Genomic DNA, 57,671 nt, shown 5'->3' on the forward strand with positions numbered 1-57,671 from the left:
AGATTGACCTTTGGTTAATTTATAAAGCAACCAAGTGTCAATCGTTCCAAAATATGCTTCTCCTTTATCGATTGCTTCTTTGATTTTAGGCTCATTTTCATAGAGCCAGATTACTTTGGTTCCCGAGAAATAAGGGTCAATGATCAATCCGGTTTTCTCGTTGATTTTTGGTTCCAAACCTTCTTTTTCCAATCTTTCACAGATGGCTACCGAACGCTTGCACTGCCATACAATGGCATTATAGAGTGGTTTGCCTGTTTTGTCCCAAAGCACAAAAGTCTCCCGCTGATTGGAAATACCACAGGCTTTAATTTTGCTCAAATCTCCTTTTTTGGATACGAAGCCACCCAGACATTTACCCACTGAGGTTAATATGTTTTGGTAAATCTCCTCAGGATCTTGCTCCACACGGTTTCCTTCTAAGTAGTGGGTTTTGAGAAGTTCTGTCTCCTTGTGCACAGCATTACCCTGCTCATCGAAGATGATGGTTTTGGTACTGCTGGTTCCTTGATCTATTGCTAATATGAAAGACATGTTTCTAATTTCTGTTGTTAAATCGTTTCATAATCTGACCTATATGGACGATTACTCACTCTTTTGATTCGACTTGTCGATAATGACAGCTAGTAGGATCACCATCCCTTTGATTACCTGCTGCCAAAAAGGAGAGACATTCATGAGAATCAAACCATTGTTCAGCACTCCTATAATGATCGCGCCGAGGACTGTTCCCCAGATTGTTCCTCTTCCTCCGGAAAGTGAAGTACCACCAATCACCACTGCTGCAATTGCATCCAATTCATAACTTATTCCGGCATTTGGCTGGGCGGAATCCAGTCGAGCTGTTACCAGCACCCCACCAACGGCTGCAAGCAATCCAGCAATAGAATACACCCAGATTTTGACTTTGTTAATCGGAATTCCAGAGAGTCGGGAAGCATTTTCATTTCCTCCTATGGCGTAGATGTATCTTCCAAATCGGGTTTTGCTAGTAAGGATAACTGCTGTGATTACCACTATGCCTGAGATCCATACCGGCATAGGTATTCCTAAGAACCATCCCGTCCCTAAGAAACCGAAACTATCTCCCAGTCCTGTGATGGGATGGCCTTTTGTCCAGAGCATAGTGAATCCACGGGCCATGGTAAGCATGGCTAGCGTAGCGACAAAAGGAGGAACTTTGAATTTGGTGACGGCATACCCATTAACAAATCCTAAGCCTCCGCCGATTAAAAATCCGGCTACTATTGCACCTAATACAGTGAATCCAATAAACAGATTTAATGAGGGTATGCTGAGTCCATTTTTCAATAAACCTGCCGTCACTGCTCCGCAAAATGCCAAGATAGAACCTACAGAAAGGTCAATCCCGGCAGTTAAAACAACCAGAGTCATTCCCACCGAGATGCACACGTTTACAGAGATTTGGCGCATGACATTCCAAAAATTGTCCGTAGTCATGAAATTGTCTGTCAGCAATGCCAAAGCCAAGCATAAGACGAATAATGCGATAAGGGACTGAAACTGGGCTATGTTAAAGTTTTTCTTCAAAGAGATCATTGATTCATGTTTTCGGGGATGCAGGCATTCATTATGTTAGTTTCGGTGGCTTCTTCACTCGAAAACTCGGCGGTGATTTCACCTTCAGACATGACTAATATTCTGTCTGAAATAGCCAGTATTTCGGGGATTTCAGAAGAAATAACTAGAATGGAAATACCAGAAGCGCTTAGTCGAGCGATAAGCTCATAGATTTCATTTTTGGCATTTATATCTATTCCACGCGTAGGTTCGTCCAGCATGAGCACGGTGGGGTTTCGCTCTATCCACTTACCTAATATTACTTTTTGCTGATTTCCGCCACTCAGATTTTTGATTGCTTGATCTTCGTTGTGAACTTTGATTTTCAGGGAAGCGACATGTTTGTCATAGAGTTTGGTATGTAGGGCATCGCTCAGAAATCCGAATTTGCTGACCTTCTCGATCACGGTAAGGCTTAGGTTTTTTGAAACTGACATTCCTGCTACAATCCCATCTTTTTTACGGTCTTCAGGTACCAGAGCCATTCCCGCATCTATTGCTTCAATGGGACTTTTGAAGCCTGTTTTATGGCCGTTGAGTAGGATAGATCCTGTCAATTTGCGGTGATTAAGCCCAAAGAGACTTTCGCAGAGCTCTGTTCTTCCTGCTCCCATCAATCCATAAACTCCCAGGACTTCTCCTTTGCATAAATCGAAACTAATATCTTTTAGTAAAGGACGTTGTGGATTTTCAGGATTGAGTAAACCAAGGTTTTTGACTTCTAAGACTTTCTCTTCTGTACAGTTTTTGGTGGATTTTTTGACCACTTTCACTTCACGCCCTGCCATCATATTGATGAGTTGAGCACGGGAAATTTCTGATACTCCCCCTTGACCGACCACTTTCCCATCCCGCAGCACTACAAAATCATCTGCTAAGGCAAAAAGCTCATCCAGTTTGTGCGAGATATAGACAATGGCTTTACCCTCCGCTTTTAGCTTATTGATGATTTCGAAGAGAACTTCCACTTCGCTTTCTCCGATAGCTGAAGTGGGCTCGTCCATAAAAACTACCTCAGATTCTGTAAGTAGGGCTTTGGCGATTTCTACGATTTGCTGTTGGCCAACTTTCAATGTACCTACCAAGGCTGTTGGTTCTACTTCCAGTTTGAGTCTGGTAAGTAAAGCTTTAGTCTTGTTGATCATTTTCTCGCGCTCCAAAAAGCCAAATGCATTGACCAACTCTCTTCCCAAGAAGATGTTTTGAGCTACTGTCAGGTAAGGAATCAGATTTAACTCTTGGTGAATAATTCCAATTCCCATTTCCTGAGCGTCCTTAGGTCTGGAGAATTTAATTTCTTGGCCTTTAAAGAGCATTTGTCCCTCAAAATCAGTGTAAATACCTGACATGATTTTCAAAAGGGTAGATTTTCCTGCGCCGTTTTCACCGATTAATGCGGTTACTTTTCCTCCTTCCAGACTGAGATTGACATTACTGAGGGCAGTAACTCCAGAGAACTTTTTGGTTATTTCTTTTACTTCCAGTAGTGCCGTCATGCTAGGAGGAGATTTGGAGAGTAAATGGAATAACCTCGAGTTGGTCTAGATTCAAATGAACTTTGTTGAGTTCAATAGCTCCTTCAAATTTCACTGAATCTCCCTCTTTTACTTTGGATCTGAAGCTTGGTATTACTTCTTGGCGAATCCTGTCATTCAGTGCCTCAGAGATGCTGTTGAAATCCGCAGTGTCTTCGTAATCGTTGATTTTGACCAATCCTGAAGCATCACGGAGGGCATTTCCAAAAATGAATTCCGTTTCAATTTCTATGATAGAACTGCCTACTTGAAGCAGCACATTGTTTTCATTTACAGCGCTGACTATGCCTTCTCCTTTCACGCGGAAATAGCCAATATTGCCTATTCCTAAGGCATGACTATTTTTCTCAAATGTGCTGTTTACGTCCTGATTGAAACTGTCAATTAGTTGCGATATATCAGTGCAATCTTGGTAAGCCTTTGAGAGATCCTGATTCCAGATGCCGTCAACATAGGCTTTCGCATTGAAAACCGTTTGCTGATTTTCTGCCAGTTTTTGGTCTAGAGGCTGGATATAGATTGAATTATAACCCACAAGAGCTAATGCAACTACTCCAATGCCATATTTTATAGCTTTATTATTCATCGCTTCCGTAGGCTTCGTACTCATGTACATTTTCTTGATTGACCATTTCTACAGTCACAGGGACTTTTTGTGCGAAATCCCGTTTGCCATTGAAGTACTCCAATGCATAATTGGCGGCTGTTCTAGCGATTAGCTTTGGGAATTGCATTCCGGTAGCAAGGATTTTTTTCTGCTCTATGGAGGTGATCACATCGCTTGCTCCGTCAAAGCCAAAAACCATGACTTGCTCTGCCTTTCCTGCAGCCACCAAAGCTTGGTAAGCTCCCATGGCCATGCCGTCATTGCCACAAAAGACTCCCTTGATATCTGGATGTACCTGTAAAATAGATTCCATTACTTCCATGGCTTTGTTTCTGTCAAAGTCAGCATTTTGCTGAGCGACCATCTGCAGCTCAGGATAGTTATCGACTACAGAGTGAAATCCTTTCGAGCGACTCCAGGTATTATTGTCTCCGACTAAGCCCAAGATTTCTACGTACTTTCCACTTTTATTCAGCTTCTCAACGAAGTATTTGCCTATAGCTACGCATCCCGCATAGCTGTCTGAGAGGATTTGACTGGTTGCTGCGTCCGTAGCGTTGATCTCACGATCCATGCAGAAAACAGGGATTTCAGCTTTTTTGGCAATTCTCACATTTGCGATCGAGCCATCCGCATCTGTGGGATTGAATAGTATAGCGTCGTAGCCTGAAGAGATCGCGTTTTCGAAATGATCTGTCTCCAGTGCGGTATTATTTTGGGAATCAAAAATAGTAGCCTCAAATCCTAGCTCTATGGCATGGTTGGCAGCAGTCTCTGCCAGCACTACAAACCATGGGTTATTGAGTGAGGATACGATTACGGCCACTTTTTTAGGCTGATCCTGCTTTTCAGACTTTTGCTTTTGGCAGCTGAATAATATAGCGGTGAAGAGGAGCAGGCATACAATTTTTATGGGTTTGAAATAGGTCATTTTGGGTGGGTTATTGTTATTTCAAAAGTGTTTCGGCCTGCGCCAAAATACCATCTCGGGATATGCCGTAGTGCTTGAAGATTTCTCCCTGAGAACCTGTTACGGTGTATTCATCTGGTATTCCGATGATATGGAATCGGTTTCTGGCTCCTTTTTGGAAAAGGTATGAAGCGCAGGCTTCGCCCAATCCTCCGTTTACCATGTGTTCTTCCACTGTGATAATTGGTTTGCCTTCAGCAGCCAATTCATCCAAAAGTGCTGTGTCTAATGGCTTGATTGTATGCATGCTTATTACTCTGGCAGAGACTCCATGCTTTTCTTCCAAAGCTTTTGCAGCCTGCCAAGCAGGGTAAACCGTCTCACCGTTTGCGATGATGGTGATATTATTTCCTTTTCTGAGAATCCTACCTTTTCCAAATTCAAAATCTTGGTTTTCTTCAGATAATAAAGGCATGGGTTTTTTACCAAACCGGAGATAAATTGGTTGATCTAGCTTCGCGGCCAAAAGCACAGCTTGTTCCGTTTCGAAATTGTCAGCCGGTGCGACGATGATCATATTATTGATCGCTCTCAGCACGGCGAAATCATGCAGACTGTGGTGAGTGGTTCCAAGTGCCCCGTAGCTTACTCCCGCACTGATTCCTACCAGTTTGACTGGGTTGTCGGAATAGGCTACGTCGTTTTTGATTTGTTCCAAAGCCCGTGCAGTAAGAAAGCAAGCAGGAGAAATGGCAAATGTTTTCTTTCCTGCAGATGCTAAGCCCGCGGATACTCCCACTAGATTTTGCTCTGCTATCCCAACTTCTACAATCTGCTCCGGGAATTTTTGACCGAAGGGAACGAGTTTTCCTGAACCTCGGGAGTCACTTGTCACCACAATGATCGATTTATCTATGGCGGCTAATGATTCCAATGTATCAGCGAAAACCTCCTGATTTGCGCTTCCCATTTTCAGGTCTGTCTCTATTATTTTATCTAATTCCATGATTCGTTAGATTAATGCTTCAGCCGCGTCTAATTCTGATAATGCTAAGTCGTACTGCTCTGGGCTTGGCACACCATGGTGCCATTTTAGTACGCGTTCCATGTAGCTGATTCCTTTACCTTTAATGGTATGGGCAATTATGAAATTGGGCTTACCAACTTCGAAAGGACCGGAATTTAACGCCTCCTCCAGTTCAGCTAGGTTATGTCCGTCTACTTCCCGTACTGACCAACCGAAAGCTTCCAATTTGTCCCGGAGGGAATCTGTATTCATCACCTCTTGATTGGACCCGGTAATCTGCTGCTTGTTGTTGTCCAGAATTGCGTATAAATTATCCAGCTTGTAATGGGAAGCGGATAGAAATGCTTCCCAGTTTGAGCCCTCAGGCAATTCCCCATCTCCTAAAAGCGTAAATATTCTATGCGTTTTTTTATCCAGTTTAGCTGCTATTGCTTCTCCCACACAAATAGGTAATCCATGACCCAATGCTCCGGTATTTTGCTCTACACCATTCACCTTTTTGGTTGGATGGCCGATGTAGTGGGATTGGTATTGACAAAGAGTTTCCAGATCAGATTCTGGAAAAAAACCGCGATCCGCCAAGGTCACAAAAAGGGCTTCTACACAATGACCTTTACTTTGTATGTAGCGATCACGATCTGGGTTTTTGAAATTGCTTGGATCTACATTTAGCACTCTGTTATAGAGTACATTGAGGATGTCCACACATGACAGGCTTCCTCCTGTATGACCAGCTTTTGCTTTATAAATGTACTTGAGAAGGTTTTTTCTCAGAAATACAGACTTCAGTTTCAAATCTTTATCTGTCATGTTCGGTTCTTATTAATTAGCAGTATGTGCTAAACTGGTTTTCATTAGTATGAAAAGTTTGGTCTCAATTGAAGGAAGTATTCTTAGATAGTAAACTAGCCTCCGTGATGGTATACTTCCCATCCCATATAGTTTTCAAATGCTTCCTTAAGTGCGTCGGATGTATGTGACGCATTCATTACTACGTGATGTTCAAATCCATTTTTGCAGATGTGCTTCATCAAACCTTGGAGGTTAGGGATTTTGGCCACTGCTCGGTTTCCGAATGTTTTCAATTCATCATCAGTTAATACCCCATCACCAACATAAGCTTTCATGATTCCTCTGGTATCGTCCGTGCTGATTCTACCAAAAGTCAATGGGGAGGCAGGCGTGCGTCCATCCAAAGCGCCGTATGTGTTTTCCACTCCTACAGTAGTTCCTAGGATAGGGGCATTGCTGATTTCAATGTCCGGGAGGAATGATTTTGCCCAGTTTCCACAGTGGAAAAGCACACATTTTTCATCATCATCTGCGTAGTTATTGTTCCAATCCACTAATGCACTCGGGGAGCCAGAAGCCAATTGCATGGCATACATACTGAGTGTTCCTGTGACATCTACCTCGCAGGCGCTAGGAATCATTCCCTCGCTAAACATGCTGGAGCTGGTGCAGACATTACATCCAAAATTTTGCTGCAAAGAAGTCCAACACTGAATAGCATTTGCATCCAGTTGATTTTCTGTCATGAAATCATTCAGTACAACATCCAGCTTGGCCATTTGAATTAGAGATTCGCTAGGAGTTTTACCTGTGGAAGCGTAGTTGTGGATTTTCTCCAAATGATCTTTTACGCGTTGATCAGATTTGTCCAGTTTATTGGCATAACCTAGTATCTCAGACAGGTCGCAGGTAACTACAGAGATGCCATTTTTCTGAAGGATTTTTTCGCTGTATCGTACAGTATTAAAGGCAGTTGGTCTTGCTCCAATTGCTCCGATACGCACATTTTTCATTCCTTTTACTACACGGCAGACACCCAGAAACTGCTTTAGATCCGCTAAAAACGAAGGATCGGTAGGATGGACGACATGCTTGGTAGTGATTGAATATTTGATGCCGTATTGATAAAGGTTGTTACAAACGGAAATCTTGCCACACCAAGAATCTCGGCGATTTGCTACATTAAGCTTATTAAGTTCATCTGGGTAGCCTTGGATAAGTACGGGTACTTTCAAGTCTGCTAGGTGTAAGGTATCGGCAATTCCTCTTTCATCTCCGAAATTTGGAAGAACCACCAAAACCCCAGCTATAGCATCTTTATGTTTCTTGAATAGGTCTGCGCATTTTCTTGCATCAGTATAGGTTTCTACTCCACCAAGTTTTGTGTCTGTCTCATCCAGGATAATTGTTTGAATTCCTTGTTCACCCAGCATTTTAAGAACTTCTATCCGTGCCTCTGTCACAAGTTTATCCGGAAAAAAGTCTCGGTTCCCAATGATTACCCCTAAAGTTATATTTTGCTTTTTCATTACGTGTGATATAGCTGACTAGTGCTTATTTAGATGTGTCTTCTGCGATGATTAATTGGATGTCGTGTTCCTTAAAAACTTCCTTATGTTTATTTTCTACCCCCTCATCTGTAATGATATAATCTATTAGAGAAAGCGCTCCCAGACTAGCAAAGGCACTTTTTCCGATTTTGGAAGAGTCTGCTACTAGATAAGTAGTGTCTGCCGCATCAATCATTGCTTTTTTGACAACTAGGTCACTAAGACTAGGATAGGTAAGCCCTGATTTCAGTGATATTCCGGCAGTTGCTAGAAAGAGTTTTTGGACATTCAGCCCTTTAAAGAAATCTGCTGCCTTTTGTCCTGTCAGTGAGAGGGTAGGTGCTTTGAATTCTCCACCTGTCATGATGATATCAATATTTGGATTAGCGCCTAGCATAAGTGCAATATTCAGAGCGTTGGTGATAACTGTGAGCCCTTTGATGTTTACAATTTTTTTAGCGATTTCCGTGGTAGTAGAACCAGAGTCTAGAATAATGGTGTCGCCCGGTTGGATGAATTCAAGGCATTTTTCTGCGATGATTTCTTTTTCCTTTAGATTGTCTTGATGTACCAAAGAGAAGTTACGGACCTTATTTTCCACATCTTTTAGATGTACGCCGCCATGTTCCCGATTTACCAATCCATTTTTCTCTAGTTTTTCCAGGTCCTGTCGAATGGTAACTTCAGTTACTTTAAAGATCCTAGCCAGATCAATGACCTTAGCGGATCCATCTTCTTTAAGCAGTTCTAGTATCTTTTCTTTTCTTTGTTTAGGGAGCATGGAATTTTTGTTTCTTGGTGAAAAACAAAAGTAACCTATTTCGAAAACTTAAGCTTTTCATTTTGTTTGCTTTCGCAAAATATTCTTAAACCTATATCTGATCTAAATTTCGAGTTGTAATTGTGAACAGAATGGAAGTTTGTGACTTAGGAAATTGTTAGTGCCATTCAAAAAGAGGGGAGCCCTCCTGCTATCAGCAGAGTTCTCCCTTCTAACCCTCTAGGCCAATCTATTTATTGTTCATCAGTATGTTTAGTGATTCACGCAGACTTTTACTTTATCATTTGACTCTCTGGTGAACCCAATAGCTATATTGCTAATCTCACAATATCGAAAGTATATGAAATAAATAATAAGTGTTTGAAGCTGTTTCTAGGGTAAATCTAGCTAATAATAAAAATAAACAAAGGATTTGCTGATAAAAATTTACGTTTATTTTCTTTTTATTCTTCGTTTACTTTCTTTTTGATACATTTGAGTGTCAATTAGCAGGTATATAGCATCAATCACTTGGTTATTTGTTAGTATGGTATCTTCAGTTTCAAAACTTCACGAATGTTACGTATGAATAGAAATATAATTAGTGGGATGGAATTGGTTGTAATGATTGCTTTTTTAACATTGCTCAGCTGTAATACTGCTGAAAACGAGCGTCATAAACCCAGAGTGTTGATCAGCTCAGATATAGGAGGGACAGATCCTGATGACTTCCAATCGATGATACACTTATTGATGTATGCTGATCAATTCGAAATTGAAGGTTTGGTTTCTTCTCCTTTTGGTGATGGGAGTAAAAAGGATTTTCTGGATATCATTGAGCATTATGAAAGCGATTACAATCAACTTCTGAAGCACGCTCCAGAACTGCCTTCCCCTAATTCACTTCGGAATATCACCAAGCAAGGCGAGAAAAATGCTGCACCATTCAAAGGGTTTGCTACTGCTACAGAAGGATCGGAATGGATTATTCAATGCGCTAAAAAAGAAAGTGATCAACCGCTATGGGTACTTGTGTGGGGTGGCATTGAAGATCTCGCACAGGCACTCCACGATGCACCGGAGATCAAAGACAATATTCGAGTCTATTGGATAGGAGGGCCCAATAAAAAATGGAGCATCAATTCCTATTCTTATATCGCTGAGCATCATCCGGATTTGTGGATGATTGAGGCAAATGCAACTTATAGAGGTTGGTTTATGGATGAAGATTCTCCAAAAGATGTGAAAGGTGATGCTTATTATGACAATTACATACAGGGCAGAGGTGCTATGGGGAAGGATTTTATCAAGTATTATGATGGTCGGATCAAAATGGGGGATACTCCATCACTTGCGTACCTAGTTAGCGGCGATCCAAATGACCCTATGGGTGAAAGCTGGGGAGGTAGTTTTGAGAAAATCGATCACAGCTCACGAAATATTTTTATAGATGGAAGTACTGTGGAAGATACGGTAGCTGCTTATGGAACTATTGAATGGAGGTTTACTGGCCCAGAATTGAGTGTTTCAGAAGATTCGGTGGTATTTGAACTGGAAGTGCAAAATCAAATCTGGCCAGGCTATTACTTAGGCGAAGGTATGTATGGGGTAAAGTATAGCTCCAAAAAACCAGAAAAAGGAACCTACAAAACCCGAAGTGCAATTGCTGGATTAGATGGCTTGGAAGGCGGTTATGTAAGTACGGATCCTTGGCCAGGAAAGGCTTCGCCAGATGATTATCAGCTAGGAAATAATTGGTATAGTGACAAACTAGATCCGGCTCTCTTTATAAAGGATCAACAGGGAGCTAAAACCATCTCAAAACATAGGAGAGAGTTTTTATTGGATTGGGCGGAAAGATGGAAATGGCTTGAAAAGTAAGTGTGCCTAACTCAAATTCAAAGAAATAACAATAAGCCCCTCTTTATGAAAAGAATCAAGTTAATCGTAGTGATAAGCATTCTTGCTATCACTTCGGCATTTTCTCAGCAGTTAGCATTCCCCACAGCAGAAGGATATGGGAAGTTCTCTAAAGGTGGTCGTGGAGGTGTAGTGTTTGAAGTCACCAACCTTAACGATAGTGGAGAGGGAAGCTTGCGAGCTGCTGTGGAAGCATCGGAACCTCGAACTGTTGTATTTCGGGTATCAGGAACTATAGAACTCGAAAGTGCTTTACGGATCAAGAATCCATATATCACCATTGCTGGTCAAACAGCTCCCGGAGATGGTATTTGTATCAAAAAAAATCCATTGGTAATCGAAGCAGATCATGTGATTGTAAGGTATCTGAGAGTTAGACTGGGAAATGAATCCGGCGATGATGCTGATGCGGTTTCAGGCAGATATAATAAGCACCTTATTTTGGATCATATTTCGGCCAGCTGGAGTGTTGATGAAACCATGTCAATTTATCATAATGATAGTATTACGGTGCAATGGAGTATTATTTCCGAAAGCATGCATGACTCAAATCATGTAAAAGGAGCACATGGTTTCGGCGGTATATGGGGATCGAACTTTGGTAGCTATCACCATAATTTACTAGCGCATCATGGAAGTCGAAATCCGAGAATGGCGTCAGGTTCTGGATATACTGATTATAGAAATAATGTGGTTTATAACTGGGGGTATAACAGCACCTATGGTGGAGAAAACAAACAAGGCACGGATCCTCGATTTACCTTTTCGATTATCAATATGGTAGCCAACTACTATAAGCCTGGGCCTGCGACACAGGCGGGTGAAAATTCTCACAGGCTGGCAAATCCATCCATGCGTAACGATGTCAGTGATTTTGGTAAATGGTTTATTGCTGATAATGTGATGATTGGTAGTGATCGCGTCACGGCTGACAATTGGGATGGTGGGGTGCAGCCTCAAGGAGGTAAATCAAATATTCAATATGTCAGACTTGAAAAACCTTGGGAATCAATGCCTATCAATCAGCAGTCCGCTGAAGAAGCATTTGACTTAGTACTTGCAAATGCTGGGGCTACTTTGCCTAAGCGGGATGCGGTGGATACCCGAATAGTCAATGAAACGAAAGGCGGTTTTACCACCTATGAAGGAGGTACATATAGAAAGAGAATCACTTTGGCAGATACTTCAAAAAAATCAGGAATTATAGATACTCAGGAGGATGTAGGTGGCTGGCCTGAATTAAAGAGTTTGCCTGCACTCACAGATTCAGATCACGATGGAATGCCGGATGAATGGGAAAAGAAAAATGGACTTGATCCATCTGATTCAAGTGATCGAAATATAATTCAAGACGGTTATACTATGCTAGAAAAGTATCTCAATTCCATTATGTAATTATCCGCAATGATGCCAGTTGCCTTAGATTCTTTGCTTATCTGGTCGGAAGACCGATGTGACCTCAATTATAATTTTGAACAAATTCCAGATTGCTTTTCCCCCTTTACTGGTAGAAAAGCGGATATACATTATGTAATATTATCAGAAGAAAATAAACTGGAAATCAATTTCATTTAATTCTCGCAGATGAGGATTTCCAAAGTCACCCAAGTCTCACAATTAAAAACAATCATGAAAATAAAATTCTTATCCCTTATACTAACCTTAGTGGTCATTAGCTCAGTGCTTTTGGCGCAACAGGTACCTACAGGTGATACTCCCAAGCCCCGTATAGTAATTTTAACTGATGTGTCTACCTGGGAGACAGATGATAGCGAATCGTTGGTAAGGTTATTAGTGCATGCCGACCTCTTCGAAATCGAAAGTATTATTTACACTACGGGTTGGAGTTTGGATAAAACGCGGGAGGACTTTTTCCAGCTGATTCATGATGCCATTGATGCCTACGAAAAGGACCTCCCAAACCTGATGAAGCGATCTGGGCAAAAGGGCTTTGCTGCAGATGAATCCCATCAAAATATTGGTTATTGGCCAAGTCCTTCGTACTTAAGAAGTATCACAGTTTTTGGCAGTAAAAACCGCGGGAAGGAGTTTCTCGGGAAAGACAATGATTCACCTGGAAGTGAGTTGATCATCGAACTTGCAGATGAAAAGGATGAGCGTCCCTTGTGGATTACTGTATGGGGAGGAGGAAATACTATCGCACAGTCTATATGGAAAGTAAAGCAAGAACGATCTGAATCTGAACTCAAAGAATTCCTCCATAAAATTCCTATTTATACTATTACTGATCAAGACCGGGACCAGAAAACTCCCTATGACATCAGCTCTCATCAGTGGATGCGTGGTGAGTTTGAAGAGGATTTACTGTTTATCTGGGACGAGTCCGCTTGGAGATACCAGAATGGTACAGGGAAGAAAAACTGGGAAGAATATGCTGCTCATATACAAAGCCATGGAAACCTAGGTAAGGTATATCCAAAATATAAGTATGGAGTCGAAGGTGATACTCCTGCCTTCCTACACTTGATGCCAAATGGGTTAAATGACCCAATGGTTCCTTCACAGGTTGGTTGGGGTGGATATTTTGAGTTTGGGTTGACTGAGGATAGCGTAACTTCTTCTTTCCGAAATTATAAGGCTCCTGAGTCCGAAGTGTCAAGAACCTATGAAAGTTATTTCTATCCTGCCACTTTTAACAATTTTGCAGCCCGAATGGACTGGGCAAATGAAGGGAGAGGCAACCGCAATCCAATAGTTGTAATCAACAAAAATCCAGGTATTGGCATCCTCAAAGTCAAAGCTAAAAAACGTCAAAATGTTATACTAGACGCCTCAAAGTCCTATGATCTAGAAGAAGATGAGCTTAGCTACAAATGGTGGATTATTCCAGAGGCTGGTACGTATAGGGGGGAAGTAGTCATTCCGAATAATGATTCTGACTCAATAAAATTCACCCTACCTCCAGATTCTTCAGGTAAAACTATTCATGTCATTTGCGAAGTAACCGACAATGGTTCGCCAAATCTGACAAGTTATCGAAGAATTATCATTGAAGTGAAATAGATAGAACAGGTGAATTTCAATAAACTAATAGTGTCTGTAGGATTCCTATTTGGGATTAATTCAGCCAGCCTGGCTCAATATCGCGTGATCGTCTCTTCTGATTTCCCACCAATTCCGGTGACCAATAGTGACCCGGATGATGTGCAGTCTATGATAAGATTTTTACTCTATACCAACGAGCTGGAGGTTGAAGCACTGATCGCATCTGCAGGGACTTTCGAAATGGTGGCAGACAAGCAAACTATTTTAGAAGTACTGGATAAGTACGATCTAGTCGATGAGAACCTGAGAAAGCATGATCCTAAATTCCCGACTGCAGACTACCTGAAATCTGTCACATTCGAAGGGAGAGGCAACCGTCAGAACATTCCGATCAAGTGGGGATGTGAAAAACAGCCTTGGAATGAGATAATAGGGCCGGGGAAAGACAGCGAAGCTTCAAGTGCGATTATTGAAACAGTAGACAAGCCTGACCCTAGACCCGTTTATATTGGAGTATGGGGTGGCGCAAGGGAAGTTGCCCAAGCTATCTGGAAAGTCCAAAACACTAGAAGTCCCGAGGAGTTGGAGGCCTTTTTAGGCAAAATGAGAATATTCCTAATTGCATGTCAGGATGCCAGCCATGGATGGTTGATGGATAATTTCCCCCAGCTGCATATTATAGAATCCAAGAAAACCTACCAGGGTATGTTCAAAGTGGGTTCCCAAGAATGGGCGGAAGAAAACGTAATCAATAACCATGGACCACTTGGAGCTATTTATCCACCAAAAGCAATGGCCGGAGCTGGTGTTATAGAGGGGGATAGTCCCGCATTTCTCTATTTGCTAAGCGCAGCTCGAGGAATAAATGACCCTGAAGACCCTACTCAAGAAAGTTGGGGCGGACAATATGTAAGAGTAGAAGGCACCAATCATTATATAGACGGACTTGGGCCTGATTCAATTTCTAAATGGAAAGTTGATTTTCAATTAGATTTTCAAATACGAGCTGATTGGATGATTTATTAAATGCACTGTATCACAATACCAATAGGGTAAAACTTGGCAGAAATAAAATGCAAGAACCAATTTCTAAGCCCAATTGGACATCAACTCGCAGCTTTCATTTCTCATTACATGAACTAGAGGGCTTGGGTCGGTAATGTAAACTTGGTAAATTCCTTTTTAAAACAACCAATTTGCTGACTATCACCCATATAAATATTTGAAAATGACTAAACGTAAATACATGAAACTAAGGATGGGGCTACTTTGTAGTGTTCTTCTTGTCTTTGCTGCGCAAGTAAATGCGCAGGAAAAAGCAATGGTCAACACTTCCAAAAGTCCTTTTGCTAAACAGGTTTCAGTGGATATGGATGCCGTTCATTGGACTGGTGGGTTTTGGGGACATTGGGCTGAAGTGAGTAAGGATACCATGGCAATGAACATGTTGCAGGTTTATAAAAATGATACGCTGAGCCATGCCTTTCTTAACTTTGAGATAGCGGCCGGGTATAAGGAAGGAAGACACAGAGGTGCTCCATTTCATGATGGGGATTTTTATAAAACCTTGGAAGCATTAGTTTCAGTGTATGCTACGACCAAAGATCCGAGGTACTATGATGAGCTCGAGCGTATCATAAAGGTAATAGCTTATGCTCAAAGAGCAGATGGATACATCCATACATCCACTATCATCAAGCAGCGAAATAACCCAGAAGATGCTGTTGAGTTTGAGGACCGTATGAATTTCGAGACTTATAATTTGGGTCATTTGATGACTGCCGCCAGTTTACATTACCGCACTACTGGGCAGACTAACTTTCTGGATATAGCAGTAAAAGCGACAGATTTTCTTGTGGAATACCACGAGGATGCAACTGCTGAGCAAGCTCAAAATGCAATTTGTCCCTCACATTATATGGGAGTGGTGGAGATGTACAGAACGACCGGCGACCAGCGATATCTGGACCTCGCGCAGAAAATGATAGATATCCGCGGAATGATCACAGATGGCACCGACCATAACCAAGACCGGATTCCTTTCCGTCAACAGCGAGAAGCAGTAGGTCATGCCGTTCGAGCTAATTACCTCTATGCTGGGGTGGCGGATTTGTATGCAGAGACAGGCGAGGATTCATTGATGATGGCTTTGGAAAGTATATGGCAGGATGTGGTGAGTAAAAAGCTATATATCACCGGTGCAACGGGAGCTTTATACGATGGAGTTTCACCAAATGGTACCACCTACAATCAGCCGATCATTCAGCAGGTGCATCAAGCCTACGGGCAGGCGTATGAACTTCCGAATATTGCAGCTTATAATGAAACCTGTGCTAATATTGGCAATGTCCTTTGGAACCACCGAATGCTGTTGGTAACTGGAGACAGTCGATTTGCAGATATCATGGAGCTGAGTTTATTCAATAGTGTGTTGTCCGGAACAGATCTGACTGGTACTCATTTCAATTATACCAATCCTTTGCGGGTCGATGATGACTTGCCGTTTGAATTTCGCTGGTCCAAGGAGCGGCAACCTTATATCTCCAAATCAAATTGTTGTCCACCCAATGTAGTGAGAACCGTTGCCGAATCTCAGAATTATGCCTATGCATTGTCCAAAAAGGGACTTATAGTGAATATGTATGGAAGCAGTAATTTAAAGACCCAATTGCTGGATGGTTCTGATTTGGAGGTCAAACAGGAGACAGATTATCCCTGGGATGGTACTATAAAGTTAGAAATTAATAAATCTTCAGGTAGTCCATTTGCTATTGATATGCGAATCCCGGCTTGGGCTGAAAATGCTGAGATAAAGATAAATGGTGAAAAAACTACAGAAAAGGCAATAGCAGGAAGCTACTCAAGCCTGACTCGAAACTGGAAAAAAGGGGATGTGATCGAGCTATACCTTCCTATGCCTGTGCGATTGATGGAAGCGAATCCTCTGGTAGAGGAGACAAGGAATCAAGTTGCAGTAATGCGAGGACCAATTGTCTACTGTATCGAGTCACCTGATATTAGTGACGCTAGAATTTTTGACGTGGAACTTCCAGCAGATATACAATTGAAGGCTGTGAAAGAAGCAATTTCAGGTGCACAAATTGCTTTCTTAGAAGGAACAGCCTTGGTGCAAACAGATGAAGATTGGAATGGAGATTTGTATCGCCCGATTGACTCCAATAGAGAGTTAAAAGAGTTGGAGATCAGGCTAGTGCCCTATTTTGCATGGGGCAATAGGGGTAAATCAGAAATGTCTGTTTGGATTCCCCTGAAGAAGTAAGCGCTTGACACAAGAGACCTTTTTCCGCATTTGGGAAGCAGAACTATTGTAGAGTTGATCCTTTGTCAAACTCCGTTATTTTTACTGTCACGGATGACGGTGTTCCTCGACTTACGAGATTTTAACGAGTGATAGCAGAGGTGAAGAAGGGAAATTTAGTGGGCGCAGGATCGAACCCTATCTAATTGCTGAGGTAGGATTCGTTTTTATTTCTGTATGCAATTAAATCTTCAATGGAGACCAGCTTTAAGTTGAATTTTTTCGCTACCAAAAAAAGATCTGGAAGCCTAGCCATAGTACCATCTTCATTTAATATTTCTACTAATACTCCAGCAGGTGACAATCCTGCTAATAGTGCGAAGTCAATTGCAGCCTCGGTATGTCCAGCCCTTTTAAGTACACCGCCACTTTTGGCTTTTAGAGGAAAAACATGACCAGGTTTTCCTAATTCACTCGGATGTATAGTATCATCGACAAGAGCTCGAATTGTCTTCGCACGATCTGAGGACGATATTCCGGTAGAACACCCATGCCCAATCAAATCTACCGAAATAGTAAAGGGAGTTTCGTATGCCGCAGTATTGTTTGAAACCATAAGGGACAATCCTAATTTTTCACACCTTTCTTCGCTGACTGGCGCACAAATTAGACCTCTACCATAAGTAGCCATGAAATTTATGATTTCTGGTGTTACCAGTTCCGCAGCACAGATAAAGTCGCCTTCATTTTCACGGTTTTCATCATCTACTACAATAATAACTTCGCCGTTTTTGATAGCCTCGATTGCATCTTCAATAGAGTCTAGTTGATAATTTTCCACTAATGATAAAGTTTGATGAAAATGGGACTGCAAATTTAACCTTTATTCCTTTCCAAATTGGAAGAACTCAAAGACTTAGAGGGAAATTGTTTTCCGGTATCTTTCCGTGGTGCCTGAGTACCTCTGTTTCCTACAAAGAATAGGAGTAGCCTTCAAAAACGAAAATTATGAAAAGTGACCCTATGAGATTTAGAGTAATAGTATGAAACCAGCATGATATGTGATTTCTTAAATCAATTCATCCTCGCAAACTTGTTGTACTTATTTCTGTATTCAATAGGAGTCAAACCAGTGATTTTTTTGAAGGTGGTCCTGAAGGCTTTGGTATCAGAATATCCCACTTCAAACATGACTTCTGTGATGTTTTTCATCGTAGTTTCAAAGCTACGCTTTGCAGCTTCCACTTTGACTCGCTGAATGTATTCAAGCACGGAATTATTGGTAACCCGCTTAAATCTGCGTTCGAAACTTCGACGGCCAACAGCAACTTCATCGGCAAGCGCATCTACTGTAATGCGTTCTTCAAGCTTCTCCTCTATATATTCCTGAGCTTTTTTAACGGCTTCATCCTGATGAGTCTTTTGACCTTTGAACATGGAAAAAGCAGTTTGGCTATTCCGGTCGATGTCTATTGCAAAATATTTCGCTGTTAAAATTGCTATTTCCCGATCAGCATATTTCTCAACTAAGTGCAGTAGTAAGTTCCAATACGAATTAGCTCCTCCGCTGGAATATATGCCATTTTCTTCTGTCACAATGGTGCCGTCCTGCACTTCCACCTCGGGGTAGAGCTCTCGAAAAAGATTGGTAAATCCCCAATGTGTAGAACATTTTTTACCATCAAGTAGTCCAGTAGCAGCTAGCAAAAATGCACCTACGCAAAGCGAGGCTATCTCCGTTCCTGATTCATATTGTGCTTTTATCCAAGGAATATAGGCCTCATTGGCTTCTACGGCTTTTTTCATGTCTCCAAAAAGTGCAGGAATGACAACTAAATCTGGGGCAGTTGCAGTTGCCAAAAGTTTGTCAGGAAATACGGAATAGTGTTTGTCATTTAATTTAACTTCTGGATTCAGACCAACTAATTCAACATGGAAAAGAGGATCTCCGCCTGATCTGGTAAGAAATTCATTGACTGCCGAGAAACAATATTGCGGATCTGCAATTGCTTGTAGAACAGATTGTTCCGGTACTATGATAGCAATGTTTTTCATGTGTTTAAATTAATGTTTCCTGTCGCAATCTACCTTTCAATTGTCAGAATTGAACAGGGTGAATTTTAGCGGCGATTGATAAATTTGTTAAGTAAATTTTGATAATCAAATCAGAAGACCATGACAACTACTCAAAAAACCAAAATTACTGTTCAAGTAACCGTAAATGCGCCTTTAGAAAAAGTTTGGAATTACTTCACCGAACCCAAGCATATCATCCATTGGAATAATGCTTCTGCTGATTGGCACACGACCAAATCAGAAAATGACCTTCAACCCGGTGGAAGTTTTACTTCCAGAATGGAAGCGAAAGATGGAAGTATGGGTTTTGATTTTGGAGGAGTATATCAAGAAGTGGAAAAACACTCCTACTATACGTACATTTTGAGCGATGAACGTCAGGTGAAAGTTACTTTTAAAGAAGTTCCTGATGGAGTAGAAGTGGTGGAGGTATTCGATGCTGAAATGGAGAATTCAGTTGAATTGCAAAAAAAAGGGTGGCAGGCTATTTTAGAAAATTTCAAAACATACACCGAGTCAGAGGCGAAAATGGTCAGATTGCACTTTGAGATTTTGATCAAAAAACCATCTGCTGAAGTGTATACAACCATGCTTCAAAAACCTACCTATGAGGAATGGACAGAAGCTTTTTCTCCAGGCTCTACCTACATAGGTACTTGGGAAGAGGGAAGCAAAATACTTTTTGTCTCTCAAGGAGAAGAAGGAAATCAAAATGGAATGGTGAGTAAAGTTGCTAAGAATGAGGAGAACAAGCATGTGGATATAGAACACTTAGGGGTATTAAAAGAGGGGGTTGAAGTGTTGGAAGGAAAAGCAGTGGATTCCTGGAAGGGAGCCCATGAAAAATACACATTTGAAGCAAACGGGGAGGCTACAAAACTTTTAGTTGACACAGATTCCACGCTAGAATATGAAGAGTTTTTTAATGAAGCTTGGCCTAAAGCACTTAATAAATTGAAAGAAATCTGCGAAGGGAATGGGTAATGCACTGAAAAAAGCCATCTATCCGTGCTTATGGTTTGATGGCAATGCGAAAGAGGCCGCTGAATTTTACTGCTCAGTATTTTCGGATTCTACAATTGGAGAGGAAAATCCGATGGTGGTAACTTTTAATTCTTCCGGTCAGAAATTTATGTGTCTTAATGGAGGCCCGCAATTCAAATTTACCCCTGCGATTTCTTTTTACACCATTATTCCTGATGAAACAGAAATCCAATCAATTTGGGATAAGCTTATTATTAACGGTAGGGCCTTGATGCCAATGGATTCTTATCCTTGGAGCAAAAAATATGGGTGGCTTCAGGATAAATTTGGGGTAACATGGCAATTAACTGTGGATAAGCCAGAATATTCTGACCAGAAATTTATTCCAGCTTTACTCTTTTCAGGAACGAATTTCGGGAAGGCTGAGGAAGCAATTAATTTCTATACTGCCATATTCGAGAGCTCTTCTGTAAAACTCATTTCTAGATATGGGGCAGATGATCCCAATGGCCAAGATGGGACTATTAATCACGCACAGTTTGAATTGAGCGGGCAATTATTCGCAGCCATGGATAGTGCTGTTGTGCATAATTTTGATTTCAATGAAGCATTATCGATAGTGGTAGAGTGTAAAGATCAAGCAGAAATAGACTATTTCTGGGAAAAGCTTATAGAAGATGGAGGCAAGGAGAGTCAATGCGGCTGGCTGAAAGATAAGTTTGGTGTTTCTTGGCAGATTGTTCCTGAAATCCTTTCAAAATTAATGTCTGATCCAGAACGATCTGGTCGTGTGGTTCAGGCCTTTATGAAGATGAAAAAATTTGATATAGAGAAACTGAAAAATGCATAAAAGGTTAATCCTGCTTCTCCAGAGGCAGGATTTAGTTTTTACCATTCATAAAAAGGGTGCTATTTATTCTTTGACCAGCCTACTTTTGTATACTGTATAGTCTTCTTGTTCTTCATCTCCAGTATATTTTTTCATCCACCAGATATCTTCACCAAGTACTGAAAAATCATACAGAATCATTTCTGGCAAACTTAGAGGGACAATGTCTCCCTTTTGAGTCAAAATCACTGTTCGTTTTTTTGATTCTTCATAGAGCTTAGCCTTTAGCTCTTTGGAAACTTCACCTGAAGCTGCCAGCGCCAAGTCACCCTTGTCTGATGGTGTTGGCTTATATGTAATTATTATATTTTCTCCATATTTTTCCAAATTGAGCACTGACGAGGGATAAGGGTTGATCTTATTGTCAGAAATTTTACCGAAACTAACAGCTCCTTTTTCGAATCCCTCCCCAGCTACAAATCCGGTTAGATCTAGCTTTGTTTGATCTTTTAAAATAGGCTCTTCGCCAGACCAATCATAGGTATAAAGAATAGGCTCATTTTGAAACATGAGGTAAAGGAGTTGAGATTTCTCATCGTATGTGAATACTGGTTTGAAATCATTAAAGAGAAATACGTTGCCATTAAGAAATTGAGATCCTTCAGGGAATGGTAGAAAGGTTTTGGTTTCCTCAGTTTCAAGATCTGTCAAAATTAGGTTATTTCTTGCTTGGAGATATTCAGGGCCGTAGTCGCCTGTCGCCTCTTCAATTATGTCAAGCGAATAAAGTAAATATTCTTTCTCTTCTTTTTCGATGACTTGATAAGATTTAAAAAGTGAAAATGCTCCTCCTAAACTCCATTGGTTTTGATAGATCCCGAAGTTTTGAACTATGTCACCATTTTTCTTAAATACTTTTAGGCCATTCATGACGTCTAAAACCACCAAATTACCTGCTTTATCCAGTGTTAAATTTCCACTTGCAATAGAGAAAGCTCCAGGAATATCACCCGTTTTGTCCCACTTGTCGACTGGGTTTCCATCTCTGTCAAATACGTAAACATCAGAAGTAGCTCTATCCCTAAAAACAACATGATTCTCATCGGCTGTCTGAAACATGAAAATTCGGGCAAGAATATCTTTTACCGTAACAGAATCTACTGTCTCCATGCGGTAGCTTGGAAGGCCACTTGAATTGGTTTCAGACTGATGATCTTTTGTTTGGCAAGAAAATATCAGGATAGCAAAAAATGGAATAATGTAGGAAATCTTCATACATGTAGTATTAAGACTACTAGTATAAGGAAAAAATAACCGATTACCTTAGGTCAATCACTTCTATTCCTGGATATTGTTTCGCATCAAAGACAAAATAGGAGGAAGGTAGATTAGCATCTACTTTGAGGTTTTTGAAAGTATACGAGAATACGCCTCCCTGGCCATCAAACATCTCCCAGCCTAGGAGATTTGAAGTGCTTTTATCGATCATCAGTTTGACCTGCTCGAAGGGTGCATTGTTTTTCTCTGCTAGCAATTCTACTATCTGAGCTGTTTTGCCTTGAAACTGCTTTTCGCTGAGCAGTTTGTAGCTATAGCCTGATTCGTAAATGCGATAAATGTTAGAAGGAGTAAGTTCTCCTTCCATCTGATCAGCATCGTTGATGGTTACTTCTTTATAATTATCAGATTGGATGTAAGTCCAAACTGTTTTGCCATCGTTGTAAATTTCCTGGTCTGGGAGTTTGAGGCGATATTGCTCGCCTTTGACGGCAATATCTCCTGACTGCCGATCTCCAGGTCCAGAGGCATCTTGGAAAGTGAAATCAAAATTTGCAGTAAACCCATTCATTGCCTGAAACTTTTGGCTCATTGCATCTAAAACAACTTTTGCTTTAGGATCTTTTTGAGCGGTCGCTTCGAAGGAGAATAGAATGGCTAGAAAAAGCGTATAAACTAGGGCGATTTTTTTCATGTAATGGTGCTGTTGGTACTAATTGAACAGCTATTACAAACTATTCAATAACCGTTCCAAACTAGCTTCATCCTGAATAAGCACCTCACGTGCTTTTGAGCCTTCAAAAGCTCCCACGATCCCCGCAGCTTCCAGTTGATCGATAATTCGTCCCGCGCGGTTGTACCCTAGTTTGAGCTTGCGCTGAATCAGAGAAGTACTGCCTTGCTGATGCATCACGAGTAGTCTTGCTGCATCATTGAAAAGTGGGTCAAGATCTGAAAAATCAACATCTCCAACAGAATTATCCGAATCTTCCCCTTCAAATTCAGGAAGTAAATAAGCGTCAGAATAGCCTTTTTGCTCACCGATCCAATCACAAATCGAATCAACTTCAGGTGTATCCAAGAATGCACACTGGATACGAGTCATCTCTGATCCATGAGATAAAAGCATATCTCCCATACCTATCAACTGATCTGCGCCACCTGCATCTAGGATAGTTCTACTATCGATTTTTGAAGTCACACGGAAGGAAAGACGTGCAGGGAAATTCGCTTTAATAATACCGGTGATCACGTTTACAGACGGTCTTTGTGTAGCGACTACTAAGTGAATACCAATTGCTCGGGCCAATTGTGCCAGTCGTGCAATCGGACCTTCGATTTCCTTGCCAGCTGTCATCATCAAATCCGCTAACTCATCAATTACCAAAACTATGTAAGGCATAAAACGATGGCCTTTGTCTGGATTTAGCTTACGAGCAACGAACTTAGCATTGTATTCCTTGAGGTTTCTTGTGCCGGCATCTTTCAGAAGATTGTATCGATTATCCATTTCGATGCAAAGAGAATTCAGCGTATAAATCACCTTTTTGGTATCGGTAATGATAGCTTCTTCCGCACCTGGTAGTTTGGCAAGGAAATGTCTCTCGATCTTGTTGAAAAGGGTAAGTTCTACCTTCTTAGGATCCACAAGGACGAACTTCAATTGTGAAGGATGCTTCTTGTAAATCAGTGAAGCCAAGATCATGTTCAGACCTACCGATTTACCTTGACCGGTAGCACCAGCCATTAAGAGGTGCGGCATTTTTGCCAAATCGACTACAAAAACTTCATTGGAAATAGTTTTGCCTAGCGCGATCGGAAGGTCCTTGTCTGAGCGCATGAATTTCTCCGTGCCCAAAACAGCCCGAGCTGGGACAAGCTCTCTGTTTTTGTTTGGAACTTCTATACCAATTGTGCCTTTTCCAGGAATTGGGGCAATAATTCTAATTCCCAAAGCCGCTAAACTCAGGGCAATATCATCTTCCAAATTCTTGATTTTGGAGATTTTTACTCCAGGCTCCGGGACGATTTCATAAAGCGTTACCGTAGGTCCTATAGTCGCTTTAATCTCCTGAATACCGATTTTGAAATTCTCAAGTGTTTCTACAATCTTGTTTTTGTTGTCTTCAAGTTCCTGTCGGCTTACGGTTACTTTTTGAACATCATATTCATTGAGTAAGTCTAGCGTAGGATATTTGTAATGGGGAAGATCAAGCGTAGGATCGTAAGCATCAAGATTCTCGACTTCTTCGGCTGTTTTCTCCTCTCCCGCCGGCTTCACTACAGAGAAGCTTTTCTCCTCAATTTTAGGCTCATCTTCACGCTCTACGATTGGATCGAGAATGTTTAATTGAGGCACATCAAATGCTATTTCCTCCTTCTTTGGCTTAGGTGGTGATTCAGGGGTTAGTGCTATAGGGGAACTTGCTTCTTCATCTTCCTCTTGTCCCTTGATGGTCCAAGAACTACCGTCATCATCGATTTCTTCTTCCTCTTCCAAATCTTCTTTAAACGGGTTTTTTACTGAAGCAGCAGATTCTATTTCTAATTCATCTTCATCCAATTCGGCATCTGAGCTTTTGCTGCTAAACCAGTCTAATTTGTCAATATCAAAGAAGAAAATCACAAAAATGAGCATGGATCCTCCCAGCAAAATAAAGGTTCCCCAGCTCAGAAAATCAGCGGAAAGCTTTGCTAATTCATAGCCAAAACCACCGGAAAGGAAGCTCCAATAAGAATAGCCTTGAATCAAAATGACTACATAACCAGTCAATAAACCTAGCCAGAATGTGAAAAAAAGCGCGAATGTGGTGTATCTAGTGAGGGAAACCAGTGAGATTTTGAAAGCCCATTTGAATCCGAGTAAAAACAAAAATGGAGGGAATAGAAAAGCCGCAATCCCAAACCAGCGATAAATCATCCAGTTGCCAGCTTGGGCACCGAGGTAGCCGAGCCAATTAGTAGATTCTCGGGCTGTATCTCGAATCGCCTCGTCGGGGTTATTCATGACTAGACTTTGATCTGCAGGGCCATTCAGGAGGTAACTGATAAATGCGATAAACAGGAAAATAGCCGTAGACATCAGCAAAATTCCCAGCGTCAAGCTGATCTTGGCTGTTTTTATCTTACCAAAGGAAAAGCTCGGTGCCTTGAAGCCTGCGCCTTTCTTTTTGGTGGGTTCTCCTTTTTTTCTAAAAGTATTGGTCCTAGGTGAATTGGTGGCCATGTATTCGATTCAAATCCGATTTAAGTTAAGATTAATGAATTTAGATTGACAAATTACTGTGAAAAATAAGCCAACAATCCTTTTTTAATCTTTTTGATCAATGCAGGTCCCTCATAAATCATGCCCGAGTACACTTGAATCAAGCTAGCTCCAGCCTCTAGTTTTTCAATTGCATCCTCGGCCGAAAAAATTCCTCCCACCCCAATGATCGGGAACGCCTTATTCGACTTATCAGAAAGATATCGGATGACTTCAGTACTTCTTTTGCCTAGCACTTTTCCGCTTACCCCTCCAGCTCCTATGGCTTGTACTTCAGCCTCGGAAGTGCTCAGTTGCGAACGATCGATGGTTGTGTTGGTCGCTATTACCCCATCAATTTTTGTTTCTTTCACGATTTCAATGATATCGTCCAATTGTCCGTCCGTAAGGTCTGGAGCAATTTTTAGAAGAATTGGTTTAGGCTTTGTCTTGAGGTCATTCGCATTTTTTACGGCCTGAAGCAGGGCTTTAAGCGGTTCTTTTTCCTGCAAATCTCGAAGATTTGGCGTGTTTGGAGAACTCACATTCACGACGAAATAATCCACGTGATCATGCAGTGCTTCCAGACAAATCAAATAATCGTCAATAGCATTTTCATTCGGTGTGACTTTGTTTTTACCGATATTCCCACCTACAAGAACATTAGATTTGCGTTTTTTCAATCGTTCCACCGCTTCGAAAACGCCTCCATTATTGAAACCCATTCGATTGATCAGTGATTCGTCTTGGGGAAGTCTAAAAAGCCTGGGTTGTGGATTTCCTTCTTGAGGTTTTGGAGTCAAGGTTCCTATTTCAATAAAACCAAAACCGAGCATGGCCATTTCATCGATGACTTTCGCATCCTTGTCAAAACCTGCCGCCAAGCCAACGGGATTCTTGAATTTCAGTCCAAATACTTCCCGCTCAAGCTTTTTATCCTCTAATCTAAAAGTGGATTCTACGATCGACCCAATAATAGGAAGATTGAAGCCGAACCGAGTCAGATCTACAGTAAAGTGATGAGCAGCTTCTGGTTTTTTTAAGAAAAAAAGTGGTTTGAGTAGGGATTTATACACGGGATATCAATTAGCGTTCGTGTGGCAAAGATATCGTTTTATAAAATTTGACGATTGGAAAAATGAAATCAATTTATTTTCGCTGATACGTTTGGGGGTATTGAGGAGTTTAGTTTTGACTTTGATCGTTTAAGTCACATAAGCGGTGTCAAAGGGTATCTTATTTTGCAAAGGGCTGAAAGCCCTAACTATCTAAACCCAGCTCGATGGGGCTGGACAATTAAAAATATTAATAGATAAGCCCTGAAAGGGTGAAATACATTTTTTTGATTGCCTTAATAACTCTGTTTTCCCTATATCAAAAAAGGCTACTGGATTTCTCCAATAGCCTTTTGAGTACTAAGAGCTTAAATAATTATCTCTCAGTTCTAGTGTTTGTGCCATCAACTCTTGGCTTATTTTCTCTGTTGGCAACGTCCCAAACTGTGTGGAAAATCAATCTAGCTCTCTTTTCCATTAGAGGGAATTCAATTTTATCCACCGTATCCGTTACTTGGTGATAATCGTCGTGAACTCCGTTGAAGAAGAATGCTACTGGGATGTTATGCTTTGCAAAGTTGTAATGGTCTGATCTGTAGTAGAATCTGTTTGGATCATCTTCGGCATCGTATCTATAATCCAAGATCAAGTCAGAGTAAGTGATGTTGTTGTATTCCAAGATTTTTTTCAAATCTGTAGATAGCATTTCAGAGCCAATCACATAGACGAAATCAGTGTTTTCAGCATCTTGATATTCGTAATCAATACGACCTACCATGTCAATGTTGAAATTTACTACTGTGTTTTCCAAAGGGAATATTGGGTGCTCAGAGTAATACTCAGACCCTAAAAGGCCTTTCTCTTCACCAGTTACGTTTAGAAAAAGGATTGATCTTCTTGGCTTGATGCCGTCTTTTGCTGCTGCAGCGAAAGCTTCAGCGATTTCAGTTACAGATACTGTTCCTGATCCATCATCATCAGCGCCGTTAAACACTTCACCGGTACTGCTGACACCTACGTGATCGTAGTGGGAAGAAATAACAACTAGCTCATCTTTCTTATCAGTTCCTTCTAGGTAGCCCATTACGTTAGAGCTTTCCACTTCTTCTACTTTCTTTTCGATTTGGTAAGTAGCTTTTTGAGATTTGATTGACTCAGGATTTGATTTTGCTGCTTCTTTTAGATCCTCAACAGGAGTATTGAAAAGCTCAGCCATTTTATCAGAGCTTACCATGAATACAGGCTTTTGCTCTACAGGTTTCGCAAATCCAACCCTTCCTTTTCCAGCTAAGCTTTGATAACGTCCTGCAATACGGTCAAAATTTGCCTGACCTTCCATGCTTACGATCACGATACCAGCTGCTCCGGCGTCCATTACTTTGGTCAAAAGATCGTTTGATCTGACGCCTACAGCCCAGATGCCGACTAGTTTGCCTTTTACATCAACTTTAGCCAAGTTTTCATCTGAAACTAATCCTAGGAATACAAGATCAGTTTTGGTGGCTTTTTTCATGTCGCCATCGCCGATGAAAACAAAGTCTTCATTATTGACAAGCTTGTTTTTGCCTACTTTCAAAGAAACATCACCGAAAGATGAGCTTACGAGTTCTACTGCCTGTAGGTAGCTACCTGCTACTGGGCCAGTCAAACCGATTTTTTTGTAGAAATCAGCTAAATAATTAGCAGCAACTTTTTGTTCTTCAGAGCCAGTATCTCTGCCTTTCATTTCGTCAGAAGCAAGATAAGTAAGGCGCTCTTTAAGATCTCCGGCGGTAATTGTGTTGGCGTATTTCACCTGTGCAGGTTGCTGCGCCAACGACGGAAGTGCAAGCCCTAGAGCTATTGCGCCCGTCAATAACAGACTTTTATTCATGTGTTTATAATTTGGATTTTTAAAGAATCTGGAACCTCGCATGTTTTATGGTAGTATTAGTTTTTAACCAGTAGATCATGCTCGAATTCATAAGTATTAGTTTGATTTTTTGATTTCTGACTAAAATTTCCCTGAATTCACTCAAATAGAACCTTGAGTGAAAAGAGTTCTAATTTCAATCAATTAGCATTTCATGCGCTAAACTAGAGAAATTTTCTACCCTTCAATAAACCGTTTATAAATTTTGATCGAACAAAAGGGAAATAATGCGGTTCATGAAAGCATTATCTTTCAATAAATTGTACCTTTGCGCCTTGAAAATTCAGCAGATTTCAAACCCAAATAGTTCATCGTCTTAACGTTCTTATATGAAGATCAATCTTTCTAATGCTGTCAAATTTGAGAGCAGACACAATGGCCCGACAGATTCAGAAATCTCAGCAATGCTGGAGAAAATCGGTGCCTCATCTTTAGAGGAATTAATCAACCAAACTGTACCAAAATCTATACAATTGGATCGCCCATTGGATCTTCCGGCGGCGAAGTTAGAGTCGGAATTTTTGAAGGATTTCAAAAAACTGGCTTCCAAAAATAAGGTATTCAAATCATTCATTGGGCTTGGATACTATGACACATTAGTTCCAGGTGTGATTTTAAGAAATGTGCTTGAGAATCCAGGATGGTACACTGCATACACCCCTTATCAGGCAGAAATCGCTCAAGGTAGATTGGAAGCCTTGATCAATTTCCAAACTGTTGTGATGGAATTGACAGGAATGGAGCTTGCAAATGCATCTCTTCTGGACGAAGGAACAGCTGCAGCTGAAGCGATGAATATGCTTTTTGCGGTGAAACCAAGAGAGAAAAAGAACGCAACCAAATTCTTTGTAGACGAAAAAGTATTCCCTCAGACCAAGGCTGTACTTGAAACTAGAGCCGAGCCGGTAGGAATTGAATTGGTTTTTGGGTCTATTGATTCGTTGGACCTGACGGACGAGAATCTTTATGGAGTATTATTCCAATATCCAGATGCTGACGGTGAAGCGCGTGATTACTCAGCCATCGTTGCTGCTGCAAAAGAAAACAATGTAACCACAGCATTTGCTGCTGATCTTTTGGCATTGACACTTCTGACAGCTCCAGGTGAAATGGGGGCAGATGTAGTGGTGGGATCTTCGCAGAGATTTGGTGTTCCTATGGGCTATGGTGGGCCACATGCAGGTTTCTTCGCCACCAAAGAGGCTTACAAGCGTCAGATTCCGGGAAGAATTATTGGTGTTTCTCAGGATCGTGAAGGAAACAAAGCGTACAGAATGGCTTTGCAGACTCGTGAGCAACATATCAAAAGAGAAAAAGCAACTTCTAATATTTGTACTGCACAGGTTCTTCTAGCTGTAATGGCTAGTTTTTATGCAGTTTATCACGGCCCAAAAGGTCTGAAAAACATAGCGCTAAGAACGCATGGACTGGCTAAATTAACGGCAAAGGCTCTTGAACAATTAGGTTACGAAGTGCCTTCCAAGAATTACTTCGATACTATCAAAGTAAAAATCGAGTCTAAGTCGCTTAATGCAATCCAGTCATTGGCACTTTCTGCGGAAATGAATTTCCGTTACGATTACGATACGGTATTCTTGACTTTTGATGAGGCTAAGACATTAGAGGATATCACGTCGGTTGTTGAAGTTTTTGCGAAAGCAAAGGGAGTAGACGCTCCAGATCTTGCTGCTTTGGCTTCTGAGATCGAATTGGATCTTCCGGAAGAATTGGTAAGAACATCTGAATATTTGACTCACCCGGTTTTCAACGAGTACCAAAGTGAGCACGAGATGCTTCGCTATATCAAAAGGCTTGAGAACAAGGATTTGTCATTGGTTCACTCTATGATTTCTTTGGGGTCATGTACGATGAAGCTTAATGCTACTGCGGAGATGATCCCGGTGACTTGGCCTGAGTTCGGACAGATGCACCCATTTGCACCAACCGATCAGACTGCAGGATACCAAGAGCTTTTTGCAAATTTGAGACATTGGTTGAATGAAATCACAGGTTTTGCAGATACTTCCCTACAGCCAAATTCTGGTGCACAAGGTGAGTTTGCTGGATTGATGGTCATTCGTGCTTATCACCAAAGCCGAGGAGATCACCACAGAAATGTAGCCTTGATCCCAACTTCTGCGCATGGCACCAACCCTGCTTCCGCTGTTATGGCTGGAATGAAAGTGGTTTTGGTAAAATGTGATGAAAAAGGAAATATTGATATCGAGGATTTAAGAGCGAAGGCGGAAGCAAATGCTAATGAGCTTTCTTCGCTTTTAGTAACTTATCCTTCTACACACGGTGTATTCGAAGTAGCCATTCAGGAAATCTGCCAGATTATTCACGACAATGGTGGACAGGTTTACATGGATGGAGCTAATATGAATGCACAGGTTGGATTGACTAGCCCGGGCAGAATTGGGGCTGACGTTTGTCACTTGAATCTTCACAAGACTTTCTGTATCCCTCACGGTGGTGGCGGACCTGGTATGGGCCCAATTTGCGTAGCAAGTCATTTGGCGCCATTCCTTCCTGGCAACCCAGTAGTGAAAGCAGGCGGAGAGCAGGCGGTTTCTTCTATCTCAGCAGCACCTTATGGTAGTGCGAGCATTTTACCAATCTCTTACGCTTACATTGCTATGATGGGTGGTGATGGATTGAAGAATGCTACGAAAATGGCAATCTTAAATGCTAACTACATCAAAGAAAGATTAAAAGATCATTTCCCTATTCTTTACACAGGTACGCAAGGAAGAGCTGCTCACGAAATGATCGTGGATTGCAGAGGTTTCAAGGAAGTGGGTGTGGAAGTAGAAGATATCGCGAAACGATTGATGGATTATGGCTACCATGCGCCTACAGTTTCCTTCCCGGTTGCTGGTACGTTGATGATCGAGCCAACTGAGTCGGAGACTAAAGCTGAACTGGATAAATTCTGCGACGCCTTGCTTTCTATCCGTGCGGAGATCCAAGAGATCGAAGATGGAAAAGCTGATAAAGTAGAGAACGTGTTGAAAAATGCGCCGCATACAGCTATGATGGTGCTTTCAGATGATTGGAACTTGCCATATTCTAGAGAGAAAGCAGTTTATCCACTTGAATACGTGAAAGGAAATAAATTCTGGCCAAGTGTACGCAGAATTGATTCTGCTTTCGGTGACAGAAACTTGATCTGTAGCTGTATTCCCGTGGAGGATTATGCAAGCGAAGAAGCTTAATTGGTTCCGCAATATATAAGTTAAGGGCTGCCATTCGGTAGCCCTTTTTCCGTTTTACCCGCTGAGTGCAAAAAGTTTTTGCAGAGGTCACAGAAGTCATAAACTCTAGATGCAGTTGGTTGAAGTTTTCAGACTTGGACCATTATTATCCTAAATGATTCTCATTCTCTTTTGAAAGTTGGATTTCCAAACCCCCTAATTTCGATGCTACAAAATTATAAATCACTGCTCCTAATGCTCCAACTATAAAGCCAATGACTCCATACATAATAGGAAAGACAATTACCATTATGAGCCCAAGGCCTCCCATGCCTTCTCCAAGCAATCCTGAAAAAGCAGTAAAGAATAAAGCATAAAAAATACCGATCACAAAGCCAAGGATGCCAAGTGTCAAGCCATAGATTTTAGCAGCGGAGGAAACTCCGATTTTTTCAATTTGTACCATTTATTTAAAAGTTTAGTGTAAAATATATTTTTTGAAAATATTAAAAAATTAGGCATAAAAAAAGCACACCCGAAAGTGTGCTTTAAAAATCATTTAGAAGGTTTACACGTTCACGTGGCGCTCAGCATGGTAAGATGACCTCACCAAAGGTCCTGACTCCACGTACTTCAATCCTCTCGCCAAACCCTCTTCTCTATATTCTGCAAAAAGATCCGGATGTATAAATTCAGCTACTTCAATGTGCATTTTGGTAGGCTGAAGGTATTGTCCTAAAGTGAGGATATCACAACCGTGCTCTGCTAGATCATCCATTGCTTTGAAAACCTCTTCTTTTTTCTCACCTAATCCTAGCATGATGCCGGTTTTGGTTCTTTTGCCGTACTCTTTGGTTAATTTGGTCTGCTCTAGAGACCGTGCATATTTTGCTTGCGGACGAACTCTTCTATAAAGACTTTCCACAGTTTCCATATTATGAGAAACTACTTCTTGGCCTCCTGAAATCATTCTATATAAAGCATCCCAGTTTGATTTTACATCTGGAATAAGAGTCTCAATTGTTGTTGCTGGTGACAGTTCCTTGGTCTGTATCACGGTTTGATACCAGATTTCGGCACCTTTATCTTTCAATTCATCTCTATTTACAGAGGTCAAAACGGCATGTTTTACGCCCATGAGCTTGATTGCTTCTGCTACTCTTCTCGGCTCATCCACATCATATTCAGGCGGTCGGCCAGTAGCTACAGCGCAAAAGGAGCATGAACGTGTACATACATTTCCCAAAATCATAAAGGTAGCCGTTCCGGCTCCCCAGCATTCACCCATGTTTGGGCAATTGCCGCTTTCGCAGATCGTATGAAGCTTGTGCTCATCTACTAGTTTGCGGACTTTGGCGTATTCTTTTCCTACAGGAAGTTTCACTCTAAGCCAATCTGGCTTTTTTCTTCGGGTAGCTTCTTCGGGAATTACAGGTAATTCGATCATTGATTTCTGATTTGGTGCAAAGGTAAGTCAGCAAAGGGCAAAACCCAAGTTGACTTACTGTCTGAACCCGTAGAAAAAGGTGAAGTACACAGACTGGAACAACTGACGATTTTCTGTAGTCGGGATCAGGGGGATTTCTTTGGTAAACCCTTCGAGCATGTATCCAAGTTCCAAACCTGTTGCATTTGAGCGAAAAACCCCAAATTCAAAGGATAGGGCAGCTTTAAGATTGGCACCGAAAGCAAACTCTGATTGTCCTATACCTTCGAAAAGACGACCAGTTCCTAAAATGTTGAATCGGCTTTGGTGGATTTCCGGATCGTATTGCTCGCGTACAGTTTCTACTCTGTTCAGCGCATATTCTATATAGTAAGGTGCAATTAATCCAAACGTTGGACCTACTGCGGCGAGCGCTGAAACTTGTACTCCTTGGTTAGGCGCTTTTTTGAAAAGGATTATTTCACGACCATATTGAGGTCTGATGGAATAGAGGTAATTAGACTTGCCAAAAATATAGCTGTTGCCTAGTACAGTGTTGTATCTTATTTCCTTAGGGTTTTTGACATTGGACAGCTCTAAAGCCCAAAAACTAAATTGGGTATCGTCTAAACGGGTACCTGCTTTGAAGACTATACCTCCTATTAATCCTCCGTTTGTGTTTTTATTAACACCAAACATATATTCCTTGTCATATTCGTAATTGCCAATGTCATCTCTTTGAGCAAAAGATTCGATGGAAAATGACAGTAAAAGAAGCGGTAAGATGAATTTCAGTTTGTTCATTCGAATTGGTCGAAAATATAGCCCTATTTTTGGGTGTTAGTATTTTAACTGATTTTAAAAATAAGAGTTTATGCCCACTATAAAAAGTTCATATTTAGGGAATTTGAGAACGGAGTCGGAGCACCTTCAGTCAGGCACCCAATTATATACCGATGCTCCACTAGATAATAATGGAAAAGGCGAGAAATTTTCTCCTACTGACCTTGTTGCAAGTGCGTTAGGTAGTTGTATGGTGACGATTATGGGGATTGTGGCTAATAGAGACTCTGTGTCTTTAGATGGACTGTCTTGGGAAGTGACCAAAATTATGCAATCATCTCCGCGGAAAATAAGTGAAATAATAGTTGAGTTTCACTGGGAAAATCCTGTAGAAGATGAAGCGATGCTCCAGAAGTTGAAAAATGCAGCCAAGACTTGTCCTGTTGCATTAAGCTTAGATTCTGAGATTAAGCAGACTTTAAGGTTCAATTTTTGAGTGAAATAGTAAAAGAAATAGGCTATTTAGAAAGCATTCAAAAAAAATGTTCCTTCTGTCTTAAGCTTTTTTCTGTAGAAATTGTGAGGAAGCATACGCATCGTTCAATCACGAGTTAGTAGAAATTTGAAAGTATATAAACCCACCCGAATATGAGCTACTTATTTGAATCCTTCAATGGCTGGAAAAGCTATTGCGATGAGAAAGAAATTTCATTGCCAGAATCAGTAATCGAATATGAAGTTGATCAGAAAAATGGCTCAAATGATCAAATCAAAGCCGGACTTTTGCAAGCATATGGAGTAATGAAGGATGCTGTGAAAACCGGTTTAGAAGAAGAAATGACTTCCCGCTCTGGAATGATTAATAATGGAGCAAAGAAGGTTTATAATCATCCACTTTCTGTACTTTCTCCTGAATTTCAAAAATTAATATCCCGGGCCTTAGCAGCCAAGGAGGTCAATTCTTGTATGGGAAGGGTAGTGGCCGCACCTACTGCTGGAGCAAGTGGAATTCTGCCAGGCACTCTAGTTACGCTTCAGGAAATCCACGGATTAAGTGATGAGCAGATTGTTGAGGGACTTTTGGTAGGAGCAGGGATAGCATTGATTATTGAAGAGAAAGCTAGTTTAGCTGGTGCAGTTGGCGGATGTCAAGCAGAAACAGGCTCGGCTGCGGCCATGGCTTCAGGAGCGATTGTTTATTGCCTAGGAGGGAGTACAGATCAGGTTTTCAATGCAGTTGCCATCACTATTCAATGCATGTTGGGGCTGATTTGTGATCCAGTCGCTGGACTAGTTGAAGTGCCCTGTGTAGTACGCAATGCCAGTGCTGCCGCCATTGCGTTCAGCTCTGCTCAGATAGCTTTGGCCAATGTAAGTGCAGTGATACCCGTGGATGAGTGTGTGGAGGCGATGGGGGAAGTTGGAGCTTCAATGGAAAGCCGCTATAAGGAAACGGCAATGGGAGGGTTGGCAGCTACACTTACTGGACAGGCTATTTCTGAACGGGTGCTGATAAAGGATATAGAAATATTACCCGACGGTGAATCAGAGGAATAAATTCTTGATAAAAGGAATAGCTAATAATTTTTCAATACTCATGCTGAGGACAACTGACCATAGACAAGCGCTCCAAAGCATATGCATGTAAATATGTCTTTTTTTGACTCCAAACGAAACCATAATCAGCGTGCCACCGATAGGTGTAAGTATAAGTGGGGTAAAGAACGCAATTCCTATTTCTCCGTAATTTTTCCACAGATGAACTATTCGCCTATTTTTTTTGGAAAAAATCAACCTTGATTTCCGTTGGAAACTTCCTTCAAAAAGAGCTTTTATCTTAGAACCTAGAAGAGTAAAAATGATTACACTAGTCATCATTCCAGCGATGGTAACGAAGGCTTTTTCTAATACAGTGTAGCCTGCCGCGGAACCTAAAACAGGCCCAGCAATAAATTTAAACCAACATAGAAAGTAAATTCCAAGTAAGGTTAGAATTTGGTCCATCATAAGAGGAAGAACAAATAGGCAAAGTAGCTAAGTAAGAGTAAAGAACCTTCTACTTTAGAAACCCGCATCTTGGTTCGCATCAACACGAATAAAAAGAGGGTAATTCCAAGCATCCATAAGAAATCTGAATCGATAAATTCCTGGGAGACACCAATTGGTTTTATGATTGCCGTAAGACCGATGATGGACAGAATATTCATGATGTTACTGCCAAGAATATTTCCTAAGGCTAAATCTGTTCTTTTAGATAAAGCGGCTATAATAGAAGTAATTAGCTCCGGTAAACTTGTTCCGATCGCAATGATAGTTACTCCAATGATTCGCTCTGATACTCCGAACTCTCTGGAGATTTTTACGGCATTATTGACGAGGAGTTCAGAGCCAAGATAAAGGCCCAGTACCCCGCCTGCAAATAAACCTATAGCTGCAAACCAAGAGTAGTTTTTCACTTGCTCTATTTCCTCTTCTACCTCTGTATTGTCCACTAATTCTGAAGCAGGACTTTTGAAGAGGTAGATGTTAAAACCTATGAATAATCCGAAGAGTAGGATGCCTTCCCAAAAGCTAATCAAGCCATTATAGCTCAAGCCGTAAAAAAGAATGGATACCAATAAAGTGACTAAATAGTCGAACCGGATATGGCTTTTCCGGATGAGGATAGGGTAAAAGATTCCGCTCACTCCTAGAACTAGGGCTATGTTTGCAATGTTTGACCCGATCACATTCCCGATAGAGATATCACTATTTCCTTTGAGGGCGGCATTCACACTTACTAGTAATTCTGGTGCCGATGTACCAAACGCAACAACTGTCATTCCGATTAAGCCTGCACTCATGCCTAGTTTTACAGCCATTGCGGAAGCGCCGTCTACCAATATTTTTCCCCCGTAGAGAAGAATAGCCAAACCAAGAAATAAAAGGAAGTATGGAAGCATGAAATGATTAAAGTTTTGGGCCAAAAGAAAGATCTCCTGCATCCCCTAGCCCTGGTACAATGTAGGATTGATGATTTAGTTTTTCGTCCATTGCGCCTACCCAAATTGAAAAAGGAAAAGAGATGTTTTCCTTAATATATTGGATGCCTTCTGGAGCGGCAATGACTGAAGCTATATGGATGTGTTTGGGTTTGCCATGGGTTAGGAGCGTGTTGATTGATTCCACAATAGATTTACCAGTAGCTAGCATAGGGTCAGCTAGGATTACAATCTTACCTTCCAAATTAGGGCTTGCATGATAGCCAAGGTGAACATTGATTTCTCCTGGTGAAGTCTCATCTCTAAATGCTCCGATAAACCCACTTTCAGCTTTGTCAAAATAATTTAAAAAGCCATTATAAAATGGTAATGAAGCCCTCATAACTGAGATGATTACCGGGTTTTCAGTTGCAGAAAGCACTGAAGTTGAAGTGAGCGGAGTTTCTATGTTCTCCTGGGAATACTCAAAAGACTTAGAAATTTCATAGGCAAGTATTTCACCCATTCGCTCTAAGTTTCTCCGAAACCTCATTCTATCATTTTGTGTGCGTACATCTCTCATTTCGCTTAAGAAATGATTTGCCAAAGAAGGGGTGTCAGTTAAAACAAACATGCTGCGAAGATAAAATAAAAACCCGGCTCTTTTGGGGCCGGGTTTTTAACTAAGGAAAATTATCTCTATTTCACTTCAAAGCTTGCTCTTCTAGCTAATTGTCTTGCGTCAGCGGAGGATTTTTCCAATCAAACATTTTTATCATGTCCTGTAAATGGTAATTAGCGTTATTAATTACCTTTTGTTTAAAACTATTCCTCTTCAGGCTTTTGTTCTTCCTTCTTTTTAGGAGGCTCCACCAAATCTTCTCCCTTCAAATAAGTTGGAAGATTAAGTCCTGCCATGTTAAATAGTTCATTTAATGGAGGGACAGTCTTCATCATTCCAGATACAAAATTGGCGGTGGAGCCATTGCCATTTTCACCTTGCCCAGAATCCCAAACAGTAATTTTATCAATCTTGATGTTTTTGACAGCTTCAACCTGAGTTTTTACCAATTCAGGTAATTTCTCAATCAATAGCAATTGGAAGGCCTTGGTAGGATCTCCACCTGCTGCACTTACCACTTCACGGTAACCTTCTGCTTGTTTGGTCAATATTTCATACAGACCTTTTGCTTCCGCATCCATTTTGGCAAAGATCGCATCAGCTTCGCCTTTTGCCTGTTCTCTGATTCGCTCTGCTTCTGCTTGGGCTTCTATGATCGCACGTTGTTTGGCGATTTCTGCCGGTACGACAATGTTAGCATTTTGAGTGGATCGTTCTCTATCCGCTCTAGCTGTTTCAGCTTTTTGCTCCGCCAAATAGGCTTCCTCTAACGCTCTTGCGCTTTGTACTTTTTCGGATGCTAAGGCAATTCTTAATGCTTCAGCTTCTTTTTCTCTACGTTGTGCGTCAGACTGAGCAATGGAGATTTTAGCTTCGTTTTCTCCTTTGATAGCAATGGCATTTGCTTCGGAGGTTTTAACCCTCGTGTCTCGCTGTGCTTCTGCTTTACCTATACTCTCATCTTTTGCAGCTTCCGCAATGCTGACCTCGCGGTTTTTGTTAGTAATAGCAATTTTTACATCACGGTCACGCTGGGTGTCTGCTATCTGCACATCCTTCTCACGGTCTGCGAGGGCCTTACCAGTTTCACCGATTTTCTCTTGCTCTGCCACAGAGATTTTAGCTTCATTGATCGCTTTTGCGGCAGCTTCTTTACCAAGTGCTTCAATGTATCCAGACTCATCTTTGATGTCCGTCACGTTGACGTTGATCAGTTTCAAGCCGATTTTCTTCAATTCGCTATCTACATTCTTAGAAATGCTCTCCAAAAATTTATCCCGATCAGAGTTAATTTCCTCGATGGTCATTGTAGCAATCACCAATCGCAATTGGCCAAAAAGGATGTCCTTTGAAAGCTCCTGAATCTGCTCATGAGCTAAGCCTAACAGACGCTCAGCAGCCGTATTCATCGTGTCAGTGTCTGTAGAAATAGCGATCGTAAATCTACATGGGACATCTACGCGGATATTTTGACGGCTTAGCGCATTAGTCAAATTAGCTTCGATGGAAATAGGCTTCAGATCTAGGTAAGCATAATCCTGAATGACCGGCCAAATAAATGCTCCACCTCCATGAATACAGCGTGCAGAGGTACCTCCGGTTTTTCCATATACCACTAGGATTTTGTCAGATGGGCAGCGCTTGTATCTTGAGACAAGCGCTAGAATAGTCACAAATGTGACAATCGTCGCGACGACGATAAGAATTAAAGGATCCATAAAAGAAATAAGTTAAAGCTTTTCTACGATGAGGATATTGCCACTTTCTACCCGTTTGATCTTCACTGTGGCGTTAGTTTCAATTTTGTCTTGCTCGGTCATGGCATCTATTTCCCGCACAGATCCATTCAGGCTTACCATGATTTTCCCTTTTCCCTGCATTCTCCCAGGAATAGCTAGATAGACTTCTGCGATTTTGTCCAGTGTTTTTTCTAACCTAAAAGTATTGTCTTCGCCGAGTTTTTGGATTTGCTTGATGATGAGAAAAAAGAAATAAACAAAAGCAAAACCTACCGCTAAACTTAGCATGATAAGCAGGGTTGTATTTGGAATAAGCTTGTAAAATGAGATGCCAGTCCAGCTAAAACCAAGCAAGAAATTAACTAGATTTCTAAAGGAAAACATCTGAAAAGGTGCATCTGCACTATCCAGGTCTCCATCGAAGTCTGCTTCCAGTCCATCCGATCCTCCAGATCCTACGAAAGTCAAAATAGTCTGAAGTACAAAAATCAACGATACTGGTATGGCGATATACCAGAACATTTTGAGCTGCGGATCTAATCCATCTAAAAATTCCATGTCATTTTGAGTTAAGCCTATCAAAGGCATGCTCAAAATATTAAAAATTCTCTAATTACTAATCTTTTATTCTAAAATAGCTAGGTGTTGAATTACTGATTTGGTCGGAAGCATAATTCTATTTGGTAAAAAAAATCCCAGAGGATTTAACTCTGGGATTTTTATTCTTCCTAAATATCACACTGTACAGTTTTTTCGAGTTTACTGAGATCAAAACCTTTCTTCTCGACTCGCTGCAAGATCTCATCATAAATTACTGGATCCATTTCTTGAGTTCTTGATAAAATCCAGAGGTAAGCTCTATTTGGATGACCAACTACAGCGTAAGAGTAATCTTTTGCTAAATCTATGATCCAATATTTCCCTTTAAAAGGCCAGAAGAACTGAACTTTTAGCTTGGCATTTCCTGATCCATCTTCCACAAAAGCTTTGGCTGTGGAGGTTTTGATTTTCCCTTTCTCTGGAAGATTACAGCTATTTTCCACACTGATTGTACCGTCAGCGTTTGGTGTATAAATAGCTTTGGTGCAGGTACATCCTTTTTGGAATGATTGAGGGAAAGAGGCAATTTCGTACCATTCACCTGCATATTTTTCAAGATCTACATAAGGAACTGTTTCTAGGTCTTGGGCATGGCTGTTTTGCGATAAAAACAGAAGGCCAGCTGCCGCCAAAACAGGCAATACCAGCGCTACTTTTTCTGATTTGTTGAAGGTTCTCATAGTGGTTGGTTTAGTTTAACTTAAATGGAGCAGTTTCTCTGTTTTTGTAGCCATGAATAGTGATGGCGATGAAAAGCACTGCTGCCCCAACGAGTGCTGTCCATTGTAAACTTGGGATATTGCCCCAATGCCTAACGGCAATTGCGATTAATGCCCAGACACCGACAGAAGCAAACTCCCGAAGGTTTCTCGTGGCGATCATAAATAGATTTAGAACAACGGCTACGATTATCATGGCAATTGCCCAAGTTGCCTCGGGTATACCACCAGTCCACCCAGTTTTTGCTAGATAAGCTGAAATATTGGCGATCGTAGCGACAGCAATCCATCCGCTATAAAGTGCGATAGGCCACCAAAGCCAGAAGATAATTGGACGCGGTGCATTCCAACGTTCCATGTTAGTATTCAAAATCGTAATGATCAGCGACAATAAAATTCCGAGCATGACAATCACGCTAATTCCTGTATGTTCCATCAGCCACATGTAGATCCAAAGCCCATTTCCAATGTTTGCCATAATGAGATAGGGCCCCAGTTGGGAGAGGAAGTCAGCGTTTTTTTCATCATTAAAAGCTCTCCGAATAAAGAAAATAGCCTGTGCAAGCAAGGCCAAAAAGATCAATCCCCAGATAGAAAATGCATAGCCTGCTGGAGTGAATAGGTTTTCATAATCAGCACTGAGTGAGCTGACTGTATTGCCATTTAATCCCTTAGTATTTACCCAATAATTCCAGAATATTACTGCGACCAGGACGATCATGTTCAGGATAGCATAAACTTTATGGGAGCTTTTCATCTTCTTATTTCTTAATCGGTTTAAGCTGCTGCAATAACGTTGGAATGAGTTCCGTGACAGTTGGATGAGTTTGTACAGAATTCAAAAGTGTTTTATAACTCAGTTTTCCATACATAGCGGTCAGAAATGTTCCAATGATTTCATCTCCACCTGTTCCAAAAACTGCTGCTCCCAGGATTTGTTCTGAGTCAGCATCCACAATTACCTCCATTTTTCCCTGAGTTTCTCCTTTTTCTTTTGCTCTGGAAATATCACTCATCGGCATTCTGGTAAAAAGTAAATTCTTTCCAGTTTCCTTTGCTTGCGCTAGTGTCATTCCTGCACGTCCAAGGGGAGGATCAATGTATAAGGCATAATTCGTAATTCGATCGTCGAGCGTTCTAGTCTTATCCCCAAAGAGCTGATTTTCCATTATCTCGTAATCGTTATAGGATGTATGGGTAAAAGCACCTTTTCCATTGCAATCTCCCAAAGCATAAATTCCTTCGATATTTGTCTCCAAAGTTGGACTTACTTCAAGGTATCCTCTTTGTGTAAGTTTTAATCCTGCTTTTTCTGGTTTCAATAGATCAGAGTTGGGCATCCTCCCAGTCGCAATCAATAAATGAGTGCCGCTGATTTTCTTGTCTTTTCCACCTTTCTGAAAGGATACGATTACTCCCGCCGATTTTTTATTTTTCCCTTTGAGACAATGGGCACCACAGATCACTTTGATGTTTTCATTTTCTAAAACTTCCCGAACTTGTTCGGAGGTATGCTGATCTTCTTTCGAAATCAGGTAATCACCCATTTCCAGAACGGTAACCTTCGAGCCCAAGCGATTGAAAATTTGCGCAAACTCTAATCCTATATAACTTCCACCAATTATTATCAGGCTTTCTGGCACCTTTTCAAGCTGCAGAATGGAACTATTGGTAAGATGATCAACGTCCTCAAATCCTTCCGGAATTCTTGCTCTTGCTCCTACATTCAGAAAGATTTTATATGATTTCAATACTCGAGAACCAACTTTTATTCTGGTTTTGTCCAAGAAAGTAGCAGTACCTCTAACCATCGATATTTGAGGAGAGTCTACCAGAGATTTTCTTATGCCTAGCCTAGACTGATTGACAAGCTTGTCTTTTCTTTTTTTGATTGACTTTAGGTTGACTTTGGTCGATTTGGGAACTTCGATTCCCAGATTAGGAGCGTTTGATATTGCCCAGGCAGCCCTTGCACTCGCCACATAAGCTTTAGTCGGAGTGCAACCTGTATTGACGCAAGTCCCGCCCAAAGTTCCTTTCTCTACGATCGCTACTTTCCATTTTTCCTTGGCTAGCGCCAAAGCAAGGGGATTTCCTGCTTGACCAGAACCAATTATAATGGCGTCAAAAGTTTCTACTCTGTCTTCAATCATATGCTAAAAAGTTTGATGGATAAACTTTGATTCTCTAAAAGTTACAAACAGAAAGCCAGACACAAAAAAAGGAGTCTGATATCCAGACTCCTTTGATATATGCTAATTTATATCCCTAGATTTTTGAGATAATCCAGCTGCGCACATTTCCATGAAACTCGTTGATAGCCTTGGTGTGAAAATAAGGGTAAATGACCTTGTCGCGAAACCAGGATCCGCTGCGGTAGAAGGTTTTGTGAGAAACTTCCGTTTTTCCGTCAGGCAGCGAATTAAATCGGATAAACTGAGAGCCTTCCGATTTGGAGTTCTCCAGGTAGCAGATTCTGATCAGCTTTTTCTCTTTGTCGATTTCCATCACTTCATGGCCTACCTGAAGTTTTACAGCGCCGTTGAACACATGCAAATTCAAAATGAGGACTTGCCCTTCACCCATTCCATCGGTGTGAACCTGTCCGGGAAAAACTTCTTCGCCGGTTTGTCTGGAATACAATTGATGGAAATGTATCATTTTGCCACTCCAAGCCTGCTCTGGTGAAATATTCACATAGCTATCCCAAACTGTCTCGAAATCCTGATCATACAGATATGTCTCTAGATGTTGGTGATAATTGGGATCAGCTTCCTGATAGCAAATGGAGTTTAAATTCGCAAAATCTAATTCTGAATTACGGCTCTTCTTTTCGGTGGTTTCTTGCATGAGGTATTACTATTCGTTTTTGCGAATTAGTTTCAAAGAAAACAAATGTCCCTCTATCGAACAATCCTTTGGTGATAAGAGGAAGAATTGATGGGTCGATAGTAATTTTTTGAAGCAGTCAGGAGACTACATTGCCATAGTTTAAAGCTCGCCTGGCGTCCGATATGTCTGAGGAATTCAACGAAATGAGTTGTGTCCTTTGGGCAATCCTCCTTGCTTACCGTGGTTAAAAAAGACTTTCAGAAAAAAAGGGGCTTGTTATAGCCCCTCTCAATTTAAAATGCTCTTTCTTTCAGGTGTTCATCCAAATCGATCTTATCAATTCCTTTAGACATCCACTTTGGAGCCTCAGCTCCTTTGAGGTGGTGATCAAAGAATTCCATCATGCGAACTGAGTAATCTTTTCTGTTTTCCAGTTTACCCAAACCGTGATTTTCTCCTTTGTATTGAACCAAAATCACTGGTTTTTTTAACCTACGTAAAGCTGAATAATACTCTATTCCTTGAGTGAAATCCACCGCTCCATCTTTATCATTGTGCAACATCAAAAGAGGAGTAGTTACGTTCTTCACATGATATACTGGGCTATTTCGCTCGTAGGACTCCCAGTTTTCCCAAGGTCCTCCGGTAAATCTACCCTGAGAAGCTTCGAAGATCGACATATTTCCACCACCGGAATTCCAGTAAATCAGATCGTACATGGAAATCATGTTGGTCAGCGGAGCTCCAGCAGCAGCGGCTTTGAACATATCAGTCTGGGTGATCAGGAATGCAGTCTGGTAGCCACCCCACGAATGCCCATGAATTCCGATGTTTTCTGGATCGATTACTCCAGTTTCGATCGCGGCTTTTACGCCAGGAATCACACACCAAACGGCTGACATGCCCGGATCATCCATGGTATAAACAATATCTGGAATAAATACGGCAAAGCCATTACTCGTATAAACGTTCGGGTTCCAACCAGTTCCGCTGAATCCAGGGTTTGACCAATTATGCCGAGTCTGTGATAGCTTTTCGTAATAGTAAACTACCGTTGGATATTTCTCCCCTTCCACATAATTGGATGGAAGGAAAAGCGCTCCCTGCAGTTTTTCACCTTTGTCGGACACATAATCAACCAAACGAGTGCCTGCTGACCAAGTGTATTTGCTTGCATCTGGAGCACTACCAGTCACTTTTGTTGGGGATGAAAGAGATGCATCTGCTGTGAAAATTTGAGGCGGAGAATTGAAGGTTTCACTGCTAAAGAAATATACATCAGCATTCTCAGCTTTTCTCAAAGAACCTATACTTGCATCTTCCCAAACCAATGCTTTAGCACCAGGCTCCAAACCTTTTTTGGAAGCATTGATTACGGCAATCCCACTTTTCTTAGTCCACTCACCGTAGATTCTCATGTAAAGTGGTTTGCTTAGATTAATGCCTTTTTCATCGCGATCTAGCGAAAAACGGTACTGATATCTGATTTGATCAGTTCTGCCATTTTGGGTAAGGTTTACTGCTTTTGCTTTGCCAGTTACTGGCACTTGCCAGATGTCCCAGCCGTCATTCAATAATACGTATTGACTATCGCTACTCCATCCCAAAGAGCCCTCCAACGGCTTTTTGACATTGTGATCGTCATCTTCATTCACGAAAGAAACTGGCAAGCCTGCTGTCAAATTCATCTCTTCTCCAGATGCAATATCATAGCTGTAATAGTTGCCATCATAGCCATAAATCAACTTTGTACCATCCGGTGAACTACGAGGATATGAAGAATAGCCCGGAAGGTAGAAGTTGGTGAAAAGCGTCTTCTTCTCACCAGTTTTTAGGTCTACAATATAGAAGTCACGGTAATTCTGTCCATCCAGATTGCTTTGTAGTTCATAGGCTTGGTTGTCTGATCCAATCGCATATTTTTCCTTTTCAAGAATGCTCAAGTCCCGCATAGTGCTGTCCTGAAGCTGAATGTGCTTTCCTGCAGCCACATCGTACATAGCATAGAGGCTGTAGTTCTTATCCTGATTTTCCAGTACTTGTTGACGGGATTGAAGTCGGCTATCGTTCCAGTGCCAGATAGTCATATCCGGGGTGTCAGCATCTTTTTCCTTTGGACTTACCTTCCCAGAGTCTAACTTCGAAAGTGCTTTCTTCAAATCAGCAATTGAGTTCATGGAGGTGTCAGCCATGATTCTTTTCATGGCTTCAGCCTCTGCCATCTTCACAGAATCCTTATCCAATTCTTTCTTTACCTCTTCTTTTTTGGCTAAAACCAAAGGGTGTATACCATAGAAAAGTCTGTTCAAATCCTCTGACCACATCGGACGGCGATTAGGACTGATCGTATATTCTTTTGAAAAACCAGTGGAATCTTTTGCTGGATCATAAACGGTCACCTGAGGGCTGCTAAGGTTCTTTACTCCGATTAATTTTCCTTGGTCTTGCTTATACTTTTTGTCTTTGACCATTTTCAAAGCCGCAAACGCATCGCCTTTTTCAGTCCAATTTATAGACTTATAAGCAGCTTTATCTGAATCCAACACGCTTGTGCTATTGTTGGTCATGTTCAGGAGGTAAATACCATTACCTGATTCATTCGCAGCATCAACTGTGTATGCTAGGTAGTTTCCGCTTTTGTTGAAAGAGAACTCAGCTACATTTCCTAGGTTTTGCGCTTTTTTGGTATTGAGGTGATAGATTAAAAGATCTGAGCCTTTGGCATCTCCTCCTCCATCTTTTGTTAGGTTAATCGCAAGGTGAGTAGAAGCTTCTCCATTGAATGAGAAATTGCTCACATTTTCAAAGGTTTTTTTATCTTCTTTATCGGTTGAGCCTAGTTTCATTAGCGTAACCTTATCATGAAGTGGTTTTCCTTTAGATTTTTTATTAGCCTCCTTTTCCTTAAAAGTCGGATATTCTTTAAACGCGATCCACTTGCTATCCTCGCTAAATTCAATGGAAGGGTAGGAGGTAAATCCGATTTTAAAAGTCTGTGTGGAGTCGGGATCACTTACATATTGAAGAATTACTTCTCCGTCAGCTTCCAGAGCTGTCATTCCGTAGGCCACCCATTTGCCATCTGGAGAGATTTTGAAGGTTCCACTATTCATGGATTTCCAGGTAGGAATATCCTTCCAGGAAATGGGCTTAGGGGTTTCGTCTTGAGCATTTGCCAGGTGAAATACCAAGCAAAATAGCCAGAAAAAGGTAAAGAGTTTTTTCATAGTGATTTTTTTTCAGATTTGAAAATAGGGAAAAATTGTGAGTTGGGTAGAACTAAATAAGGTCCGCACGAGAAGTGATCTATTTTAGAAATGGAAATTTAGAGTCGAACTGAAGCTCAAATGAGTGAACACTTAAAAAACAAAATGTCTCAAATCTTTCGATCTGAGACATTTATTAAATCACTGTTTCTTTATATCAGCAGACTGAAACCTGTTCATTACTTCTTATAAACCACTTTTCCTCCGACCACAGTCATAGCGACTTTGGTATTTAATATATCATCCTCCGGAACTTCCATGATGTTCTTATCGAAAACTGTAAAATCAGCAGCTTTTCCTACTTCAATAGAACCTTTGAAGTCTTCTTCAAACTCAGCAAAGGCACCATCTAAGGTATAGGATTTCAGAGCTTCAGAACGAGTCATTTTTTGGTCTCCTTCGTAACCTCCGTCAGGTAACCCTTGCAATGTTTTACGAGTAACAGAAGCATAAAAGGAAGGTATAGGATCCACAGGCTCTACTGGCGCATCCGTCCCGTTTGTGACTACAGCTCCTGATTGCATTAGTTTCTGCCAAACATAAGCACCGTCGATAATTCGTTTTTCTCCCAATCGATCTATTGCCCATGGACGATCTGAGCTTAAGTGAATAGCCTGCATGGCTGCAATCACACCCAATTCGCCAAACCTTGGAATATCGTCAGGATGAATATGTTGGGCATGCTCGATGCGGAACCGCAGTTTTTTGGTGTCTGGATAGTTTGCAAAAGCAGCTTCATAACGATCAAGAATTTCCTGATTAGCACGGTCGCCGATGGCATGTGAGCAAACTTGGAAACCTGCAGGAATTGCTTTCTCGGAAACTTCAGATACCACCGACATCGGTAAGGTCTCATGACCACGGTGATCAGGTCTATCAGAGTAGTCTTCCAATAACCAAGCACCGCGATTTCCCAACGCACCGTCACAGTTCAATTTGATAGAACGAACTGTAAGCATATGATCTATGCTATCGATCATTGGTCCTCTCTTATACCATTCATCGAGAAGTGCAGGTTGTGTTCCTGTGAGCATTACATATTGCCTGACGGTAAGCTTTCCTTCGTTTTTGAATTTTTGGATGAGGTCAATCACATTCTGACCACTGCCTGCGTCGTGGAAACTGGTTATTCCTTTTTCATTCAATTCTTTTAAAGCCAAAGTCAAAGCCTCTTCTGCTCTTTCCGGGGTCTCAGCAGGTATCAGTCTAGCTACTAGACCAGATGCTCTTTCGGATAATATTCCAGTAGGATTTCCCAACTCATCGAGGATGATTTCTCCGCCTTCTACTTCTCCTGGTCGCTCACCTTTCAGATTGCTAATTCCTGCCAACTCAAGCGCTTTACCATTTGCGAAAGCCGCATGGCCACTCGCGTGTCTCAAAAACACCGGATTGTCAGGGGAAACTGCATTCAGTTGATCGTTAGTTTGGAAGCCTTTCACTATTTTTTCAGGTTTCTCGATCCATTTGTCCTGATGCCAGCCACGACCAGTGATCCAGTCTCCTGGTTTGGCTTTGGCAACTGCTTCTGCTACTTTCTCCACCAGTTCATCATAGGTTTTGACATACATAAGATCCAGTTCCAGCTTATTATAGCCGATTCCCATCAAGTGCGCATGGGATTCGATGATGCCAGGAGTCATTGTTTCACCCTGTAAATCGATCACCTCAGTGTTTTCAGCTTTGTGTTTTTCGATTTTTTCAGTTGTACCTACGGCTAAAATCATCCCATCTTTCACAGCGACTGCTTCAGCTGTGGGTTGAGCTTCATTGACTGTGTAAATTATGCCATTTGTAAAAATTAGATCGGCTGGTTCAGCCTTTTCCGATGAGCAAGAAATGAGGAAAATCCCCAAGATTGCGAGTAAGTATATATTCTTCATGGATTTATATTATATCCAAATCTACCCTATTTCACCTAATCCGAAAAGCCTCTCAAGTAATTAGCGTATCCAGATTTTGCGGGATTCTCTGAATTTACCTTCAGATTCAAAGATCAGAATATACAGCCCAGGAGTTAAAAAGCTTGCTTGGATTTCCACTTCAGTGTTGGCTGGAATAGAAATGTCACTTAGGAGTTCTTGTCCAAGTGAATTGACTAAAGTACCAGTGGAACTCTTATTAGTTAGTACTTTGATGGGCCCATCACTTGGGTTTGGGTAAACTATGATTTGATATTCGTCTTCGTTAGGATTGGATTCTGCTGTGGAAGTTAGATAGATCAAACCCCCAGCCCTAGTCCCTAAAATCAAATCGGTGGTACCCTTGAAAGTATCTGAAACAGTGGTAATCCAAGTATTTCTTCCCAAGCGCGTAGGGAAATATTGATCTCCAATTTGGATTAATACTTCCGAAACCGTAGCCGATTGCATGAAGTCCTCAATTTTGCTCATTATCCCATTTTGATCTACAGTATAGAGGTCAGGATTTGTTTTTTGCACTACGGCAACACTTAAATTTCTATTGGCGGGATTGTCAGCAAACCCTAAGAAATCCGACTCCAAGAGGTTTGCAGTATAATTGGAAAAATCAACGGCATACAAATCCAAGCTCCCATTTTGTGAAGCGACAAGCATGTGATCTTTATTATCGAAATAGAAGAACTGCAGGTAGTCCCCCCGTTGCGGCGTATATCCATCCAGTGTAATCGGTTGATATTCCAAGTTTTCTATCTCAAAAAGTAGCTGGGTTGGAATGCTCCCTTGTCTCGATATTCCTGTGATCAGCTGGTGAACTCTGTTTTCTTTATCTCTGTAATATAGTTTTTGGGCATCAACGAGTTTTAGGTTTTCAAGCGACTCATTGAAAATATCCACATAGATAAACTTTTCACTTTCCAGAGAAAACATGGATTCTGTGGCAATAACTTCTCCGTTTTTCAGCCTATTTGAAATGATTACTAAGTTGCCGTTTGCACTGGATCCAATGTGGAAAGGCTTGGTATTTTCTCCCAAGTCAATCATCTGATTTTGCAAGAACTCAAAGTCAGTATTTCCCTGTGCATCAATTTTCACAATGGAATTAGCAAAATCAATCCCGAAATTGGAAGATGCTTCACTTGTATTCAGACTGACGATAAAATCTTCTTCGATTAGCTGGCCAATGTGGAAAAGTGGGAAGTCAGGAAAGTCCCCATAGTTAGGAAGATTGTTTGTGAAACTGGTGAAAATAGGTTCGGAAGAAGTTCCTGAATTTGGAAGAAAATAAAGAATGCTACACTCATCACGTCCCAAGATTAGATCATCGATTCCGTCTCCATCAAAATCCTGATATAAAATAGAATGCCCCCCGGCATGTAAGATGCGGTCATTCTCATCATTTGCTTGTCTGGAATTCAGATCTTTTCCTTCACAGGTTTTTCCGAAGGAAATATCTCCGCAACCACAGAATTCAAAGCCGCCCCAGTGGTTAACACCAAATGCAAACCCATCCATATCGGCTGTACCTTTTCGTTCTACGCTGGTGTTTTTGTAAAACTCCATGTAGTCGCCTCCGGCAAAGTTGAAAATCACCAAATCCAAATCTCCATCTCCATCCAAATCCTGAATCAAAGGAGTGTCAAGATTATTCGTTTGTATGTTGCCCGAGCCATCAAGTTTCAGGAAGTTTTGAGCAACATTCCAAGATATCTGGCCGCCGTTGGAAGTGTTTTTATAGGCTTTTATTCCGAGAGCAGTGGAGGTAAATAGATCCTTTTTACCATCCCCATCAAAATCTGCCAACACTAGAAATCCACTGATATCAGTAGGGAAAGCATAAGTTAATTCAGGTAAGTGAATGAATTTTTCACCTTCTTTTCTGAAAACTAACAACTGTCGGGAATTGATGTCCCAGGTAACCCATTCTTCGATCCCATCTCCAGTTAGATCAATGGTTTCTAGTTGAGCGGAATTGATTCCTCCTGCGAAGGGAGAGGTTAATAAAACATCACTGACTTCAACATCAGCCTGCTTATCTATTCGGAAAATTTCTTGTGCATTCAGCTGAAGGCTGCTGATCAGAAAAATGAAAATCCAGAGTTTACGCATGGAATAGTGATGGCTAAGACAAATTAATACGGTTGTCTCCCTCCAAAGATGTGAATGATTCCTTTATTTTGGGAATTAATTCCTTCGAAAACGATGAATCTTTCAATTTTATATACTCTCTTCAAAAATAGTACTGGCGTAAGCACTGACACTCGGAAAATCGAAAAAGGCAATATCTTTTTTGCGCTCAAAGGTCCAAATTTCGATGCCAATGCTTTCGCGCCAAAGGCATTGGAAATGGGAGCTTCGGTAGTCGTGATTGATGACATTACTCATTTTGTTGAAGACGATGAGCGGTATTTTTTAGCAGCAGATTGTTTGAAGATGCTTCAGGATTTGGCAAATTATCATCGTAGGCAACTCGCTATTCCTATTATAGGATTGACGGGGTCAAATGGAAAAACAACCACTAAGGAATTGATGAAGGCGGTTTTAGGCAAGAAGTCCAAAACTGCCGCGACAGTTGGGAATCTGAATAATCATATAGGTGTACCGCTAACTTTACTCGCGATTGATGAAAAAGATGAGATCGCAATTGTGGAAATGGGAGCGAATAAGCAAGGAGATATTGAAGAGCTTTGCTTGATTGCCGAGCCGACTCATGGTGTGATCACTAACATTGGTAAAGCGCATCTGGAAGGAATGGGTGGCCCGGAAGGAGTGCTGAAAACGAAGACGGAATTGTTCCAGTTTTTGAGAGTAAATGACGGGAAGGTTTTTATCAATTCTCAGGATCCAATCTTGTCAAATTTTTCAAGGAGATTTGAAAGTCCAATTCTTTATCCTGCAAAGGGGGATTTCTGTGAAGTGACTTTTCAAGAAGCAAATCCATTTGTGAAGTTTTCAGTTGAAGGCTCGGAAGAGGTTTATCTTAGTTCGCTAATCGGTGCTTATAATTTTGGAAATATTGCTACAGCGTTGACCATTGGAAAGTTTTTCGGAGTGGAGATGGAAAAAGCTGTAGAAGGAATAGTCGAATACAAGCCATCGAATATGCGTTCCCAATTGATTGAAAAGCGCAGTAATTTGATCATACTTGATGCCTACAATGCAAATCCATCAAGTATGGAAGTTGCGATTCGGACTTTTGGAGCTATGACTGGCAAAAGGCATAAAATGCTGATCCTTGGCGATATGTTTGAATTGGGAGATCATGCTGAAGCGGAGCATGCCAAGCTGGGAGAGTTTATCAGTGAATATGAAATTGAAAAGGTCTGCTTTACAGGTCAGCTGATAGTTTCAGCGCTGGCTAAATATCCAAAAGCATTGTATTTCCCAGATCCTTTTTCATTTAGAAATTGGCTTCAGGATAGCAAATTGGAGGATTATCTGATTCTGATTAAAGGAAGTCGCGGGATGAAGCTGGAAGGATTGGTTGATTTTATTTAAAAAGGGCTAGGAATTCTTGCGGAGTAAATACTGGAAGGGTGGATAACTTATAATCTTTTTTATTACGGGTAATGATAGCTTCTATTCTCGAGTTTTGATTGGCTGTTTCAAATTGAATAGCATCTTCAAAATCCGTGAATCCATTTCGGAAAGCGTTTCTAATTTCGGCATCTCCAACCGGAAGAATTTTGCAATACTCTAAAATCTGTTGTATGGACTTTATAGTTAGCTCTTTCCCAATTTCTTTTCTAGCCACGTAAAAGGAATTAGAAATCATGAGGCTTGAAAAAAAAATTGAAACTTCTCCGTTCGCTGCCAAGAGAAATATTGCGTTTGATTTTTCCACAAATGGATCTCGCGTTAATAAAGTATCCAAGAAAATATCCGAATCAACAAAAATATTATGAGCCATATTTTTTCATTAATTCCTCTGTTAGAATCTTTTTGTCTACTGACAATTCGGAATACTCTAATTCAGGATTGATTTTTGGCTTACGTGCAAAAAAAGTCTCCAAATTCTTAGGAAATGGCTCAGTCCCATCCAAAATCCTCTTTACAAGTTCAGGGTCTTTAGGGCTTATATTCTCTAAGACTTTTTCCTTAGATTCAGTCACATCCGATAAAAGTGTTTCAACCAAAGCAGATAAACTTAGCCCTTGCTCTTCAGCATGCTTTTTTGCTTTTTCAGCAAGTTTTTCGTTGATGTCTAATGTTACCTTCGTTGTCATGACTTCTGGATTATTCCATATAATTTAAGAAGATTTCTTCCAGTATTGAAATCAATTTTGCCTCAGTAAAGTTTACTTAAGTTTCCGATATCAGACGATTTTCAGATTTCAATAGTTACAAAAACCAACAATATGCGCCCATACTTACCTTTTTTAGCAGCCCTCGCCGAACATAACTCCAAAGAATGGATGGATGCCAATAAAAATTGGTACCAGGAAACCAGAGCTGAATTTTTGGAAGATGTAGCAGTTTTACTGAAAGGAATAGGAGAATGGGAACCTGAATTGTTGGTATTTAAGCCCAAAGATTGTGTCTTCAGGCAAAATCGTGATATACGCTTTTCTGCCAACAAGATGCCATACAAAACTAATTTTGGCGCCTATTTTTCTCCTAAAGGAAAGAAGTCAGAAGGTCCAGGATATTACCTTCAGATCCAACCCGACAATTCTTTTATGGCTGGAGGAATATGGATGCCTCAGGCAGAGACGTTGAAAAAAATCAGAAAAGAAATAGATTACTCAGGAGCAGAACTTACACAGATTGAAAGCAATAAAGACTTTAAATCACTTTTTGGCCAGATAGAGGGCGAAAAACTCAAAACAAGCCCACGCGATTACGAGGCTGATCATGAGTTTATAGAATACTTGAGGTTAAAGAGCTTTACTGTTTCTTCCAAAATCTCAGACCGGGATATTGAGTCTGGAAACTTCATAAATATCGCTTTGGATGGCTTTCAGAAAATGAGACCACTTCAAAATTTCCTTTCCAAAGCAATTGAGGATGTGGAAGACGGATCGGGAATATTGTAGATTTTAAGTGCAAGTATCAAGTCGCTAGATTCAAGTCTATAGAACTGAGATCCTAGATTTCAGGCCTAATTTCAAAATTGAAATCCCGAATTTTTTCTAATACAGCCGCTACACCATCTTCTTTGTTGTGATGAGTAATTTCCTTTGCGACAGCTTTAACCTCCATTCGGGCATTGTCCACAGCGACTCCCCAGCCTACAGATTGTAGCAGGTCTATATCATTATAATTATCTCCAAAAGCTACCACGGATTCCATTCCGAAATCAAAGGCATGCTCAAGAATTTTTCGAAGTCCGGTGGCTTTTGAAATGGCTTTTGGAGCGATTTCCAAATACGTTTCGCTGGATCTATACAAATGCAAATCAAGGGAATGTTCTGAGTGCAATTCGCCAAAAAGCCAAGCCATCTCATTGGATTCTCCCATGCACATTACTTTATGAGCACCAGAATTATTCTTTGTCCAAAGATCAACCACCTCGTGACCTGGAAGCCAATCGCATTGAACTTTCGTGTTTTTTACCTCGCGCTGTGACCAGTAATCGTCTTTTTCCTCATACCACTTTTCTCCCTGATACAAACTCACATGAATGTCAGTTTTTTGAGTGAGATGAAGGATTTTGGCAACCAAATCTACAGGGACGCTGACATCTTCGAGCACTTCTCCATCAGCACTCAAGACATAGCCACCATTGTAGCAAATCAAAGGTTGTGGAAATCTATTCATATCATGAAGCAAATGCCGCATTGCATCGGGCATGCGGGAACTTGCTAAAATCACAGGAAATTCCATGGGTAAGTCGTTCACCACGGCTTTGAGGCGAGGGGATAAATCACGCACCGAATTGAGAAGGGTTCCGTCAATATCAGAGCAAAAAGCTTTTATTTCCATCAATCGAAGTCAGACCAGTTTACATCATCAGCAAAATTGGCAAATACACCAAAACCAATAACAGCTATAAAAATGATTACAAGAGCGAAAATAATGAGTTTGACTATCAACTCTGCCTTTGCCCAGTTTGCCTTTTCAGGGTCGGTATTTTTGTCTGTTGCCCATACAATAAGCATGATCAAACCAATCAAAGGGAGGCGTTTCACCAAAACCGCGATTATCCATTCTCCAAGAGAAGTTGGTGGTTTTTTGTATTCATTAGGTAATTCCATCAATAAATAGGTTTAGTTAAAAATCTTTTGTGTCAAACAGGTACTCCTGCATGGCCACATTCTCAGGATTAGTAGGGTCTGTTTGAATAAACTGCACTGTAATTTGTTGATAATCTTCAGCTTTTTCAAAATCCCGCAGATAAAGTTCAGCGCATTTTCTGGCTAAAACCTCGGGCTGATTCCCCAGAACAAGAGGGTCACCATTTTCCAGTTTCAGGAAAATCGTAGAAGTAGTGGAATCATTTGCAGTTGATTTGCTGAGGTTGACATTCATTCCTTGGAACTTTCCGAGCATCCGTATTTCTTCAGAAGGCATAAACCCTTCACCCATCATTGCTTCCATTCCTTTGAAAGCAAACTTGGCGATATTCTCAGGATTGCAGGAACAGGAGCTGAGGGTGGCTAGAAAAAGTGAAAGTATAATAATCCGATTTCGCATATTGAATTCCAGCTGGAAGGTGGTTTATGCGAATTTAAACAATCTTAGGTAGATCTTTTCGAGATGACTAAAATAACACGCTTGTCCTCAGGCTTATGTGGACTGTTAAGGTCTAGGTGTGGGACAGCGTCGATCAATTTTACAGTATATTCTTCGGTGGAAAATTGAACAGGATAGCCACTGAAGGATTCTTCTGTACTGAGTTTAAGCTGATAGTCCTTGCCCTCAATTGTTAGCATTCCTTCGATCATAATCATTCCTTGCCAAATGCATTGTGCTCCAGCCGGGCAACGAGAATCCTGAATGTCAAAAAGTGTAATGGAAATATTTTTAGGACAGTTTTGGATTGTTTCATCGATTGCTATCTCAAATTCTTTTCCAAGGTCAAACCCTTTGCAATCATTGTCATCACACGAGAATAAAAGCGATACTAACATGAATATAATCAATAGGTTGCGCATAGCGAATCGATTTATAGATTGCTCAGAAGTATTATCTATACGGAGTTGAGGAAGGAAGTGCTACAAAGTGCTCTGCGCGAGCTAGAGATTAGCGGCATCCTAAAAAAACAAAAAAGCTTCACATTTCTCTAAAGCTTTTCAAAAGTGAATCCCGAATACTATTGGGAGAAACGTTGACCTTCCCGAATGCTTTCGGGACGCTTTAGCCATGTGTTTGGGGGATATAAAAAAAGCTCCACATTTCTGCGAAGCTTTTGAAGTGGAGGATAACGGAGTCGAACCGATGACCTTCCCGAATGCTTTCGGGACGCTTTAGCCAGCTGATCTAATCGATATTAGTTTCAGATACTAACCATTCAATATATTTCCTGCTTTTTTTCTTTTTGATTTCTAATTCTCTTTTGAGTGCAGATCTCCGGTCCGATAGGCTTTCTGTATATTTTATGACCCAATCTGGAGCTCCGGCTTTAGTAGAAGGAGTAGAGCCGGAATTATGATGCTTTAAACGTGCCTCAATTTTGTCCGTAGAACCAATGTAATACCTGTCTGTTTTGCTAGAATAAAGGATGTAAATGAAATACATGCCTTGAAAATACAAAAAGCTCCACATTTCTGCGAAGCTTTTGAAGTGGAGGATAACGGAGTCGAACCGATGACCTCTACACTGCCAGTGTAGCGCTCTAGCCAGCTGAGCTAATCCCCCATTTGGGTTTGCAAATATAGACCTAGGTTTTTGCTGTGCAAAGGAAATTTTACTCGGTTGCGTAATTAATTCGGGTCATGATACTTCGGCCAAGTGTGACTTCATCAGTAAATTCTAATTCCCCGCCTACAGGAATTCCCCGAGCAATAGAACTCACCTGAATTCCTTTTTCTTTCAGCTTTTTTGCGAGATAGAAGGATGTAGTGTCGCCCTCCATAGTTGCACTTAGTGCCAAAATCACTTCTTTGATTGGTTCAGTTTGCGCAGCTGCTTCTACTCTAGCTAGCAAAGATTCTATTTTCAATTCCTCCGGTCCTATACCTTGTATCGGCGAAATTACCCCGCCAAGCACGTGATACTTTCCTTGATACTGATTTGTATTCTCTATTGCGAGTACATCACGAATGTCTTCGACCACGCAAAGTAGGGAGCCGTCGCGCCGATGACTTAGGCAGATGCTACATTCTTCGGCATCGGAGATATTATGGCAGGTTTTGCAATATTGGATCTCAGAGCGCATACGGGTGATCGCCAAAGCTAAAGCTTCGGTGTTTGCCTCGTGCTGCTTGAGCAGATGAAGAGCTAGTCGAAGGGCTGTTTTCTTACCAATACCCGGAAGTCGGGAAATTTCGGTGACAGCATCCTCTATCAGTTTGGAAGGGAAATTCAATTCTGAGTGGATTTAAACGATTGCGGCTTGGATTCCGGCATCTAATATAGCTTCACACATAGGTTTTAGCTCTGTGATACTTCCTTTTTTTACCGCACATTTTCCTCTATAGTGTATGGTGATGGTGCATTGCTCTGCCTGCTCTATGCTATGCTTGCAGACTTTCATCAGAATCTTGATTACATGATCGAATGTGTTGAATTCGTCATTGTAGACAATCAAGTCGTTAGATTCAATATCTATCAAATCCTCCACCAGAACTTCTGATTCCTCAATGTATGGAAATGGGTCGTTTGAATGATTCATTTTGCAAAATTAAGAATATTGAACAACTTAGCGAACCCACTTCAATACGATTTATGAATTCCCAACTAGTCCTACTGGTAATCTGTTGCTATTTTTTGCTGCTGTTTCTAATTTCTTACTTCACTTCCCGTAAAGTTTCGGCAGATACCTTCTTCACCGGAGACCGTCAATCGCCTTGGTTTCTGGTTGCTTTTGGGATGATTGGAGCCTCACTTTCAGGGGTTACTTTCATATCTGTCCCAGGGGAAGTTGGCAATTCTAACTTCTTTTACTTCCAAGTTGTTTTGGGTTACACGCTGGGTTATTTCGTGATAGCCAAAGTGCTATTGCCGCTTTATTACCGACTGAATCTCGTTTCAATTTACTCTTACCTAGAAGATAGGTTCGGATTTTGGTCCTATAAAACAGGAGCATTTTTCTTTATTCTCTCCAGAACTTTGGGCTCCTCGATTCGGGTTTTTTTAGTCGCAAGTGTCCTTCAACTCATTCTCTTCGATTCCTTGGGTA

The 57,671-nt window shown here is 41.1% G+C and carries 52 protein-coding genes, 1 tRNA gene and 1 pseudogene (2 of these 54 cut by a window edge); 13 read left to right on the plus strand and 41 right to left on the minus strand.

Annotation, left to right across the window (positions count from 1 at the left end):
- From QOL76_RS08245 to QOL76_RS08285, 9 genes are all read right to left on the minus strand, one after another.
- Positions 1–534 carry the 5' end (the start) of an FGGY family carbohydrate kinase gene (locus QOL76_RS08245; protein ID WP_283412474.1) on the minus strand. It extends 960 nt beyond the left edge of the window, so only the first 534 of its 1,494 coding nucleotides appear in the window; it begins with the start codon at positions 532–534; its stop codon lies off the left edge, out of view.
- 51 nt (positions 535–585) lie between these two features.
- The gene (locus tag QOL76_RS08250) at positions 586–1,560 is read right to left on the minus strand and encodes an ABC transporter permease (protein WP_283412475.1); all 975 of its coding nucleotides are present in this window, start codon (positions 1,558–1,560) and stop codon (positions 586–588) included.
- Positions 1,557–3,077 (minus strand): sugar ABC transporter ATP-binding protein, encoded by a 1,521-nt coding sequence (locus QOL76_RS08255; RefSeq protein ID WP_283412476.1) that lies wholly within the window; start codon positions 3,075–3,077, stop codon positions 1,557–1,559. Before QOL76_RS08255 ends, QOL76_RS08250 begins: the two co-directional genes overlap by 4 nt.
- Before the next feature lies 1 nt (position 3,078).
- Entirely contained in the window at positions 3,079–3,726 is a 648-nt protein-coding gene (locus tag QOL76_RS08260) for a DUF2291 domain-containing protein (protein WP_283412477.1), read from the minus strand.
- Positions 3,695–4,654 (minus strand): D-ribose ABC transporter substrate-binding protein, encoded by a 960-nt coding sequence (locus tag QOL76_RS08265; protein ID WP_283412478.1) that lies wholly within the window; start codon positions 4,652–4,654, stop codon positions 3,695–3,697. Before QOL76_RS08265 ends, QOL76_RS08260 begins: the two co-directional genes overlap by 32 nt.
- Positions 4,655–4,670: 16 nt before the next feature.
- Positions 4,671–5,639 (minus strand): transketolase family protein, encoded by a 969-nt coding sequence (locus QOL76_RS08270; protein WP_283412479.1) that lies wholly within the window; start codon positions 5,637–5,639, stop codon positions 4,671–4,673.
- Between the two features lie 6 nt (positions 5,640–5,645).
- Positions 5,646–6,470, minus strand: a complete 825-nt coding sequence (locus QOL76_RS08275) for a transketolase (RefSeq protein WP_283412480.1) — start codon at positions 6,468–6,470, stop codon at positions 5,646–5,648.
- Between the two features lie 95 nt (positions 6,471–6,565).
- A complete protein-coding gene (locus QOL76_RS08280) occupies positions 6,566–7,981 on the minus strand; it encodes an L-fucose/L-arabinose isomerase family protein (protein WP_283412481.1) in 1,416 nt (471 codons plus the stop codon).
- A gap of 25 nt (positions 7,982–8,006) precedes the next feature.
- Entirely contained in the window at positions 8,007–8,783 is a 777-nt protein-coding gene (locus QOL76_RS08285) for a DeoR/GlpR family DNA-binding transcription regulator (protein ID WP_111611323.1), read from the minus strand.
- 564 nt (positions 8,784–9,347) lie between these two features.
- On the opposite strand from QOL76_RS08285, the gene QOL76_RS08290 reads away from it, so the two are divergent.
- From QOL76_RS08290 to QOL76_RS08310, 5 genes are all read left to right on the plus strand, one after another.
- Positions 9,348–10,643: a nucleoside hydrolase-like domain-containing protein gene (locus QOL76_RS08290; RefSeq protein ID WP_283412482.1), complete on the plus strand. Its 1,296-nt coding sequence runs from the start codon at positions 9,348–9,350 to the stop codon at positions 10,641–10,643.
- A gap of 45 nt (positions 10,644–10,688) precedes the next feature.
- Positions 10,689–12,077, plus strand: coding sequence for a pectate lyase family protein (locus QOL76_RS08295; protein ID WP_283412483.1), 1,389 nt, complete (start codon positions 10,689–10,691; stop codon positions 12,075–12,077).
- 234 nt (positions 12,078–12,311) lie between these two features.
- Positions 12,312–13,706 (plus strand): DUF1593 domain-containing protein, encoded by a 1,395-nt coding sequence (locus QOL76_RS08300; RefSeq protein WP_283412484.1) that lies wholly within the window; start codon positions 12,312–12,314, stop codon positions 13,704–13,706.
- 9 nt (positions 13,707–13,715) lie between these two features.
- Positions 13,716–14,714, plus strand: a complete 999-nt coding sequence (locus QOL76_RS08305; RefSeq protein WP_283412485.1) for a DUF1593 domain-containing protein — start codon at positions 13,716–13,718, stop codon at positions 14,712–14,714.
- Positions 14,715–14,916: 202 nt separating this feature from the next.
- Complete coding sequence (locus QOL76_RS08310) at positions 14,917–16,968, plus strand: aceric acid hydrolase (protein ID WP_283412486.1); 2,052 nt, start codon at positions 14,917–14,919, stop codon at positions 16,966–16,968.
- Positions 16,969–17,158: 190 nt separating this feature from the next.
- Here the strand turns inward: QOL76_RS08310 and ribB are convergent.
- Positions 17,159–17,788, minus strand: a pseudogene (ribB, locus tag QOL76_RS08315) (3,4-dihydroxy-2-butanone-4-phosphate synthase); the annotation flags it as partial.
- Between the two features lie 233 nt (positions 17,789–18,021).
- On the minus strand, positions 18,022–19,002 hold the full coding sequence (locus QOL76_RS08320) for a GlxA family transcriptional regulator (protein ID WP_283412487.1): 981 nt from the start codon (positions 19,000–19,002) through the stop codon (positions 18,022–18,024).
- A gap of 120 nt (positions 19,003–19,122) precedes the next feature.
- Between QOL76_RS08320 and QOL76_RS21235 the strand changes: the two genes are divergently transcribed.
- Positions 19,123–20,007: an SRPBCC domain-containing protein gene (locus QOL76_RS21235; RefSeq protein ID WP_346771401.1), complete on the plus strand. Its 885-nt coding sequence runs from the start codon at positions 19,123–19,125 to the stop codon at positions 20,005–20,007.
- Positions 20,000–20,857 carry a VOC family protein gene (locus QOL76_RS08330; protein ID WP_283412488.1) on the plus strand — a complete coding sequence of 286 codons (858 nt, stop codon included), beginning with the start codon at positions 20,000–20,002 and terminating at the stop codon, positions 20,855–20,857. The genes QOL76_RS21235 and QOL76_RS08330 overlap by 8 nt, the downstream gene beginning before the upstream one ends.
- Positions 20,858–20,920: 63 nt before the next feature.
- On the opposite strand, the gene QOL76_RS08335 is transcribed toward QOL76_RS08330, so the two are convergent.
- The 5 genes from QOL76_RS08335 to QOL76_RS08355 form a co-directional block, all read right to left on the minus strand.
- Complete coding sequence (locus QOL76_RS08335; protein WP_283412489.1) at positions 20,921–22,111, minus strand: NHL repeat-containing protein; 1,191 nt, start codon at positions 22,109–22,111, stop codon at positions 20,921–20,923.
- Between the two features lie 43 nt (positions 22,112–22,154).
- Positions 22,155–22,808 carry an outer membrane lipoprotein periplasmic chaperone LolA1 gene (lolA1, locus tag QOL76_RS08340; RefSeq protein WP_283412490.1) on the minus strand — a complete coding sequence of 218 codons (654 nt, stop codon included), beginning with the start codon at positions 22,806–22,808 and terminating at the stop codon, positions 22,155–22,157.
- Positions 22,809–22,841: 33 nt separating this feature from the next.
- A complete protein-coding gene (locus tag QOL76_RS08345; RefSeq protein WP_283412491.1) occupies positions 22,842–25,340 on the minus strand; it encodes an FtsK/SpoIIIE family DNA translocase in 2,499 nt (832 codons plus the stop codon).
- Positions 25,341–25,393: 53 nt separating this feature from the next.
- A complete protein-coding gene (locus tag QOL76_RS08350; RefSeq protein WP_283412492.1) occupies positions 25,394–26,434 on the minus strand; it encodes a quinone-dependent dihydroorotate dehydrogenase in 1,041 nt (346 codons plus the stop codon).
- A 355-nt stretch (positions 26,435–26,789) separates the two neighbouring features.
- Positions 26,790–28,286 (minus strand): M28 family peptidase, encoded by a 1,497-nt coding sequence (locus QOL76_RS08355; RefSeq protein WP_283412493.1) that lies wholly within the window; start codon positions 28,284–28,286, stop codon positions 26,790–26,792.
- A 368-nt stretch (positions 28,287–28,654) separates the two neighbouring features.
- Here QOL76_RS08355 and gcvP point away from each other — a divergent pair, with 368 nt between their 5' ends.
- On the plus strand, positions 28,655–31,543 hold the full coding sequence (gene gcvP, locus QOL76_RS08360) for an aminomethyl-transferring glycine dehydrogenase (RefSeq protein WP_283412494.1): 2,889 nt from the start codon (positions 28,655–28,657) through the stop codon (positions 31,541–31,543).
- Positions 31,544–31,688: 145 nt separating this feature from the next.
- Here the strand turns inward: gcvP and QOL76_RS08365 are convergent, their stop codons facing one another.
- The 3 genes from QOL76_RS08365 to QOL76_RS08375 form a co-directional block, all read right to left on the minus strand.
- Complete coding sequence (locus tag QOL76_RS08365) at positions 31,689–31,988, minus strand: hypothetical protein (protein WP_283412495.1); 300 nt, start codon at positions 31,986–31,988, stop codon at positions 31,689–31,691.
- 102 nt (positions 31,989–32,090) lie between these two features.
- Positions 32,091–32,969 (minus strand): lipoyl synthase, encoded by an 879-nt coding sequence (gene lipA / locus QOL76_RS08370; protein ID WP_283412496.1) that lies wholly within the window; start codon positions 32,967–32,969, stop codon positions 32,091–32,093.
- 54 nt (positions 32,970–33,023) lie between these two features.
- On the minus strand, positions 33,024–33,752 hold the full coding sequence (locus QOL76_RS08375) for a hypothetical protein (RefSeq protein WP_283412497.1): 729 nt from the start codon (positions 33,750–33,752) through the stop codon (positions 33,024–33,026).
- Between the two features lie 70 nt (positions 33,753–33,822).
- On the opposite strand from QOL76_RS08375, the gene QOL76_RS08380 reads away from it, so the two are divergent.
- Positions 33,823–34,227 carry an OsmC family protein gene (locus QOL76_RS08380; RefSeq protein ID WP_283412498.1) on the plus strand — a complete coding sequence of 135 codons (405 nt, stop codon included), beginning with the start codon at positions 33,823–33,825 and terminating at the stop codon, positions 34,225–34,227.
- Positions 34,228–34,379: 152 nt separating this feature from the next.
- The gene (gene sdaAA / locus QOL76_RS08385; protein WP_283412499.1) at positions 34,380–35,288 is read left to right on the plus strand and encodes an L-serine ammonia-lyase, iron-sulfur-dependent, subunit alpha; all 909 of its coding nucleotides are present in this window, start codon (positions 34,380–34,382) and stop codon (positions 35,286–35,288) included.
- On the opposite strand, the gene QOL76_RS08390 is transcribed toward sdaAA, so the two are convergent.
- The 12 genes from QOL76_RS08390 to QOL76_RS08445 form a co-directional block, all read right to left on the minus strand.
- Positions 35,277–35,738: a hypothetical protein gene (locus QOL76_RS08390; RefSeq protein ID WP_283412500.1), complete on the minus strand. Its 462-nt coding sequence runs from the start codon at positions 35,736–35,738 to the stop codon at positions 35,277–35,279. The genes sdaAA and QOL76_RS08390 overlap by 12 nt on opposite strands.
- Positions 35,735–36,673, minus strand: coding sequence for a calcium/sodium antiporter (locus QOL76_RS08395; RefSeq protein WP_283412501.1), 939 nt, complete (start codon positions 36,671–36,673; stop codon positions 35,735–35,737). Before QOL76_RS08395 ends, QOL76_RS08390 begins: the two co-directional genes overlap by 4 nt.
- Before the next feature lie 7 nt (positions 36,674–36,680).
- Complete coding sequence (upp, locus tag QOL76_RS08400) at positions 36,681–37,325, minus strand: uracil phosphoribosyltransferase (RefSeq protein ID WP_283412502.1); 645 nt, start codon at positions 37,323–37,325, stop codon at positions 36,681–36,683.
- A gap of 191 nt (positions 37,326–37,516) precedes the next feature.
- Entirely contained in the window at positions 37,517–39,031 is a 1,515-nt protein-coding gene (locus tag QOL76_RS08405; protein WP_283412503.1) for a flotillin family protein, read from the minus strand.
- 12 nt (positions 39,032–39,043) lie between these two features.
- Positions 39,044–39,610, minus strand: a complete 567-nt coding sequence (locus tag QOL76_RS08410) for an NfeD family protein (protein WP_283412504.1) — start codon at positions 39,608–39,610, stop codon at positions 39,044–39,046.
- A 170-nt stretch (positions 39,611–39,780) separates the two neighbouring features.
- A complete protein-coding gene (locus tag QOL76_RS08415) occupies positions 39,781–40,332 on the minus strand; it encodes a lipocalin family protein (protein WP_283412505.1) in 552 nt (183 codons plus the stop codon).
- 10 nt (positions 40,333–40,342) lie between these two features.
- A complete protein-coding gene (locus QOL76_RS08420; protein WP_283412506.1) occupies positions 40,343–41,128 on the minus strand; it encodes a hypothetical protein in 786 nt (261 codons plus the stop codon).
- Positions 41,129–41,132: 4 nt separating this feature from the next.
- Complete coding sequence (locus tag QOL76_RS08425; protein ID WP_283412507.1) at positions 41,133–42,524, minus strand: mercuric reductase; 1,392 nt, start codon at positions 42,522–42,524, stop codon at positions 41,133–41,135.
- Positions 42,525–42,639: 115 nt separating this feature from the next.
- On the minus strand, positions 42,640–43,221 hold the full coding sequence (locus tag QOL76_RS08430; RefSeq protein WP_283412508.1) for a hypothetical protein: 582 nt from the start codon (positions 43,219–43,221) through the stop codon (positions 42,640–42,642).
- Between the two features lie 275 nt (positions 43,222–43,496).
- Positions 43,497–46,430 carry a S9 family peptidase gene (locus tag QOL76_RS08435; RefSeq protein ID WP_283412509.1) on the minus strand — a complete coding sequence of 978 codons (2,934 nt, stop codon included), beginning with the start codon at positions 46,428–46,430 and terminating at the stop codon, positions 43,497–43,499.
- A gap of 218 nt (positions 46,431–46,648) precedes the next feature.
- Positions 46,649–48,352: an amidohydrolase gene (locus tag QOL76_RS08440; RefSeq protein WP_283412510.1), complete on the minus strand. Its 1,704-nt coding sequence runs from the start codon at positions 48,350–48,352 to the stop codon at positions 46,649–46,651.
- A 60-nt stretch (positions 48,353–48,412) separates the two neighbouring features.
- Positions 48,413–50,497, minus strand: a complete 2,085-nt coding sequence (locus tag QOL76_RS08445) for a T9SS type A sorting domain-containing protein (RefSeq protein WP_283412511.1) — start codon at positions 50,495–50,497, stop codon at positions 48,413–48,415.
- A 93-nt stretch (positions 50,498–50,590) separates the two neighbouring features.
- On the opposite strand from QOL76_RS08445, the gene QOL76_RS08450 reads away from it, so the two are divergent.
- A complete protein-coding gene (locus QOL76_RS08450) occupies positions 50,591–51,886 on the plus strand; it encodes a UDP-N-acetylmuramoyl-tripeptide--D-alanyl-D-alanine ligase (protein WP_283412512.1) in 1,296 nt (431 codons plus the stop codon).
- Here the strand turns inward: QOL76_RS08450 and QOL76_RS08455 are convergent.
- Both QOL76_RS08455 and QOL76_RS08460 read right to left on the minus strand, forming a co-directional pair.
- On the minus strand, positions 51,879–52,298 hold the full coding sequence (locus tag QOL76_RS08455; protein ID WP_283412513.1) for a type II toxin-antitoxin system VapC family toxin: 420 nt from the start codon (positions 52,296–52,298) through the stop codon (positions 51,879–51,881). The genes QOL76_RS08450 and QOL76_RS08455 overlap by 8 nt on opposite strands.
- Entirely contained in the window at positions 52,288–52,614 is a 327-nt protein-coding gene (locus QOL76_RS08460) for a DUF6364 family protein (RefSeq protein ID WP_283412514.1), read from the minus strand. The genes QOL76_RS08455 and QOL76_RS08460 overlap by 11 nt, the downstream gene beginning before the upstream one ends.
- A gap of 132 nt (positions 52,615–52,746) precedes the next feature.
- On the opposite strand from QOL76_RS08460, the gene QOL76_RS08465 reads away from it, so the two are divergent.
- Positions 52,747–53,424 carry a DUF2461 domain-containing protein gene (locus QOL76_RS08465; RefSeq protein WP_283412515.1) on the plus strand — a complete coding sequence of 226 codons (678 nt, stop codon included), beginning with the start codon at positions 52,747–52,749 and terminating at the stop codon, positions 53,422–53,424.
- A 52-nt stretch (positions 53,425–53,476) separates the two neighbouring features.
- Here QOL76_RS08465 and QOL76_RS08470 read toward each other — a convergent pair whose 3' ends face one another.
- The 8 genes from QOL76_RS08470 to QOL76_RS08505 form a co-directional block, all read right to left on the minus strand.
- Positions 53,477–54,313, minus strand: coding sequence for a Cof-type HAD-IIB family hydrolase (locus tag QOL76_RS08470; RefSeq protein WP_283412516.1), 837 nt, complete (start codon positions 54,311–54,313; stop codon positions 53,477–53,479).
- The gene (locus QOL76_RS08475; protein WP_283412517.1) at positions 54,313–54,585 is read right to left on the minus strand and encodes a hypothetical protein; all 273 of its coding nucleotides are present in this window, start codon (positions 54,583–54,585) and stop codon (positions 54,313–54,315) included. Before QOL76_RS08475 ends, QOL76_RS08470 begins: the two co-directional genes overlap by 1 nt.
- Before the next feature lie 16 nt (positions 54,586–54,601).
- Positions 54,602–55,024, minus strand: coding sequence for a hypothetical protein (locus tag QOL76_RS08480; protein ID WP_283412518.1), 423 nt, complete (start codon positions 55,022–55,024; stop codon positions 54,602–54,604).
- Positions 55,025–55,068: 44 nt separating this feature from the next.
- The gene (locus QOL76_RS08485) at positions 55,069–55,485 is read right to left on the minus strand and encodes a hypothetical protein (protein ID WP_283412519.1); all 417 of its coding nucleotides are present in this window, start codon (positions 55,483–55,485) and stop codon (positions 55,069–55,071) included.
- Between the two features lie 325 nt (positions 55,486–55,810).
- Positions 55,811–56,095 (minus strand): GIY-YIG nuclease family protein, encoded by a 285-nt coding sequence (locus QOL76_RS08490; protein ID WP_283412520.1) that lies wholly within the window; start codon positions 56,093–56,095, stop codon positions 55,811–55,813.
- 19 nt (positions 56,096–56,114) lie between these two features.
- Positions 56,115–56,188, minus strand: a tRNA-Ala gene (locus tag QOL76_RS08495).
- A gap of 49 nt (positions 56,189–56,237) precedes the next feature.
- Positions 56,238–56,858, minus strand: a complete 621-nt coding sequence (gene recR / locus QOL76_RS08500) for a recombination mediator RecR (RefSeq protein ID WP_283412521.1) — start codon at positions 56,856–56,858, stop codon at positions 56,238–56,240.
- A 12-nt stretch (positions 56,859–56,870) separates the two neighbouring features.
- Positions 56,871–57,164, minus strand: coding sequence for an ATP-dependent Clp protease adaptor ClpS (locus tag QOL76_RS08505; protein ID WP_283412522.1), 294 nt, complete (start codon positions 57,162–57,164; stop codon positions 56,871–56,873).
- 53 nt (positions 57,165–57,217) lie between these two features.
- Here QOL76_RS08505 and QOL76_RS08510 point away from each other — a divergent pair, with 53 nt between their 5' ends.
- Positions 57,218–57,671, plus strand: partial view of a sodium:solute symporter gene (locus tag QOL76_RS08510; RefSeq protein ID WP_283412523.1) — the start only. 992 nt of this gene lie beyond the right edge of the window; the window shows 454 of its 1,446 coding nt (coding positions 1–454); it begins with the start codon at positions 57,218–57,220; the stop codon falls past the right edge of the window.

The organism is Algoriphagus winogradskyi, from assembly GCF_900182815.1.
Classification (GTDB): domain Bacteria; phylum Bacteroidota; class Bacteroidia; order Cytophagales; family Cyclobacteriaceae; genus Algoriphagus; species Algoriphagus winogradskyi.

What these genes read in the sequence shown, in the direction of transcription:
- QOL76_RS08250 (WP_283412475.1), bottom strand. Translation starts at nt 1,560, where the DNA reads ATGATCTCTTTGAAGAAAAACTTTAACATAGCCCAGTTTCAGTCCCTT.
- QOL76_RS08455 (WP_283412513.1), bottom strand. Translation starts at nt 52,298, where the DNA reads ATGGCTCATAATATTTTTGTTGATTCGGATATTTTCTTGGATACTTTA.
- QOL76_RS08460 (WP_283412514.1), bottom strand. Translation starts at nt 52,614, where the DNA reads ATGACAACGAAGGTAACATTAGACATCAACGAAAAACTTGCTGAAAAA.
- QOL76_RS08375 (WP_283412497.1), bottom strand. Translation starts at nt 33,752, where the DNA reads ATGAACAAACTGAAATTCATCTTACCGCTTCTTTTACTGTCATTTTCC.
- QOL76_RS08330 (WP_283412488.1), top strand. Translation starts at nt 20,000, where the DNA reads ATGGGTAATGCACTGAAAAAAGCCATCTATCCGTGCTTATGGTTTGAT.
- gcvP (WP_283412494.1), top strand. Translation starts at nt 28,655, where the DNA reads ATGAAGATCAATCTTTCTAATGCTGTCAAATTTGAGAGCAGACACAAT.
- QOL76_RS08480 (WP_283412518.1), bottom strand. Translation starts at nt 55,024, where the DNA reads ATGCGAAATCGGATTATTATACTTTCACTTTTTCTAGCCACCCTCAGC.
- QOL76_RS08280 (WP_283412481.1), bottom strand. Translation starts at nt 7,981, where the DNA reads ATGAAAAAGCAAAATATAACTTTAGGGGTAATCATTGGGAACCGAGAC.
- QOL76_RS08255 (WP_283412476.1), bottom strand. Translation starts at nt 3,077, where the DNA reads ATGACGGCACTACTGGAAGTAAAAGAAATAACCAAAAAGTTCTCTGGA.
- QOL76_RS08260 (WP_283412477.1), bottom strand. Translation starts at nt 3,726, where the DNA reads ATGAGTACGAAGCCTACGGAAGCGATGAATAATAAAGCTATAAAATAT.
- QOL76_RS08445 (WP_283412511.1), bottom strand. Translation starts at nt 50,497, where the DNA reads ATGCGTAAACTCTGGATTTTCATTTTTCTGATCAGCAGCCTTCAGCTG.
- QOL76_RS08320 (WP_283412487.1), bottom strand. Translation starts at nt 19,002, where the DNA reads ATGAAAAACATTGCTATCATAGTACCGGAACAATCTGTTCTACAAGCA.
- lipA (WP_283412496.1), bottom strand. Translation starts at nt 32,969, where the DNA reads ATGATCGAATTACCTGTAATTCCCGAAGAAGCTACCCGAAGAAAAAAG.
- upp (WP_283412502.1), bottom strand. Translation starts at nt 37,325, where the DNA reads ATGTTTGTTTTAACTGACACCCCTTCTTTGGCAAATCATTTCTTAAGC.
- QOL76_RS08395 (WP_283412501.1), bottom strand. Translation starts at nt 36,673, where the DNA reads ATGCTTCCATACTTCCTTTTATTTCTTGGTTTGGCTATTCTTCTCTAC.
- QOL76_RS08450 (WP_283412512.1), top strand. Translation starts at nt 50,591, where the DNA reads ATGAATCTTTCAATTTTATATACTCTCTTCAAAAATAGTACTGGCGTA.
- QOL76_RS08365 (WP_283412495.1), bottom strand. Translation starts at nt 31,988, where the DNA reads ATGGTACAAATTGAAAAAATCGGAGTTTCCTCCGCTGCTAAAATCTAT.
- QOL76_RS08265 (WP_283412478.1), bottom strand. Translation starts at nt 4,654, where the DNA reads ATGACCTATTTCAAACCCATAAAAATTGTATGCCTGCTCCTCTTCACC.
- QOL76_RS08415 (WP_283412505.1), bottom strand. Translation starts at nt 40,332, where the DNA reads ATGAGAACCTTCAACAAATCAGAAAAAGTAGCGCTGGTATTGCCTGTT.
- QOL76_RS08475 (WP_283412517.1), bottom strand. Translation starts at nt 54,585, where the DNA reads ATGGAATTACCTAATGAATACAAAAAACCACCAACTTCTCTTGGAGAA.
- QOL76_RS21235 (WP_346771401.1), top strand. Translation starts at nt 19,123, where the DNA reads ATGACAACTACTCAAAAAACCAAAATTACTGTTCAAGTAACCGTAAAT.
- QOL76_RS08310 (WP_283412486.1), top strand. Translation starts at nt 14,917, where the DNA reads ATGACTAAACGTAAATACATGAAACTAAGGATGGGGCTACTTTGTAGT.
- QOL76_RS08440 (WP_283412510.1), bottom strand. Translation starts at nt 48,352, where the DNA reads ATGAAGAATATATACTTACTCGCAATCTTGGGGATTTTCCTCATTTCT.
- QOL76_RS08335 (WP_283412489.1), bottom strand. Translation starts at nt 22,111, where the DNA reads ATGAAGATTTCCTACATTATTCCATTTTTTGCTATCCTGATATTTTCT.
- QOL76_RS08435 (WP_283412509.1), bottom strand. Translation starts at nt 46,430, where the DNA reads ATGAAAAAACTCTTTACCTTTTTCTGGCTATTTTGCTTGGTATTTCAC.
- QOL76_RS08390 (WP_283412500.1), bottom strand. Translation starts at nt 35,738, where the DNA reads ATGATGGACCAAATTCTAACCTTACTTGGAATTTACTTTCTATGTTGG.
- QOL76_RS08490 (WP_283412520.1), bottom strand. Translation starts at nt 56,095, where the DNA reads ATGTGGAGCTTTTTGTATTTTCAAGGCATGTATTTCATTTACATCCTT.
- QOL76_RS08405 (WP_283412503.1), bottom strand. Translation starts at nt 39,031, where the DNA reads ATGGATCCTTTAATTCTTATCGTCGTCGCGACGATTGTCACATTTGTG.
- QOL76_RS08470 (WP_283412516.1), bottom strand. Translation starts at nt 54,313, where the DNA reads ATGGAAATAAAAGCTTTTTGCTCTGATATTGACGGAACCCTTCTCAAT.
- QOL76_RS08300 (WP_283412484.1), top strand. Translation starts at nt 12,312, where the DNA reads ATGAAAATAAAATTCTTATCCCTTATACTAACCTTAGTGGTCATTAGC.
- QOL76_RS08425 (WP_283412507.1), bottom strand. Translation starts at nt 42,524, where the DNA reads ATGATTGAAGACAGAGTAGAAACTTTTGACGCCATTATAATTGGTTCT.
- QOL76_RS08270 (WP_283412479.1), bottom strand. Translation starts at nt 5,639, where the DNA reads ATGGAATTAGATAAAATAATAGAGACAGACCTGAAAATGGGAAGCGCA.
- QOL76_RS08345 (WP_283412491.1), bottom strand. Translation starts at nt 25,340, where the DNA reads ATGGCCACCAATTCACCTAGGACCAATACTTTTAGAAAAAAAGGAGAA.
- QOL76_RS08285 (WP_111611323.1), bottom strand. Translation starts at nt 8,783, where the DNA reads ATGCTCCCTAAACAAAGAAAAGAAAAGATACTAGAACTGCTTAAAGAA.
- QOL76_RS08290 (WP_283412482.1), top strand. Translation starts at nt 9,348, where the DNA reads ATGAATAGAAATATAATTAGTGGGATGGAATTGGTTGTAATGATTGCT.
- lolA1 (WP_283412490.1), bottom strand. Translation starts at nt 22,808, where the DNA reads ATGAAAAAAATCGCCCTAGTTTATACGCTTTTTCTAGCCATTCTATTC.
- QOL76_RS08355 (WP_283412493.1), bottom strand. Translation starts at nt 28,286, where the DNA reads ATGAATAAAAGTCTGTTATTGACGGGCGCAATAGCTCTAGGGCTTGCA.
- QOL76_RS08275 (WP_283412480.1), bottom strand. Translation starts at nt 6,470, where the DNA reads ATGACAGATAAAGATTTGAAACTGAAGTCTGTATTTCTGAGAAAAAAC.
- QOL76_RS08430 (WP_283412508.1), bottom strand. Translation starts at nt 43,221, where the DNA reads ATGCAAGAAACCACCGAAAAGAAGAGCCGTAATTCAGAATTAGATTTT.
- QOL76_RS08410 (WP_283412504.1), bottom strand. Translation starts at nt 39,610, where the DNA reads ATGGAATTTTTAGATGGATTAGATCCGCAGCTCAAAATGTTCTGGTAT.
- sdaAA (WP_283412499.1), top strand. Translation starts at nt 34,380, where the DNA reads ATGAGCTACTTATTTGAATCCTTCAATGGCTGGAAAAGCTATTGCGAT.
- QOL76_RS08465 (WP_283412515.1), top strand. Translation starts at nt 52,747, where the DNA reads ATGCGCCCATACTTACCTTTTTTAGCAGCCCTCGCCGAACATAACTCC.
- QOL76_RS08380 (WP_283412498.1), top strand. Translation starts at nt 33,823, where the DNA reads ATGCCCACTATAAAAAGTTCATATTTAGGGAATTTGAGAACGGAGTCG.
- QOL76_RS08420 (WP_283412506.1), bottom strand. Translation starts at nt 41,128, where the DNA reads ATGAAAAGCTCCCATAAAGTTTATGCTATCCTGAACATGATCGTCCTG.
- QOL76_RS08505 (WP_283412522.1), bottom strand. Translation starts at nt 57,164, where the DNA reads ATGAATCATTCAAACGACCCATTTCCATACATTGAGGAATCAGAAGTT.
- QOL76_RS08295 (WP_283412483.1), top strand. Translation starts at nt 10,689, where the DNA reads ATGAAAAGAATCAAGTTAATCGTAGTGATAAGCATTCTTGCTATCACT.
- QOL76_RS08485 (WP_283412519.1), bottom strand. Translation starts at nt 55,485, where the DNA reads ATGCGCAACCTATTGATTATATTCATGTTAGTATCGCTTTTATTCTCG.